At 74.0% G+C, this 43,981-nt stretch carries 38 protein-coding genes; 26 read left to right on the forward strand and 12 right to left on the reverse strand.

Translation table 11 applies throughout. The features are described from left to right. Positions 1–51: 51 nt before the first annotated feature. Entirely contained in the window at positions 52–1,266 is a 1,215-nt protein-coding gene (locus ACI795_RS17650) for an MFS transporter (protein WP_457076877.1), read from the reverse strand. Between the two features lie 77 nt (positions 1,267–1,343). Here ACI795_RS17650 and ACI795_RS17655 point away from each other — a divergent pair, with 77 nt between their 5' ends. The 5 genes from ACI795_RS17655 (at position 1,344) to ACI795_RS17675 (ending at position 5,452) form a co-directional block, all read left to right on the forward strand. Beyond that, entirely contained in the window at positions 1,344–1,688 is a 345-nt protein-coding gene (locus ACI795_RS17655) for a YbaB/EbfC family nucleoid-associated protein (protein WP_457076878.1), read from the forward strand. A 232-nt stretch (positions 1,689–1,920) separates the two neighbouring features. Beyond that, the gene (gene recR / locus ACI795_RS17660) at positions 1,921–2,520 is read left to right on the forward strand and encodes a recombination mediator RecR (protein WP_457076879.1); all 600 of its coding nucleotides are present in this window, start codon (positions 1,921–1,923) and stop codon (positions 2,518–2,520) included. Positions 2,521–2,854: 334 nt separating this feature from the next. Then, a complete protein-coding gene (locus ACI795_RS17665) occupies positions 2,855–3,946 on the forward strand; it encodes a methionine ABC transporter ATP-binding protein (RefSeq protein ID WP_457076880.1) in 1,092 nt (363 codons plus the stop codon). Further along, positions 3,943–4,599, forward strand: coding sequence for a methionine ABC transporter permease (locus tag ACI795_RS17670; RefSeq protein ID WP_457076881.1), 657 nt, complete (start codon positions 3,943–3,945; stop codon positions 4,597–4,599). Before ACI795_RS17665 ends, ACI795_RS17670 begins: the two co-directional genes overlap by 4 nt. A gap of 34 nt (positions 4,600–4,633) precedes the next feature. Next, on the forward strand, positions 4,634–5,452 hold the full coding sequence (locus ACI795_RS17675) for a MetQ/NlpA family ABC transporter substrate-binding protein (protein ID WP_457076883.1): 819 nt from the start codon (positions 4,634–4,636) through the stop codon (positions 5,450–5,452). 40 nt (positions 5,453–5,492) lie between these two features. Here ACI795_RS17675 and ACI795_RS17680 read toward each other — a convergent pair whose 3' ends face one another. Then, on the reverse strand, positions 5,493–5,846 hold the full coding sequence (locus tag ACI795_RS17680; protein ID WP_457076885.1) for a Rieske (2Fe-2S) protein: 354 nt from the start codon (positions 5,844–5,846) through the stop codon (positions 5,493–5,495). Positions 5,847–6,001: 155 nt separating this feature from the next. On the opposite strand from ACI795_RS17680, the gene ACI795_RS17685 reads away from it, so the two are divergent. The 8 genes from ACI795_RS17685 to ACI795_RS17720 all read left to right on the forward strand — a co-directional run bounded on the left by ACI795_RS17685 (position 6,002) and on the right by ACI795_RS17720 (position 16,894). Beyond that, a complete protein-coding gene (locus tag ACI795_RS17685; RefSeq protein WP_457076886.1) occupies positions 6,002–6,760 on the forward strand; it encodes a VOC family protein in 759 nt (252 codons plus the stop codon). A 135-nt stretch (positions 6,761–6,895) separates the two neighbouring features. Beyond that, entirely contained in the window at positions 6,896–7,345 is a 450-nt protein-coding gene (locus tag ACI795_RS17690; RefSeq protein WP_457076887.1) for a hypothetical protein, read from the forward strand. Between the two features lie 17 nt (positions 7,346–7,362). Continuing rightward, complete coding sequence (locus ACI795_RS17695; protein ID WP_457076888.1) at positions 7,363–9,438, forward strand: TPM domain-containing protein; 2,076 nt, start codon at positions 7,363–7,365, stop codon at positions 9,436–9,438. Positions 9,439–9,648: 210 nt separating this feature from the next. Next, a complete protein-coding gene (locus tag ACI795_RS17700; RefSeq protein ID WP_457076889.1) occupies positions 9,649–11,289 on the forward strand; it encodes an ABC transporter substrate-binding protein in 1,641 nt (546 codons plus the stop codon). A 103-nt stretch (positions 11,290–11,392) separates the two neighbouring features. Next, positions 11,393–12,493, forward strand: a complete 1,101-nt coding sequence (locus tag ACI795_RS17705; protein WP_457076890.1) for an ABC transporter permease — start codon at positions 11,393–11,395, stop codon at positions 12,491–12,493. Position 12,494: 1 nt separating this feature from the next. Then, a complete protein-coding gene (locus ACI795_RS17710; protein ID WP_457076891.1) occupies positions 12,495–13,583 on the forward strand; it encodes an ABC transporter permease in 1,089 nt (362 codons plus the stop codon). After that, positions 13,580–15,304, forward strand: coding sequence for a dipeptide ABC transporter ATP-binding protein (locus tag ACI795_RS17715; RefSeq protein WP_457076892.1), 1,725 nt, complete (start codon positions 13,580–13,582; stop codon positions 15,302–15,304). Before ACI795_RS17710 ends, ACI795_RS17715 begins: the two co-directional genes overlap by 4 nt. Positions 15,305–15,535: 231 nt before the next feature. Next, the gene (locus ACI795_RS17720) at positions 15,536–16,894 is read left to right on the forward strand and encodes a glycoside hydrolase family 6 protein (protein ID WP_457076893.1); all 1,359 of its coding nucleotides are present in this window, start codon (positions 15,536–15,538) and stop codon (positions 16,892–16,894) included. A gap of 60 nt (positions 16,895–16,954) precedes the next feature. On the opposite strand, the gene ACI795_RS17725 is transcribed toward ACI795_RS17720, so the two are convergent. The 7 genes from ACI795_RS17725 to ACI795_RS17755 form a co-directional block, all read right to left on the reverse strand. After that, positions 16,955–17,923, reverse strand: a complete 969-nt coding sequence (locus ACI795_RS17725; RefSeq protein WP_457076894.1) for a glycoside hydrolase family 88 protein — start codon at positions 17,921–17,923, stop codon at positions 16,955–16,957. Positions 17,924–18,022: 99 nt separating this feature from the next. Further along, complete coding sequence (locus ACI795_RS17730; protein WP_457076895.1) at positions 18,023–18,763, reverse strand: SDR family NAD(P)-dependent oxidoreductase; 741 nt, start codon at positions 18,761–18,763, stop codon at positions 18,023–18,025. Beyond that, a complete protein-coding gene (locus ACI795_RS17735) occupies positions 18,760–20,172 on the reverse strand; it encodes a GH1 family beta-glucosidase (protein ID WP_457076896.1) in 1,413 nt (470 codons plus the stop codon). Before ACI795_RS17735 ends, ACI795_RS17730 begins: the two co-directional genes overlap by 4 nt. Before the next feature lie 83 nt (positions 20,173–20,255). After that, entirely contained in the window at positions 20,256–21,344 is a 1,089-nt protein-coding gene (locus tag ACI795_RS17740) for an ABC transporter ATP-binding protein (RefSeq protein ID WP_457076897.1), read from the reverse strand. Positions 21,345–21,392: 48 nt separating this feature from the next. Next, the gene (locus ACI795_RS17745) at positions 21,393–22,307 is read right to left on the reverse strand and encodes a carbohydrate ABC transporter permease (protein ID WP_457076898.1); all 915 of its coding nucleotides are present in this window, start codon (positions 22,305–22,307) and stop codon (positions 21,393–21,395) included. 9 nt (positions 22,308–22,316) lie between these two features. Beyond that, positions 22,317–23,300: a carbohydrate ABC transporter permease gene (locus ACI795_RS17750; protein WP_457076899.1), complete on the reverse strand. Its 984-nt coding sequence runs from the start codon at positions 23,298–23,300 to the stop codon at positions 22,317–22,319. Positions 23,301–23,482: 182 nt separating this feature from the next. After that, the gene (locus tag ACI795_RS17755) at positions 23,483–24,802 is read right to left on the reverse strand and encodes an ABC transporter substrate-binding protein (protein WP_457076900.1); all 1,320 of its coding nucleotides are present in this window, start codon (positions 24,800–24,802) and stop codon (positions 23,483–23,485) included. Positions 24,803–25,015: 213 nt separating this feature from the next. On the opposite strand from ACI795_RS17755, the gene ACI795_RS17760 reads away from it, so the two are divergent. From ACI795_RS17760 to ACI795_RS17780, 5 genes are all read left to right on the forward strand, one after another. Beyond that, positions 25,016–26,044 carry a LacI family DNA-binding transcriptional regulator gene (locus ACI795_RS17760; RefSeq protein ID WP_457076901.1) on the forward strand — a complete coding sequence of 343 codons (1,029 nt, stop codon included), beginning with the start codon at positions 25,016–25,018 and terminating at the stop codon, positions 26,042–26,044. Between the two features lie 121 nt (positions 26,045–26,165). After that, positions 26,166–27,785 (forward strand): circularly permuted type 2 ATP-grasp protein, encoded by a 1,620-nt coding sequence (locus tag ACI795_RS17765; RefSeq protein WP_457076902.1) that lies wholly within the window; start codon positions 26,166–26,168, stop codon positions 27,783–27,785. Then, positions 27,779–28,729, forward strand: coding sequence for an alpha-E domain-containing protein (locus ACI795_RS17770; RefSeq protein ID WP_457076903.1), 951 nt, complete (start codon positions 27,779–27,781; stop codon positions 28,727–28,729). Before ACI795_RS17765 ends, ACI795_RS17770 begins: the two co-directional genes overlap by 7 nt. 3 nt (positions 28,730–28,732) lie before the next feature. Further along, complete coding sequence (locus tag ACI795_RS17775; RefSeq protein WP_457076904.1) at positions 28,733–29,620, forward strand: transglutaminase family protein; 888 nt, start codon at positions 28,733–28,735, stop codon at positions 29,618–29,620. A 60-nt stretch (positions 29,621–29,680) separates the two neighbouring features. Then, positions 29,681–31,531, forward strand: a complete 1,851-nt coding sequence (locus tag ACI795_RS17780) for an ABC-F family ATP-binding cassette domain-containing protein (RefSeq protein ID WP_457076905.1) — start codon at positions 29,681–29,683, stop codon at positions 31,529–31,531. A gap of 92 nt (positions 31,532–31,623) precedes the next feature. Here the strand turns inward: ACI795_RS17780 and ACI795_RS17785 are convergent, their stop codons facing one another. Continuing rightward, positions 31,624–32,328, reverse strand: a complete 705-nt coding sequence (locus ACI795_RS17785; protein ID WP_457076906.1) for a hypothetical protein — start codon at positions 32,326–32,328, stop codon at positions 31,624–31,626. A 187-nt stretch (positions 32,329–32,515) separates the two neighbouring features. Here ACI795_RS17785 and ACI795_RS17790 point away from each other — a divergent pair, with 187 nt between their 5' ends. From ACI795_RS17790 to mnhG, 8 genes are all read left to right on the forward strand, one after another. Beyond that, the gene (locus ACI795_RS17790; protein WP_457076907.1) at positions 32,516–33,685 is read left to right on the forward strand and encodes a sensor histidine kinase; all 1,170 of its coding nucleotides are present in this window, start codon (positions 32,516–32,518) and stop codon (positions 33,683–33,685) included. Next, on the forward strand, positions 33,682–34,341 hold the full coding sequence (locus ACI795_RS17795) for a response regulator (protein ID WP_457076908.1): 660 nt from the start codon (positions 33,682–33,684) through the stop codon (positions 34,339–34,341). The genes ACI795_RS17790 and ACI795_RS17795 overlap by 4 nt, the downstream gene beginning before the upstream one ends. Before the next feature lie 141 nt (positions 34,342–34,482). Then, on the forward strand, positions 34,483–37,371 hold the full coding sequence (locus ACI795_RS17800) for a Na+/H+ antiporter subunit A (RefSeq protein ID WP_457076909.1): 2,889 nt from the start codon (positions 34,483–34,485) through the stop codon (positions 37,369–37,371). Beyond that, complete coding sequence (locus ACI795_RS17805; protein ID WP_457076910.1) at positions 37,368–37,895, forward strand: Na(+)/H(+) antiporter subunit C; 528 nt, start codon at positions 37,368–37,370, stop codon at positions 37,893–37,895. Before ACI795_RS17800 ends, ACI795_RS17805 begins: the two co-directional genes overlap by 4 nt. After that, on the forward strand, positions 37,892–39,649 hold the full coding sequence (locus tag ACI795_RS17810; protein WP_457076911.1) for a Na+/H+ antiporter subunit D: 1,758 nt from the start codon (positions 37,892–37,894) through the stop codon (positions 39,647–39,649). The genes ACI795_RS17805 and ACI795_RS17810 overlap by 4 nt, the downstream gene beginning before the upstream one ends. Beyond that, positions 39,646–40,230 (forward strand): Na+/H+ antiporter subunit E, encoded by a 585-nt coding sequence (locus ACI795_RS17815; protein WP_457076912.1) that lies wholly within the window; start codon positions 39,646–39,648, stop codon positions 40,228–40,230. Before ACI795_RS17810 ends, ACI795_RS17815 begins: the two co-directional genes overlap by 4 nt. Beyond that, positions 40,227–40,574: a monovalent cation/H+ antiporter complex subunit F gene (locus tag ACI795_RS17820; RefSeq protein WP_457076913.1), complete on the forward strand. Its 348-nt coding sequence runs from the start codon at positions 40,227–40,229 to the stop codon at positions 40,572–40,574. Before ACI795_RS17815 ends, ACI795_RS17820 begins: the two co-directional genes overlap by 4 nt. Continuing rightward, entirely contained in the window at positions 40,571–41,074 is a 504-nt protein-coding gene (mnhG, locus tag ACI795_RS17825) for a monovalent cation/H(+) antiporter subunit G (protein ID WP_457076914.1), read from the forward strand. The genes ACI795_RS17820 and mnhG overlap by 4 nt, the downstream gene beginning before the upstream one ends. 90 nt (positions 41,075–41,164) lie before the next feature. Here the strand turns inward: mnhG and leuA are convergent, their stop codons facing one another. Together leuA and ACI795_RS17835 are read right to left on the reverse strand one after the other, a co-directional pair. After that, on the reverse strand, positions 41,165–42,898 hold the full coding sequence (gene leuA / locus ACI795_RS17830) for a 2-isopropylmalate synthase (protein WP_457076915.1): 1,734 nt from the start codon (positions 42,896–42,898) through the stop codon (positions 41,165–41,167). A 212-nt stretch (positions 42,899–43,110) separates the two neighbouring features. Further along, positions 43,111–43,743: a helix-turn-helix domain-containing protein gene (locus ACI795_RS17835; protein WP_457076916.1), complete on the reverse strand. Its 633-nt coding sequence runs from the start codon at positions 43,741–43,743 to the stop codon at positions 43,111–43,113. Positions 43,744–43,981 lie beyond the last annotated feature (238 nt).

Below are 43,981 nucleotides of genomic sequence, written 5' to 3' on the forward strand. Positions count from 1 at the left end.
CGTGCTCTGCCCACCCCGGGTGGGCAGAGCACGACTCCGCACGGGAGCGGGTCAGGCGGGCGTCAGCCGCCGGAAGCGGGCCAGGGCCAGTACCGACACCACCGGCCCGGCCGCCAGCAGCACCAGGGTCCAGCGCCAGGTGACCAGCTCGGCGAGGTAGGGCAGCGCGCTGATGGTGACCACGGTGAGCAGGAACCCGGTGGCGGTCTGCACGGTCAGTGCGGTGCCGACCCAGCGGCGGTCGGCGACCTCGCTGAGCAGCGTGGAGTACATCGCCGAGTCGGCGATCACCGCCGCGCCCCACACGCAGACGAACACCGCCAGCGCCGCCGTCGGCCACGACCACGCCCACGGGGACAGCAGGCAGCAGACCCCGCTGGTGGCCACCGCGACCGCAGCCACCGGTGCCCGCCCCCGCCGTCCGGCCAGCCAGCCGGCGAGCACGCAGCCGGCCGCACCGCACAGGCCGAAGGCCACCAGCACCAGCAGCGCCACCGTCGACGCCGACGTCCCGGGGGCCACCTCGGCCCGGGAAGCGGTCAGCCAGGCCGCCGCCCACGCCCACAGCGCGTAGAGCTCCCACATGTGGCCCAGGTAGGCGAGGTTCACCAGCCGCGGGCGGGCCGCGCGGAAGCCGTCCAGCGCCTGGGCCGCCCGCGGGGGAGTGCCGACCGCCAGGTGCGGGCCGGTGCGCAGCAGCGCCACCGCGAGCAGCCCGGCCAGCGCACCGCAGCCGGCCGCCACGAGCAGGACCGCGCGCCACTGCTCACCGATCAGCCCGACGAACAGCTGGGGGAGCAGCGACCCCAGCGTGAGCGCCCCGACCAGGACGCCGAGGGCCAGCCCGCGGCCGCGGGCGCCGAACCAGGAGGCCATCAGCTTCATGCCGATCGGGTAGACCAGCGCGAGGCCCGCCCCGGTGAGGAAGCGCAGGGCGCCACCCAGCAGCGGCCCCTCGGCGACCGTGGCCACCAGCAGCGTGCAGCCGGCCGAGCCCAGCGCCCCGGCGGCGAACAGCCGCTCCGGGCGCACCCGGTCGGCCAGCCCGGTGACCGCCGAGGTCAGCGCCCCGGCGACGAACCCCAGCTGCACGGCCACGGTCAGCGCCACCCCGCCGCCGGTGCCCAGGCCCCAGTCGGTGCGCAGCAGCGGCAGCACCGCCGAGGCGGAGAACCACACCGCCAGCGCCAGCACCTGGGTGAGCGCGATCAGCGCCAGCTGCCGGTACGGGCCGGTGCGCGGGACGTCGGTGGGTTGTGCCGGCACGCCGGTCAGGGTGCCCTGCGCCGATCCGGCCGTCGCGCCCGGCGCCCTGTGTCGCACCGAGCACCTACTCTCGGGGCATGCCCGGACCCGGACGCCAGCCCGACATGCAGCAGATCCTCAAGCAGGCGCAGCAGATGCAGCAGCAGCTCGCCGCCGCGCAGGAGGAGCTCGCCCAGACCGAGGTCACCGGGTCCGCCGGTGGCGGTCTGGTGACCGCCACGATGACCGGCAGCGGCGAGATCACCGCGCTGACCATCGCGCCGGCCGCGGTCGACCCCGGCGACGTCGAGACCCTGCAGGACCTCGTCGTCGCCGCCCTCCGCGATGCCCAGCGCGCCGTGAGCGACCTGACCGCCTCCACCATGGGGCCGCTGACCGGCGGCCTCGGCGGTGGCGGCGGCCTGGGCCTGCCCGGCTTCTGACCCACCCCGTGGGGGGGGGGGGGGGGGGGGGGGGGGGGGGGGGGGGGGGGGGGGGGGGGGGGGGGGGGGGGGGGGGGGGGGGGGGGGGGGGGGGGGGGGGGGGGGTCCTGGGGCGCGGGGGGGGCCCGCGGCGCCCCCCCCCCCCCCCCCCCCCCCCCCCCCCCCCCCCCCCCCCCCCCCCCCCCCCCCCCCCCCCCCCCCGCCCCTGTCTCTGCCCTTCCCGAGGAGAACCGTGTACGAGGGCGCTGTCCAGGACCTGATCGACGAGCTCGGACGGCTGCCCGGCGTCGGGCCCAAGAGCGCGCAGCGCATCGCCTTCCACCTGCTGGCCGCCGAGTCGGCCGACGTGGGCCGGCTGGTCGCCGCGCTGCAGCGGGTACAGGCCGAGGTTCGCTTCTGCGTGACCTGTTACAACGTCGCCGAGGGCGAGCAGTGCCGGATCTGCCGTGACCCGCGCCGCACGCTCGACGTCATCTGCGTCGTCGAGGAGCCCAAGGACGTCGTCGCGATCGAGCGCACCCGGGAGTTCCGTGGGCGCTACCACGTGCTCGGCGGCGCGATCAGCCCGATCGAGGGCATCGGCCCCGACGACCTGCGGGTCAAGGAGCTGATGACCCGGCTGATGGACGGCACGGTCACCGAGCTGATCATCGCCACCGATCCCAACCTCGAGGGTGAGGCGACCGCGGCCTACCTGGCCCGGCTGGTCGGGCCGCTGGGCCTGGCGGTCTCCCGGCTGGCCAGCGGCCTGCCGGTCGGTGGTGACCTGGAGTACGCCGACGAGGTCACCCTGGGCCGGGCCTTCGAGGGCCGCCGCCGCATCGACGCCTGACGAAGGACCCCCTTGCCCCCCACGCCTCGCAAGCTCGGCGCGGGCCCCTGCAAGGGGGCCGTTCCAGCACGTCACGCCCCCAGTGGTTGAGGGTTCCATCACAGCGGCGGGCCGGAAGTGGCGGCGGCGGAGGGCGCGGGGCACTCTGGACGGGTGGTCGAGCCGGGTTCGTTGACGCGTCGCCGCGCCATCGACCTGATGCGCGTCGCCAGCACGCTCTGACGCGTCGTCGTCCACCTCTCCTCTCGAGAGGTGCCCGGACGGCGGCCGCGCGCACGACGCCGGCCCCCGGGAAACAGTGCCCGACCGCCCGCACCTGCCCGAGGACCCGCCCATGATCGAGCTGTCCGACGTCCGCAAGGTCTTCCCCGCCCGCCGCGGTGCCGGCGAGGTGGTCGCCGTCGACGGCGTGAGCCTGTCGGTCGCCCGCGGTGAGTTCGCCGGTGTCGTCGGCCCCAGCGGCTCGGGCAAGAGCACCCTGGCCCGGCTGGTGAACCTGCTGGAGCGGCCGACGTCGGGCACGGTCACCGTCGACGGGCAGGTGCTCACCGACCTCGACGACGACGGCGTCCGCCGGGCCCGGCGCAGCGTCGGGATGATCTTCCAGCACTTCCACCTGCTCGACTCCCGCACCGCCGCCGGCAACGTCGAGCACCCGTTGGAGCTGGCCGGCGTCGGCCGCGCCGAGCGCCGCCGCCGGGTCGCCGAGCTGCTCGACCTGGTCGGGCTGGCCGACCGGCACGGCTCCCGTCCCGCGCAGCTGTCCGGCGGCCAGAAGCAGCGGGTCGCCATCGCCCGGGCACTGGCCGCCAGCCCCACCGTGCTGCTGTGCGACGAGGCGACCTCCGCGCTCGACCCGGCCAGCACCGCCGGCGTGCTCGACCTGCTGCGCACCGTCCGCGCCGAGCTCGGCCTCACCGTCCTGCTGATCACCCACGAGATGGCCGTGGTCAAGGCCGTCTGCGACAGCGCGGTGCTGATGTCGGCCGGGCGGGTGGTCGACGGCGGCCCGCTGGCCGAGGTGCTCACCCGCCCGGACTCCCCGCTGGCCGCCCAGCTGGTGCCCGCGCCCCCGGTCGACCCCGCCGCCGACGGCGACCTGGTCACGGTCACCGTCACCGACGCGGCCCCCGAGGCGCGGGTGCTGCGGGTGCTCGCCGGCGAGCTGGGGCTCTCGGTCGAGGTGGCCGGCGGTTCGGTCGAGTCCGTCGCCGGCCACCGGTTCGGCCGGCTGCTGCTCCGGGTGCAGGGCGACGACGGCGGCCGGCTGGACACCGCGCTGGCCCGGCTTCGCGCCGACGGCGCGCTGGTCGAGCGGGCCGCGCCCACCGGGCAGCGCCTCCTTCCCGGTGCGGAGGAGCCCTCCGAGGACCCCGGGCCGCCCGACGTCCAGCAGCTCGCCGACGCCCCGGAGGTGCAGCGGTGAACTGGGACCGGATCGCCCCACAGCTGGTCGACGCCACCGGCGAGACCCTCTACATGGTCGGCGTCTCCACCGTGCTCACCGTGCTGCTCGGCGTCCCGCTCGGGGTGCTGCTCACGGTGACCGCGCCGGGCGCGCTGGCGCCGCACCCGCTGCTGAACCGGGTGCTCGGCCTGGTGGTCAACCTCGGCCGTTCGCTGCCGTTCATCATCCTGCTGGTGCTGGTCGCCCCGGTCACCCGCGGCATCGTGGGGACGACGATCGGGTCGACCGCGACGATCGTGCCGCTGACCATCGGCGCCGTCCCGTTCCTGGCCCGGCTGGTCGAGACGAGCCTGCGCGAGGTGGCGCACGGCAAGGTCGAGGCCACCCTCGCCATGGGCGCCCGCCGGCGCGACGTCGTCCGCACCGTGCTGCTGCCCGAGGCGCTGCCGTCCGTGGTCGCCGGCGTCACCGTCACCGTCGTCGCGCTGATCAGCTACTCGGCGATGGCCGGGGCGATCGGCGGCGGTGGGCTCGGCGACTTCGCCATCCGCTACGGCTACCAGCAGTTCCGCACCGACATCACCGTGGTCACCGTCGTGGTGCTGCTCGCCGTCGTCCAGGCCCTGCAGTGGGCCGGCGACCGCTGGGCCCGCCGCCTCGCCCACGCCTGAACCCCACCCGACCGAGCAACGAAAGAGGACCCCCATGCGCGCCAAGCTCGCCCTGACCGCCGCCGCGGTCACCACCGCCGTCACCCTCACCGCCTGCGGCGGCGGTGAGGCGGAGCTGTCCGGTGCCGACGAGCCGTTGCAGGTCGGCGCCTCGCCGGTGCCGCACGCGGAGATCCTGCGCTACATCGACGAGGAGCTGGCCGACGACGCCGGCCTGGACCTGGAGATCGTCGAGTTCACCGACTACGTGCAGCCGAACACCGCGCTGGAGGACGGGTCGATCGACGCGAACTACTTCCAGACGATCCCCTACCTGGAGGAGCAGGAGGCCAGCGCCGGGTACGACTTCACCCCGCTGGCGCCGGTGCACATCGAGCCGCTGGGCATCTACTCCGAGTCGCTGACCGACCTGGCCGCGCTGCCCGACGGCGCGACGGTGGCGATCCCCAACGACCCGACGAACGCCGGGCGGGCGCTGCGGCTGCTGGCCGACAACGACCTGATCACGCTGGCCGACACCGGGGACTCCGCGCCTACCGCGCTGGACGTCGAGGAGAACCCGAAGAACCTGGAGATCACCGAGATCGAGGCCGCGCAGCTGCCCCGCTCGCTGACCGACGTCGACGCCGCGGTGATCAACGGCAACTACGCCATCGACGCCGACCTGGTGCCGGCCGAGGACGCGCTGGCGCTGGAGGAGGCCGAGGGCAACCCCAACGCCAACCTGCTCGTGGTGCGCACCGGCACCGAGGACGACGAGCGGATCCAGCAGCTGGAGGAGCTGCTGCACTCCGACGAGGTCCGCACCTTCATCGAGGAGACCTACGAGGGCGCGGTCATCCCCGCGTTCTGATCCGGTGCGCGGCCGGCCCGGGGACGCCGGGTCGGCCGCCTCACCCCTGGACGACGACGTCGTCGCCGGAGCGCACCGCCCGGCGGACCCGCAGCCGGGCCACCTGGCCGAACCAGCGCACCAGCGTGGTGTAGCCCGGGGTCGGGCCGTGCCAGCCGAGGAAGCCGCGCGGGCCGGTGACCATCTCCCCGGTGGAGGTGTCGTAGCGGGACTGGTGCCACGGGCACACCAGGCAGCCCTCGGCGTCGACGGTGCCCTCGGCCAGGTCGGCGAGCTGGTGGCGGCAGCGCCGGGAGACGGCGGACAGCCGGTCGCCGGTGTTGACCACCGCCCACGGTCCGGCGGGGCGGACGGCGCCCGGTGGCAGGTCGGCGGCAGGAACGCGGTCGGGCACGGGGCCTCCTGGTCTCGGTGGGTGCCCGGGCACCTACCCACGGCAGCGACACGGGAGACCTCCGCGGGACGATCGGCTGATCGGGTCCGCCGGCCCCCGGAACCGTCGGACCCCGGCGAGACGGTCGCCTCCTCCCACACCCCCTTGGAGGAGCGATGCCCACCCGGAACACCCCCTGGCCCGCCGGCACCCCGTGCTGGGTCGACCTGGCCACCCCCGACGTCGACGCCGCCCGCGCGTTCTACGCGGGGTTCCTCGACTGGACCTACGCCGATCCGGGCCCCGACGCCGGCGGCTACCTGTTCTGCCTGCGGGACGGGCACGAGGCCGCCGGGCTCGGCCCCCAGCAGGACCCGGCCGACCCGCCCCGCTGGACGACGTACTTCGCCACCGACGACGCCGACGCCACGGCGGCCCAGGTGTCCGCGGCGGGGGGCAGCGTGCTCGCCCCGCCGATGGACGTCGGCCCGGCCGGCCGGATGGCGATCGCCGCCGATCCGCAGGGCAACCCGTTCGGGCTGTGGCAGGCCGGCACCACCACCGGCCTGGAGATCTACAACGAGCCCGGCGCGGTGGTCTGGAACGAGGTCGCCGTCGACGACCCGGCTGCGGCGCGGGAGTTCTACGCCGCGGTATTCGGCTTCCGGTGGGAGGAGATCCCCGACGCCGGCGGCTACTGCACCTTCGCCACCGAGGAGCACCCGCTGGGCGGGCTCGGCGGCGTCACCCCCGGAGTGCCGCGCGGCTGGCTGACGGCCTTCGCCGTGGCCGCCACCGACGCTGCGGTCACCGCGGTCGAGGCCGGGGGCGGGAAGGTGCTGATGCCGGCCGAGGACACCCCCTACGGCCGGGTCGCCGTGCTCGCCGACCCGCAGGGCGCGGCGTTCTCGGTGATGCAGGACCTCGGCGGCTGACGGACGCACCGGTCAGGACCTGACATCCGGCACCTGTCCGGCGCCGGCCGCGACCGGCAGGGTCGGGACAGGCGTCGCCGGGCGGGTCCGGTCCCGGACCGTGGGACGGCGCCGGGCCTGAGGGGAACCGGTGCGATGCGTGACCTCCTGCTGTCGACGCACGTCCTGCTGGGAGTGGGTGGGCTGCTCCTCGGCCCGGTCTGGCTGGCCGCCCGGCGGTCCGGTCGCCGGGCGCGAGGAGCAGCCCGCGCCTACCAGGCCGCCGTCGCGGGGGTGGCCGTCTCGGCGGTGGCCCTGGCGGTGACGGCGTCCGGCCTGGGCTGGCTGGTGCCGGTGGCGGTCGGCACCGAGGTGCTCGCGGTCACCGGGGCGCTGGCCCGCCGCCGGAACTGGTCCGGCTGGCGCAGCTGGCAGCCGCACCTGCTCGGCGGCTCCTACATCGCACTGGTCACCGGAGTGCTGATTGCCGAGACCGGCAACCCGGTCTTCTGGGTGCTGCCGGCGCTGGTCGGGCAGGTCCCCATCGCGGTGGCCAAGCGGCGGCTGCACGCGCCGGTGGAGCCCGGCACGCCGGTCACAGCCTGATCAGCCACGATGGGGACATGCGCCCGTCCGTACGATCCCTGACCGTCGGCGTCCTCGGTGCGGCCGGCGTGCTGCTCGGTGCCGGGCCGGCCCTCGCCATCGAGCCGTTCGCCCCGACCGAGCAGCTCGTCGACCAGGCGGACGTGCTCAGCCCCGCGGAGGAGGCGGAGGTCGAGTCGGCGTTGCAGGACCTGCAGACCGAGGACGGCACCCAGCTCTACGTCGTCTATGTCGAGGACTTCAGCGGGATGGACGGCGACCAGTGGGCCGAGCAGGCCTTCCGGGAGGCCGGCCTGGGCAACAACGACATCTTGTTCGCGGCTACGACGGACACCCAGCCAGGACGCGACGGCTACTCCGTCGGCGGTCAGTCGCCCGTCACCGAGGCAGGGCTCAACGACCTGGTCAGCCGCCAGGTCGAACCGCAGCTCGGCTCGGACGACTGGGCCGAGGGGGCCATCACCCTCGCCGAGGGCATCCGCTCGGGCGAGGCCGCTGATGGGAGCGGTGTCGCCGGCGGAGACGGTGGTGGTGGGGGCGCGCTCGCCGTGCTGGTCGGGATCGCCGTGATCGGCGGTGGCGGTTACGCCCTGGTGCGCAGCCGGCAGCGCAAGAAGCAGCGGGCGGCCCAGGAGCGGGCGGCCGCGGAGCGTGCCGCCGCCGAGGCGGCCGCGCGCGATCCGCACCACGGCACCCCGACCGAGCAGCTCATGTTCCGGGCCAGCGAGGAGCTGCTGGCCCTCGACGAAGCGGTCAAGACCTCCGAGCTCGACCTCGCCTACGCCCGCTCCCAGTACGGCGAGCAGCCGGTCACCGGGTTCCAGGAGGCGCTGGACGCCTCCAAGGCCGAGCTGTCCCGGGCCTTCGGCATCCGCCAGGAGCTCGACGACGACATCCCCGAGGACGAGCCCACCCAGCGCCGCATGCTCACCGAGCTGCTGCAGCTGACCGCCGCAGCGTCCGCCCGGCTGGACTCCCAGTCGGAGGCCTACGCCCGGCTGCGGCACCTCGAGGAGTCCGCGCCCGAGGCGTTGGCCGCGCTCCGCCCGATGGTCGACGGGGTGCGGGCCCGGCTGCCCGAGGCCGAGCGCACGCTCGCCGACCTGCAGCAGCGGTACGCCCGCAGCGCCTGGTCGCCGGTCGCCGACAACGTGTCCGAGGCGCAGGCGCGCGCCGAGCTCGCCGAGCAGGCGCTCGCGCACGGCCGCTCCGAGCTCGACGAGGGGCGCTCCGCGGCGGCCGTCCCGGCGGTCCGCGCCGCCGAGGACGCGCTGGCCCAGGCCCGAACGCTGCTGGACTCGGTCGGCCGGGTGTCCCGCGAGCTGGCCGAGGCGGGCGACCGGTTCACCGCCGTGCGCGTGGAGACCGAGAAGGACATCGCCGAGGCCCAGGCGCTGCTCGGCCGGGGCGTGGACACCCCGGGCCTGCGCGAGCAGCTGGCCCGGGCGGAGAGTGCGCTCGCCGCCGCCACCACCCAGTGGCAGCCGCGCGACGGTGCGCTGCCCGACCCGCTGGCGGTCGTGCGCCAGCTCGACGAGGCCGACCTGGCGCTGGAGGCCGCCCTCGAGCCGGCGCGGGACCTGCGCCAGCAACAGCAGCGCGCGGCCGCCCACCTGCAGCAGGCGGTGCGGGCGGCGGACACCTCGATCGCGGTCGCCGAGGACTTCATCGCCACCCGCCGCGGGGCCGTCGGCAGCGTCGCCCGCACCCGGCTCGCCGAGGCTGATCGGACCCTGGACGCCGCCTCGCGCGCGGCCGCGAGCGACCCGGTGGCGGCGCTGCGGTCGGCCCAGCGGGCCGACGCCCTCGCCCGGCAGGCGCTCACCCAGGCCCAGCAGGACGTCGAGGACTACATGTCCGGCGGCTACGGGGGCGGCGGGTACGGCGGCGGCTACCGCCGCGGCTACGGCGGCGGGGGCTTCGGCGGCGGGTTCGCCGGGGGCATGGCCGGCGGGATGCTCGGCGGCATCCTGCTCGGGGGCCTCGGTGGCGGCTACGGCGGCGGCTTCGGCGGCGGGGGCGGTGGTGGCGGCTTCAGCGGGGGCGGCAGCTTCGGCGGCGACGGGGGCTTCAGCGGCGGCGGCAGCTTCTGAGGACGCCGAGGGGTCCCGACTCCACCAGACGGTGGACGTGACCTTGCCCTCAGGTGAACGGCAGCGGGGTCACAACACAATCACAGGTGGAGTGACTCCATCCCGGCTGGTGGGAAGCGTGTGTCAGTCTGCATCTCCCATGACCACAGGCGGCCGGGGTCTGGCGCCTGTGCGCCGGCCGGGCCGCCTGGACGAAGAACGAGGTGGCGGATGAACTCCGTGTCCAGGAGCGGCCGGCGTGCGCTGGTCGCGACGGCGGGCATCACGGCGACGGCGCTCGCGCTGGCGGCGTGCGGTGGCGGCAGTGACGACGGCGGCTCCGGTGGGGGCGGCGGCGAATCGCTGATCATCGGGACCAGCGACAAGATCACCACGATCGACCCGGCCGGTTCGTACGACAACGGCTCTTTCGCCGTGATGAACCAGGTCTACCCGTTCCTGATGAACACCCCGCTGGGCAGCCCGGACGTCGAGCCCGACATCGCCGAGTCCGCGGAGTTCACCTCGCCGACGCAGTACACGGTCACCCTCAAGCCGAGCCTCACCTTCGCCAACGGCAACGAGCTGACCTCCTCCGACGTCAAGTTCACCTTCGACCGCATGGTCGCGATCAACGACGAGAGCGGCCCGGCGTCCCTGCTGTACAACCTGGACAGCGTCGAGACCCCGGACGAGCAGACCGTGGTGTTCAACCTGAAGTCCGAGAACGACCAGGTCTTCCCGCAGATCCTGTCCAGCCCGGCCGGCCCGATCGTCGACGAGGACGTCTTCTCCGCCGACGCGCTCACCCCGGACCAGGAGATCGTCGACGGCCAGGCCTTCGCCGGCCCGTACACGATCACCGACTACGACCAGAACAACCTGGTCTCCTACGAGGCATTCGACGGCTACGAGGGTCTCCTCGGCGCCCCGAAGACCGACGAGGTCAGCGTCCGCTACTACGCCGACGCCTCGAACCTGAAGCTGGACGTGCAGGAGGGCAACATCGACGTCGCCTTCCGCAGCCTGAGCGCGACCGACGTCGAGGACCTGCGCGGCAACGACGACGTCCAGGTCGTCGACGGCCCCGGCGGCGAGATCCGCTACATCGTCTTCAACTTCAACACCCAGCCCTACGGCGCGACGACGCCGGAGGCCGACCCGGCCAAGGCGCTGGCCGTGCGCCAGGCGGTGGCCAGCCTGATCGACCGCGAGGAGCTGGCCGAGCAGGTCTACAAGGGCACCTACACCCCGCTGTACTCCTTCGTGCCCGAGGGCCTGACCGGCGCCGTCCAGCCGCTGCAGGAGAAGTACGGCGACGGCGAGGGCGGCCCGGACGCCGAGGCCGCGGCGCAGCTGCTGCAGGCCGCCGGCGTGCAGACCCCCGTGCAGCTGAACCTGCAGTACTCCAACGACCACTACGGCCCGTCCTCAGGTGACGAGTACGCGCTGATCAAGGACCAGCTGGAGTCCTCCGGGCTGTTCAGCGTCGACCTGCAGACCACGGAGTGGACGCAGTACTCCGAACAGCGCACCGCCGACGTCTACCCGGCCTACCAGCTGGGCTGGTTCCCGGACTACTCCGACGCCGACAACTACCTGACGCCGTTCTTTCAGACGGAGAACTTCCTGGGCAACCACTACTCGAACCCGCAGGTGGACGAGCTGATCCTGCAGCAGGCGACGACGGCCGACCCGGCCGAGCGTCAGGCCCTGATCGAGCAGATCCAGGAGCTGGTGGCCGACGACCTGTCGACCGTCCCCTACCTGCAGGGCGCCCAGGTGGCCGTCACCGGCACCGACGTCGACGGCGCCCAGGACACCCTGGACCCGTCGTTCAAGTTCCGGTACGGCGCCCTCTCCAAGGGCTGACCACCCCGCACCACCCCGGCCCCGGGCGGCCCGCACCTCGCGGGGCGCCCGGGGCCGGGCACGTCCGGCCGTCCCCCGACGGCCGTCTGATGGACTGGGAGCGATGACCACGACCTCCGAGCTGGCCGGGAACGCCACCGAGCCGGCCGCACCACCCGCGAGCCGCCGGCGTCGCACCAGCGGCGGCGGACTGGGGAGCTACCTCCTCGTCCGCTTCCTGCTGATCTTCCCGACGATCTTCATCCTGGTGACGACCGTCTTCTTCCTGATGCGCGCCACCGGTGACCCGATCACCGCCGCGCTCGGCGGCCGGCTGCCGGCCGACCAGCTGCAGGAGCGGATCCGGGAGGCCGGCTACGACCGGCCGCTGTTCACCCAGTACCTCGAGTACCTGGGCAACGTCGTCAGCGGCGACTTCGGCACCACGCTCAGCGACCGGCGCCCGGTCACCGAGGTGCTCACCACGTTCGGTGCCGCCACCTTGGAGCTGACCTTCTACGCGCTGCTGGTCGCCTTCGTGGTCGGCATCCCGTTGGGGCAGCTGGCCGCCTACATGCGCGACCGCGCCCCCGACGCGATGCTCCGGGTCTTCGCGATCCTCTGCTACGCCACCCCGGTGTTCTTCGCCGGCCTGCTGCTCAAGCTCGTGTTCGCCGTCCAGCTGGACTGGCTCCCGGTCGCCGGGCGTGCCTCCACCCGGACCGAGATCGAGCTGCAGCGGCTGGACGGGCAGACCGGCATCTACCTGATCGACGCGATCCGCACCGGCGACCCCGACGTGATCATCGACGTGCTGCAGCACGCCGTCCTGCCCGCGGTCGCCCTGGGCCTGCTCACCGCCGGGGTCTTCCTCCGCCTGGTGCGCACCAACGTGATCGGCACGCTGGGCAGCGGCTACGTCGAGGCCGCCCGCTCGCGCGGCGTCGGGGAGTACCGGCTGCTGCGCAAGCACGCCTACCGTCCCGCGCTGATCCCGATCATCACCGTCATCGGCATGCAGATCGCCATGCTGATGGCCGGCGCGGTGCTCACCGAGACCACCTTCGAGTGGAAGGGCCTGGGCTTCCAGCTCGCCCAGTACCTGCAGTCCCGCGACTTCGTCGCCGTGCAGGGCATCGTCGCGCTGCTGGCGGTCATCGTCGCGGTCACCAACTTCGTCGTCGACGTGATCGCCGCGCTCATCGACCCCCGGGTGAGGTACTGAGATGGCCACCGCCACCGCACCCACCGGCCGCCACCGGACGTGGCGGCAGCTACCCGTCGTCCACCAGCTGCGGCAGAGCGTCGGCCTGCAGCGCGGCATGCTCGTGGCCGGGCTGGTCCTCGCCGGCGTCTTCCTGCTCACCGCGGTCTTCGCGCCGCTGCTGGCGCCCTACGGGTTCAGCCAGCTGCGGAACGCGCAGGGCGCCTTCGGCGCGCAGCAGTCGCCGTCGGCCGAGCACTGGCTCGGCACCACCGTCGGCGGCTACGACGTGCTGTCCCGGGTGATCTGGGGCTCCCGTACGGCGCTGTACGTCATCGTCGTCGCGGTCGCCCTGTCGCTGGTCCTGGGCGTGCTGCTGGGCCTGGTCTCCGGCTACTTCGGCGGCTGGCTGGACCGGGTGCTGGTGGTCATCGCCGACGCGGTCTACGCCTTCCCCCCGCTGCTGCTGGCGATCATCGTGGCCATCGTCATCAGCGGTGGACGGTCCGACCTCTGGGGCGGGATCCTCGCCGCCGCCATCTCGATCACCGTGGTCTTCATCCCGCAGTACTTCCGGGTGGTGCGCGCGGAGACGGTGCGGATCAAGTCCGAGGCGTTCGTCGAGTCCGCGCGGGTGATCGGCGCCAGCAACCAGCGGATCATGCTGCGGCACGTGCTGCGCAACGCCACCCGCACGCTGCCGCTGATCCTCACGCTCAACGCCTCCGAGGCGATCCTCACCCTCGCCGGGCTGGGCTTCCTCGGCTTCGGCATCGAGCCGACCGAGGCGGCCGAGTGGGGCTTCGACCTCAACCGGGCGCTGTCGGACGTGACCAGCGGTATCTGGTGGACCGCGCTGTTCCCGGGCCTGGCGATCGTGCTGGTGGTACTCGGGCTGACGCTGGTCGGGGAGAGCCTCAACGACCTCGCCGACCCGCGGCTGCGCACCCGCCGCCGGGCGGCCCAGCAGCAGCAGCCCGAGGGGCTGGCCGAGGTCTCCGCGGTGCCCGGCGGCGCGCTCAGCGCCGGGCCGGGGGGCGTCGACGGGCTCGAGGACCAGGGGCACGGGGATCAGGGGCCCGAGGAGCAGGGACGGGGAGACCGGGCATGAGCACAACCACCACGAACGCGACCGGACCGGGCAGCGGCGACGTCGTGGAGATCCGCGACCTCGCGGTCTCCTTCGCCACCGACGCCGGCACCGTGGCCGCCGTCCGGGACGTCTCGCTGTCGGTGGCCGCCGGTGAGGTGCTGGCCATCGTCGGGGAGAGCGGCAGCGGGAAGACCGTCACCGCGCGCACCATCCTGGGCCTGTTGCCGGAGACGGCCACCGCGCGCGGCGCGGTCGTGCTGCGCAGCCGGGACGGCGGGAGCTCGCACGACGTCGTCACGCTGCGGGGCAGCCAGCTGCGCGAGGTCCGCGGCCAGGACGCCGCGATGGTGTTCCAGGAGCCCTCGACGGCGCTCAACCCGGTCTACCCGGTGGGCTGGCAGATCACCGAGGGGCTGCGCGCGCACGGCAAGCTCAGCAAGGCCGAGGCCCGGGCCAAGGCGGTCGACGTGCTGCGCCGGGTGGGCATCCCCGACCCGGAGACCCGGATCGACCACTACCCGCACCAGTTCTCCGGCGGGCAGAAGCAGCGCATCGTCATCGCCCAGGCGCTGGTGCTCGACCCCGGCGTGATCGTCGCCGACGAGCCGACCACCGCCCTGGACGTCACCGTGCAGGCGGAGATCCTCGACCTGCTGCGCCGCTGCCGCGACGACTTCGGCGCCGCGATCGTGCTGATCACCCACAACATGGGGGTGGTCGCCGACCTCGCCGACCGGGTCGCGGTCATGTACCGGGGCGAGCTGGTCGAGCAGGCCGACGTCCGCACGCTGTTCGCGTCGCCGAAGGAGCCCTACACCCAGCAGCTGCTGGCCGCCGTCCCGCGGCTGGGCGGTGGCTCGGTGAACGCCCGGGCGCGCGCCGAGCGGCGGGCGCCGGGCTGGGCCGAGACCACCCCGGTGGTCGCGGCGCGGGACCTGCGGATCGTCTACCCCGGCCGGCTGCGCAAACCGGACTTCACCGCCGTCGACGGCGTCAGCTTCGACATCCGGCCCGGCGAGGTGCTGGGGCTGGTGGGGGAGAGCGGTAGCGGCAAGACCACCATCGGGCGCGCGATCGCCGGGCTCACCCGGGTCAGCGGCGGGTCGCTGCAGGTGCTGGGCACCGAGATGAACGGGATGAAGGAGCGCACCTTCCGTCCCGTGCGCGAGCGGATCGGGTTCGTCTTCCAGGACCCGGCGACCAGCTTCAACCCGCTGCTCACCATCGCCGACGCGGTCGCCGAGCCGCTGGTGGTGCACAAGCGGGCGAAGGACCCCCGCGCCGCCCGCCGGCGGGTCGACGAGCTGCTGGAGGCGGTGCAGCTGCCCAAGGCATTCGGCGACCGGTACCCGCACGAGCTCTCCGGCGGTCAGCGGCAGCGGGCCAGCCTGGCCCGCGCGCTGGCGCTGGACCCGGAGCTGCTCATCGCCGACGAGCCGACCTCGGCCCTGGACGTCTCGGTGCAGGCGCGGGTGCTGGAGCTCTTCGCCGACCTGCAGCGGGAGCTGGGGTTCGCGGCGCTGTTCATCAGCCACGACCTGGCCGTCGTCGACCTGCTGGCCGACCGGATCGCGGTGCTGCTGCGCGGCCGACTGGTCGAGGAGGGCACGGGAGCGGAGGTGCTCGGGGCGCCGCAACACCCCTACACCCGGCGGCTGCTGGCGTCGCTGCCGGTGCCTGACCCCGACCAGCAGGCCGCCCGTCGCGCCGAGTGGGAACGGCTGCGCGCCGACACGTGAGCCCCACCCCTCGCTCTCGGCGTGGCAACCGAGGCGCCGCCCTTCGCTCTCCGAGCGGGAAGCGAAGGGCGGTCCGGCGCATCGGGCTGTTCCGGTACGACTGCGTCTTGCGCCCGGGCGCTCCGGCGGTGCAGAGTGTGACCGCTCCCACACATTTCGCTGCGTGCGCGTTCGTGCGGTGTGGGAGCGCTCTCACGGGTTCACCGTGGGTCCACCGACGACAGGACGACGATGTTCTCGACCTCCCGACCCCGCAGGCGGGCCACCCTGCTGGCGGTCTCCGCAGCGCTCACGGCCGGAGCACTGACCACGGTCTCCCCGGCGACGGCCGCCCCCGCTGCGCCGCCCGTCGCCGCCCCCGACCAGCCGCCGGCGCTGCTGGCCCCCGAAGCGGCGGCCCTCCCCGCCGACACGGCGTTCTACACCCCCGAGCCCGACCGCGGTGCCCAGCGGCAGATCAGCGAGGCCCGCCGGGCCGGGCACTTCGCCGAGGCCGGCCTCATCGAGGCCGAGGTGAACACCCCCCAGGCGGTGTGGCTCACCGGGGGCACCCCGGCCGAGGTCCGCTCGGAGGCCCAGCGCGCCGTGCTGATGGCCAAGGCGAAGAAGACCGTGCCGACGCTGGTCGTCTACAACGTCCCCGGCCGGGACTGCTCGCAGTACTCCGCCGGTGGCGCCGCGAACGACGCGGCCTACCGCGCCTGGGCCGACGGCGTCGCCGCCGGGATCGGCAAGGGTGGCGCGGTGACGGTGGTCATCGAGCCGGACGGCCTGGCGCTGATGCCCAGTGACTGCCCCGCCGGCACCTACCCCGCCGGCTCGGAGCCGACCGACGAGGGGCGCCTCGCCGACATCACCTACGTCGGGCAGGCGATCGAGCGGGCCAACCCCCAGGCCCTGGTCTACCTCGACGCCGGCCACAGCAGCTGGCACGACGTCGCCAGCATCTCCGAGCGGCTGGTCCGCGCCCAGGTGCAGCAGTTCCAGGGCTTCGCGCTGAACACGTCGAACTACCAGTACACGCCGAACCTGGAGCACTACGGCACCTGGATCTCCTCCTGCGTCACCTACGTGACCGTCGTGCAGGTCGGCGACTACGCCAACTGCGGCGACCAGTACTGGAGCGGGGGGCCGGCCAACGCCTTCACCGGCGTTGCCCTGGACCCGACGAAGGAGTGGAGCGACACGGCCGCCGACCCGACGGCGAACACCGCCGGGGTCACCTCCCGGTACGCCAGCGTGCTGGGCGGCGCCCAGCCGACCGAGCACTTCGTGCTGGACACCAGCCGCAACGGTCAGGGGCCGTGGGCTCCGCCCGCCGGCACCTACCCGGACCCGCAGACCTGGTGCAACCCGCCCGGCCGCGGCCTGGGGGAGACCCCGCGCGCCGTGCCGGACGAGGAGTTCCCGCTGCTGGACGCCTACCTCTGGGTGAAGACGCCCGGGCAGTCCGACGGCCAGTGCAACCGCGGCATCGCCGGCTCCACCACCGACCCGGAGTGGGGCGGCATCGTCGACCCGGCCGCGGGGGCGTGGTTCCCGGAGCAGGCGCTGGAACTGGCGCGGCTGGCCGTCCCGGTGCTGCGCTGAGCTGAGCAGGTCCCGGCCGCCCCGCCCCCGTGGCGGGGCGGCCGGGCCCGTCCCGTCCGGTCAGCCGAGGACGGCGGCCCGGTGGTCGCGGCGCCAGCGCCGCTCGGCCGCGTCGGCCAGCAGCACGAAGGCCTGCGCCTCCGGGGAGTGCCCCGGCCGGTCGAAGTGCGGAGCGGCGCTGGCCCCGCTCACCCGGCCCAGCGGGTCCAGCCGGGCCACCGCCGCGGCCAGCAGCTCGCAGCCCAGCTCGGCGCAGCCGGCCGGGAGCCAGCCCTCGGCGGCACCGGTGAGCGCGGCCCAGGCGAACATCGCCGCCACGGTCGGGTCCGACCGGCTGGCCGGGTCGTCGAGGACGTCACCGAGCAGGCCGTCGGGACGGCGCAGCGCGGCGGCGGCCGTCAGCAGCCCGCGGACCTCGGCGGCCACCTCGACGCCGCGCCGCCCGGGCAGCCAGCGCACCGTGCGGGCCAGGCCGGCCACCACCCAGCCGTTGCCGGTGCCCCACGCCCGCGGGTCGGCGAGGGCGCCGCCGTCCTCGTCCCAGCGGGCGGCCCACAGCCCGGTGTCCGGGTCCCGCAGCCGGACCCGGTGCCCGTCGAGCTGGTCCAGCGCCGCGATCGCGGCACCGGTGGCGGCGAGGAAGGGCACCACCATGTAGACGGTGTCGGCCCACACCTGGCGCCCCTCGACGAGGTGGAACAGCGTGCCGTCGGCGGCCCGGGGCGCCCCGCTGAGCAGCCACGTCCGCTGCCGTGCGGCGGCCGCGGCGAGGCCCTCGTCGCCGGTGCGGCCGGCGACCAGGTCGACGAACTCGGCCACCGCCCCGCTGTTCACCGAGCACAGCGGGTCCAGCTCGGCCAGCCGCCCGTCGGGCAGCTGGCGGGCCACCGCGTCGTCGACCAGCACGCGGAGCGGGACGTGAGTGCCCGACGCGTCGAGCACGGCGGCCGTGAGCCCCTGGTCCCAGCTGTGCCGCTGGGTGACCAGGAGCGCGGACAGGACCTGCGCGTGGACCTCGTCGTCCAGCACGGCGCCTCCTCGGTTCCTCTCGGTCCGCTCCTCGGTTGCTGGCGCTCCCTGCGATGCTCCCGGCGACAGCCGTCGATCCCGAAGTCCTGTCCCGTGACCTCAGAACAGGATCTCGGTGCCGTCCTTGAAGATCCGGCCGGTCACCGTGATCGGCTCCCGCAGCAGTGCCAGCGCACCCTCCGCGCTCTCCTCCGGGGTGCCCGGGGCCTCCTCACCGCCCAGGTCGGTGCGCACCCACCCGGGGTCGAGGGCGTTGACCGCGACCTCGCCGGCGAGCTGGGCCGCCTGCATGAGCACCAGCCCGTTCAGCGCCCACTTGCTCACCCGGTAGCTGCCGATCCCGGCGTCCCGGATGAGCTCGGTGGTGCCCGCCCCGGAGCTGACGTGCACCACCCGCGGCTCCTCGGCCTTGCGCAGGGCGGGCAGCAGCGCGAGCACGAGGCGGTGCGGGACGACGCAGTTGACCAGCAGGCTCTCCTCGAGCGTGCCGGCCGGCTCGTCCTCGAACCGCGGCTCGCGGGCGAGCATGACGCCGGCGTTGTTCAGCAGCACGTCCAGCGCACCCCAGCGCTGCCCGACCGCCTCGGCCAGCCGTTGCGGGGTGGCCTCGTCGGTCAGCTCGGCGACGACGGCGGTGAACGAGCCGGGGCCGCCGGTCAGCTCCCCGGTCAGCGCGTCGAGGGCGGCCGCGTCCCGGGCGGTGCCCAGCACGTCGGCGCCCTCGGCGACCAGCCGGCGGGCGATCGCCCGGCCCACGCCCCGCGAGGCGCCGGTCAGCAGCACCCGGCGGCCGGCGAGGGAGGTGCCCCCGCCGGCCGCCGTGGTGTCGGGTGCCGTCACTGCGCCCCGTCGTGCTGGGACTCGTGGTGACGGCGCAGCACGTCGGCGTAGACCCGGGCGCTCTGCTTCGGGGTCCGCACCTGGGTGTCGTAGTCGACGTGCACGATGCCGAACCGCTGCTCGTACCCGCGCGCCCACTCGTAGTTGTCCATCAGCGACCAGGCGAAGTAGCCGCGCACGTCGGCGCCGCCGTCGATCGCCTCGGTCATCGCCGCCAGGTGCCGCAGCAGGTAGTCGACCCGCTCCGGGTCCTCGACCTGCCCGTCGGCGCCGACGGCGTCCGGCCAGGCGGAGCCGTTCTCGGTGATGAACATGGGCAGGCCCGGGGCGGTGTCGCGCAGCCACAGCAGCAGCTCGGTGAACGCCTCGGGGTTGATGCCCCACCCCATGGTGGTGGTCGGGCCCTCGGGCTCGAGGTCCTCCACCAGCTCGGCGCCGATGAACGACGACTGCTTGCCGGTGGGCTCGCTGACCGCCCGCACGGTCGACTGGAAGTAGTAGTTCACGCCCAGCCAGTCGACGGGGGTGGAGATGACCTCCAGGTCGCCGTCCTCGATCGGCAGCGGGGCGCCGGCGGCGGCCAGGTCCTCGGCGACGTCGGCCGGGTACTCGCCGGTGACGATCGGCACCACGAACATCCGGTTCTGCTGGCCGTCGAGCCGGCGGGCGGCGTCGAGGTCCGCGGCGGAGTCGGTGGCCGCCTTCATCGGCGTGAAGTTCAGCGTGATGCCGAGGTGGTCGGCGCCCTTGTCGCGCATCACCTGGGTCGCCAGGCCGTGGCCGAGCAGCAGGTGGTGCACGGCGCGGGAGGCCTCGACCGGGTTCGTGTGGCCCGGGGCGTGCTGACCGGCCATGTAGCCCAGCAGCGAGCTGCACATCGGCTCGTTCAGGGTCGACCAGTGCGGCACCCGGTCACCGAGGGCGTCGTAGACGACCCCGGCGTACTCGGCGAAGCGGTACGCGGTGTCGCGGTTGGCCCAGCCACCCTCGTCCTGCAGGGCCTGCGGCAGGTCCCAGTGGTAGAGGGTCAGCCACGGTGCGATGCCGGCCTCGAGCAGCTCGTCGACCAGGCGGCCGTAGAAGTCCAGCCCGCGCTGCTCGATGCGGCCGGTGCCCTCGGGCAGGACCCGGGGCCAGGAGACGGAGAAGCGGTAGGCGGCGAGCCCCAGCTCCTTCATCATCGCGACGTCCTGCGGGTAGCGGTGGTAGTGGTCGCAGGCGACGTCGCCGGTGTGGCCCTGGAAGGTCTTGCCCGGGGTGTGGCTGAAGGTGTCCCAGATCGACTTGCCGCGGCCGTCTTCGTCGACGGCGCCCTCGATCTGGTAGGCGGCGGTGGCGGCGCCGAACGTGAACCCCGGGGGGAACACGAGTCCGGCGGTCCGGTCCTCGCGGACGTCGGTGGAGGTCATGACGGGGTGTGCTCCTTGCTGGGGACGGGTGTGGTCGGCGCGCCCCGACGCTGGGGCGCGCGAGTCTGGGGGAAGTGTGCGCGTCAGTCGACGCGCAGGCCGCTCGTGGGGTCGAACACGTGCAGCTGCCCGGGCTGGACCGAGACGTGCACCTGGTCGCCGGCGGCGGCCCGGGTGCGCGGTTCGGTCCGGATGACGACCTCGGCACCGTCGTCGTCGCCACCGGTGAGGCGGGCGTAGAGGAAGGCGTCGCTGCCCAGGTGCTCGACGACGTCGACGGTGACCGGGACGCCGTCGCCGGCGGGGGCCAGGACCACGGCCTCCGGCCGGAAGCCCACGGTGACCTGGCCGTTGCCGGCCGAGGCCCGGGTGAGCTGGTCGCGGGGGACCGGCAGCACCGCGCCGCCCAGCAGCACGCCGCCGTCGACCGCGGGTCCGGTGGCGATGTTCATCGCCGGGGAGCCGATGAAGCCGGCGACGAAGACGTTGGCCGGCCGGTCGTAGAGGGAGCCGGGGGTGTCGCACTGCTGCAGGACGCCGTCCTTGAGCACCGCCACGCGGTCGCCCATGGTCATCGCCTCGACCTGGTCGTGGGTGACGTAGACGGTCGTGGTGCCCAGCCGGCGCTGCAGGGCGGCGATCTGGGTGCGGGTCTGCACCCGCAGCTTGGCGTCGAGGTTGGACAGCGGCTCGTCCATCAGGAACACCTGCGGGTCGCGCACGATCGCCCGGCCCATGGCCACCCGCTGGCGCTGGCCGCCGGACAGCGCCTTGGGCCGGCGGGTGAGGTAGGGCTCCAGGTCCAGGATCTTCGCCGCCTCCCGGACCCGGGTGGCGCGCTCGTCCTTGGAGATGCCGGCGAGCTTGAGCGCGAAGCCCATGTTCTCCTCCACCGTCATGTGCGGGTAGAGGGCGTAGCTCTGGAACACCATGGCGATGTCCCGCTCCTTGGGCGGGGAGTCGGTCACGTCCCGCTGCCCGATGACGATCGACCCGGAGTCGACCTCCTCCAGCCCGGCGAGCATCCGCAGGGACGTGGACTTGCCGCAGCCCGAGGGGCCGACCAGGACGAGGAACTCGCCGTCGGCGATCTCCAGGTCGAGGGCGTCGACCGCGGGCCGCTCGGCCTTCGGGTAGATCCGGGTGGCGTGGTCGAAGGTGACGGTGGCCATGTCAGGCGCCTTTCCGGCTGGGGGAGGAGGTCGGGAGGTGGGCGCCGGTCATCCCTTCACCGCGCCCTGCATGATGCCGCCGACGATCTGCTTGCCGAGGATCGCGAAGACGATGAGCACCGGCAGGGTGCCCAGCAGGGTGCCGGCCATGATCACCGCGCGCTGCGGGACGTAGCCGGAGCCCAGCCCCGCCAGCGCGACCTGGACGGTCGGGTTGGCGGTGGTCAGCGCGATGATCGGCCAGAAGAACTCGTTCCAGGCGGTGAGGAACGTGAGCATCGCCAGCACGGCCATCGCCGGGCGGGCCACCGGCAGCACGATCGACCGGAAGATCCGGAAGGTCGACGCACCGTCGACCCGGCCGGCCTCCAGCAGCTCGTTGGGCAGCGCGGAGATCAGGAACTGGCGCATGAAGAAGACGCCGAAGGCGCTGACCAGCGTGGGCAGGATGACCGCCTGCAGCTGGTTCACCCACTGCAGCTCGGCGATCATCATGAACAGCGGGATCACCGCGAGCTGGGTGGGCACCATCATCGTGCCGATCACCAGGGCCAGCAGCAGCCCACGGCCGCGGAACTGCAGCTTGGCGAAGGCGAACCCGGCCAGCGTGCAGAACAGCACCGTGCCGATGGTGATCGCGCTGGAGACGATCACCGAGTTGACGATGGCCAGCCCGATCGGCGCCTGGTCCAGCGCCAGCCGCATGTTCTCGAAGAAGCTGGCGTTGGGCAGGAACGGCGGCGGGGTCGCCGCGATCTCCGCGTTGGTGTGCGAGCCGGCCACCAGGGTCCAGTACAGCGGGAAGATCGACACCAGCGCCGAGAGGGTCAGCAGGGTGTAGGTGACCGGGCCGGCCTTGGTGTTCTTGCCGCCGGAGCGCCTGCGCCGGCGGGCCGTCGGCGCCTCGGTGGCGGTCCTGGACGGGGGGGTGTTCTCCGTACCCGGGAGGGCGATGGTCGCCATGCCGGCCTCCTACCGCTCGGCCCGGGAGCGGAGGCGGCCGATCACGGCGTTGACCCCCACGATCACCAGGATGATCAGGAACATCGCCCAGGCGGTGGTGGCCGCCTGCCCGATGTGGAAGTTGGTCCAGCCCTGCTGGTACATCAGCAGGCCCAGGGTCTGGTACTGGCCCGCGGAGCCACCGCTGGTCGTGCCGTTGCCGGCGAACAGCAGGGGCTCGCCGAACAGCTGCACCGCGCCGATCGTGGAGATGACGATGGTGAACAGGATGGTCGGGCGCAGGGACGGGATCGTCACGTGGAGGAACTGCTTCCACTTGCTCGCCCCGTCGATCTCCGCGGCCTCGTACAGCTCGCCGGGGATCGACTGCATCGCGGCCAGGTAGATCAGCGCGTTGTAGCCGGTCCAGCGCCAGGTGACGATCACGGCGATCGCGATCTGGCTGCTCCAGGTACCGCCCTCCCAGTCGATCCGGGACAGGCCCACGGCCTCCAGCGCGGTGTTGATCAGGCCGTAGTCGCGGCCGAAGAGCTGGGCGAAGACCAGGGTCGCGGCGGCGATGCTGGTCGCGTAGGGCATCAGCATCACGGTGCGGAAGAAGGTGCGCCCGCGGAGCTTGTAGTTCAGCAGGTGGGCCAGGCCGAGGGCCATGCACAGCTGCGGGACCGTGGAGAGGATCCCGATGGTGAGGGTGTTGCGGGCGGCGTTCCAGAAGAACTCGCTCTGCAGCAGCTCGCGGTAGTTCTCCAGGCCGACGAACTCACCGCCGTTGATGTTCGACAGGCTCGTCCGGTGCAGCGACACCCAGGCGGTGTACAGGAACGGGTACAGGCTGAAGGCGGCGAAGACGAGGAAGAACGGGGCGACGTAGGCGTAGCCCCAGCGGTTGCGGGTCAGCTGCCGCCGCCTGCGCGGACGGGCCGGGGGAGCCGCCCGGTCGGGTGGGGGTGCGGCGATGGCCGCCTCACGGACGGTGCCACTCGCGATGGTCATCCAGGGGTCCTGACGGTCGGGTGCGCGGTTCGGGCGGTGAGGCCGGCGAGGGGGCCCGGTCGGGGACCGGGCCGGCCGGTGCATCCGGGCCCGCCGGCCGGTGCGGCCGGGGGCCGGAGCAGGTGCCCGGGAGCGGGGGACGCTCCCGGGCACCGCGTCCGGGTGGGCGTGCCGAGCGGGGCTCAGCCGCCGATCGCCTGCTGGGCTGCCTTCAGCGCGTCCTCGAACGCCGCGTCGGGGCTGGTGCCGCGGGTGGCGATGTCCGTCAGCGCCGTGGTGAACGCCTCCTGGATCTGGGTGTCGTACGGGCCGATCGGCGTGCGGCGGATGCTGGCCGCCGACTCACCGAAGATCTCCCCGGTGGGGGCGCCGCTGAAGTACTCGTTCACCGCACCCTGCACGGCGGGGTCCGACGCGGCCTGCTCGCTGGAGGGGAAGTGCGCCGCCTCGGTGAACATCGTCACCTGCTGCTCCGGCGCGGTCAGCCACTCGACCAGGTCCTTGGCGGCCTCGACGTTCGGGCCATCGGCCGGGACGGCCAGGAACGAGCCGCCCCAGTTGCTGCCCGACTCGGCGGCACCCGGCAGCGGGGCGATGTCCCACAGGCCGGCGCCGGCGTCACCCATCTGGGAGTTGATGTAGCCGAGCATCCAGGCCGGGCAGGCGATGGTGGCGAAGGCACCGTTGGAGAACGCGGCGTTCCACTCGTCACCGAACTGGCTGAGGTTGGCGGTCAGCCCCTCCGCGGCGGCCTGGCTGGCGTAGCCCCAGGCGGTCTCGACGCCGTCGCTCTCCTCCGGGATGGGGTTGCCGTCCTCGTCGTTGTAGGCGACGTCGCCCTGGTAGACGGAGGAGGAGAAGATGCTCGCCGGGCTGTCGACGAAGGCGGCGCCGGCCGTGGACTTGTACTGGCGCGCGGTCTCGAGGTAGTCGTCCCAGCTGGTCCACAGCTGCCCGACCTCCTCGCGCTCAGTGGGCAGGCCGGCCTGCTCGAAGAGGTCCTTGCGGTAGCACATGGCCTGCGGGCCGGTGTCGGTGCCGAGGGCGATGGTGGCGCCGTCCGAGGTGGAGGCCTGGCCCCACTTCCAGTCGTAGAAGTTGCCCTCCAGCTCGTCGGCGTTCTCCTCCTGGCTCCAGTCGACGAACGCGTCGGAGTGGTTGCGCACGACGTCGGCGATGAACCCGATCTCCAGGGCCTGGATGTCGTCGAGGCCGGAGTTGGCGGCCAGCCGGGTCTGCAGCGACTTGTAGTAGGCCGCGGACTGGGCCACGTTGTTCTGCTTGATCGTGACGTTCGGGTGGAGCTCCATGTACTCCTCGTAGAGCCCCGCGTTGTCGAAGTCCATGGTGCCGAACGTGCCGACCGTCAAGGTGACGGGGGCGTCCGGGTCGTAGTCCTCGGCGCTGGCGCTCGAGCCGCCGGAACCGCCGCAACCGGCGGTCAGCAGGGCTGCGGCGAGCGCCGCCCCGAACACCGCCTTGCCTCGCGTGGAACGGGACATGTGACCTCCTGGGGAGACCCCGGGGCAGGTGCTCCGATGCACCGCCGCTGCAGGGTGTGAGAACGCTCTCACGGCCGTGCGACACAGAGTGGTGTGGGTCACTCAGGACTGTCAAGTAACGGTTGGGACACGGCCCCGGGGTGTGGGAAAGCGCTCTCACCAGGCACCATGGAGCGGGCGCCGGGTGGGGCGTCACCCGAGCACTGGAGCGCCATGACCGACACGAGCGCGCGCCCGGCGTCCCCGACGCTGGACGAGGTGGCAGTGCTCGCCGGGGTGTCCCGCGCGACGGTGTCCCGGGTCATCAACGACTCGCCCCGGGTCAGCCCGGCGGCGCGCGAGGCGGTGCGTTCGGCGGTCGCCCAGCTGCGCTACGTCCCCAACCGGATGGCCCGCAGCCTGGTCACCCGGCGCACCGACACCATCGCACTGGTGCTCAACGAGCCCAACACCCAGGTGTTCAGCGACCCCTTCTTCGCCAGCATCGTGCGCGGTGTCTCGGCGACGCTCGCCGACACCGACCTGAACCTGGTGCTGCTGACCGCCCAGGACGAGCGTGAGCAGCAGAAGATCGGCCGCTACGCCCGGCAGGGCCACGTCGACGGCGTGATCCTGATGTCCGTGCACAGCGACGACCCGCTGCCGGACATCCTCGACGAGGCCGGCGTCCCGCTGGTGCTGTGCGGCCGGCCCTTCGACGGCCGGGACGTGCCCTACGTCGACGCCGACAACCGGGGCGGCGCGGAGTTGGCCACCCGGCACCTGGTCGACATCGGCCGGCGCCGGATCGGCACGGTCACCGGCCCGCTGGACATGATCGCCGGCGTGGACCGGCTGCACGGCTGGCGGGCGGCGCTGCAGGCGGCCGGTGTCGAGGCCGCTCCCCGGATGGTGGCGGAGGGCGACTTCACCGAGGCCGGCGGTGCCCGGGCGATGGCCGAGCTGCTCGAGGACGCCCCCGACCTGGACGCGGTCTTCGTCGCCTCCGACCCGATGGCCGTCGGTGCGCTGCGGACCCTGCGGGCGGCAGGTCGCCGGGTGCCCGAGGACGTCGCCGTCGTGGGCTTCGACGACGCCGCCGTGGCCGCGACCTGCGACCCCCCGCTGACCACGGTCGCCCAGCCGCTGGGCGACATGAGCCCGCTGCTGACCGAGCTGCTGCTGCGCCAGATCGAGGGCGGGGGGGAGCCCGTGGGGTCCCGGGTCCTGCCGACCCGGCTGGTCCGCCGGGCCTCCGCCTGAAGAAGGACCCCGCTGCCCCCCACGCCTCGCGAGCTCGGCGCGGGCCCCTGCAGAGGGGCCGTTCCCTCCGGTCGCCGGGCGTCGAAACGCGTGGGACACACGTCGTGTCTAGGTTCGTCGCATGGCGGACCTCTTCGACGGCTACCCCCTCGGGCAGCAGTGGGACGAGATGTTCGCCGCACCGTCGCAACCGCGCCCGCCGTACACCGGGTTGTTCGCCTCCCTGCAGCCGATGTCGGGGGAGGAGCTCGCCGCCCGCGCCGACGTCCTCTCCCAGACCTACCGCGACGCCGGGGTCACCTTCGCGCACGCCGGTGAGGAGCAGCCGTTCCCGCTGGACATCGTCCCGCGGGTGATCGGCGCGGGGGAGTGGTCGGTGATCGAGCGCGGGGTGGCCCAGCGGGTGCACGCGCTGGAGGCGTTCCTCTCCGACGTCTACGGCGCCGGTCAGGTGTTCGCCGACGGGGTCGTGCCGCGCAGCGTGGTCACCACTAGCGCCCACTTCCACCGGGCCGCGCACGGGCTGGTGCCGCCCAACGGCGTCCGGGTGCACGTCAGCGGCATCGACCTGGTGCGCGACGAGGCCGGCGACTTCCGGGTGCTGGAGGACAACCTCCGCTCCCCGTCGGGGGTCAGCTACGTGATCACCAACCGGGCGGCGATGAGCCAGGTGCTGCCCGAGCTGTTCGCCGACCACCGGATCCTGCCGGTCTCGGACTACCCGGGCCGGCTGCTGGCCGCGCTGAAGGCCTCCGCCCCGCCGTCGGTCGCCGACCCGACGGTCGTGCTGCTCACCCCGGGCGTCTACAACTCCGCCTACTTCGAGCACGCCCTGCTCGCCCGCCAGATGGGGGTCGAGCTGGTCGAGGGCCGGGACCTGGTCTGCTCCGGTGGGCAGGTGAGCATGCGGACGACGGACGGGCAGCAGCGCGTCGACGTCATCTACCGCCGGATCGACGACGAGTTCCTCGACCCGGTGCACTTCCGGTCGGACTCGGTGATCGGCTGCGCCGGGGTGCTGAACGCGGCCCGCGCCGGGCGGGTCACCATCGCCAACGCGGTGGGCAACGGCGTCGCCGACGACAAGCTGCTCTACACCTGGGTGCCCGACCTGATCCGGTACTACCTGGCCGAGGAGCCGGTGCTGGCCAACGCCGAGACCCACCGGCTCGACGAGCCCGACGTGGTCGAGTGGGTGCTGGGGAACCTCGATCAGCTGGTGCTCAAGCCGGTCGACGGTTCCGGCGGCACGGGCATCGTCATCGGTCCGCGCGCCGACGAGCGGACGCTGACCGAACTGGCCGCCGAGGTCCGCGCCGCGCCGCGGGACTGGATCGCGCAGAAACCGATCGGGCTGTCGACGTCGCCCACGCTGATCAACGGCCGGATCGCCCCGCGCCACGTCGACCTGCGGCCCTTCGCGGTCAACGACGGCTCCGACGTCTGGGTGCTGCCCGGTGGGCTGACCCGGGTGGCGCTGCCGGAGGGCGAGCTGGTGGTGAACTCCAGCCAGGGCGGCGGCTCGAAGGACACCTGGGTGATCACCCCGCCCCGGCCGGCCGCCGAACCGACGCCCGAGCACGACGTCACCAGGATCGAGTTCACCACCGCCGACCTGCCGGCCGACCCGCCCGCGCAGGACCCCGGCCCGCGCAACGACAACGCGCTCGCCCAGTCCCAACAGCAGCAGCAAGGGGCAGAAATGGCCATCTCTGCCCGGGACGAGGGGGCGCCGTGCTGAGCCGGATCGCGGAGTCGCTGTTCTGGATCGGCCGCTACGTGGAGCGGGCCGACGACACCGCCCGCATCCTCGACGTGCACACCCAGCGCCTGGTCGAGGACCCGTGGATCGACGAGCGCCGGGCCTGCGCCAACCTGCTCGCGCTGATGGGCGCCCCCTGCCAGGAGTCCGAGGCCGACACCGAGCGGGTGCTGGCCACTCTCGCCTTCGACCGGGCCAGCCCCAGCTCGATCGTCGGCGCGCTGTCGGCGGCCCGGGAGAACGCCCGCGGCGCCCGCGAGGTGCTGTCGGCGGAGATCTGGGAGTCGCTGAACGTCACGCACAACGCACTTCCCCAGCAGCGCACGATGGCCCGCCGCTACGGGCCGCACTCGCTGTTCCGGTTCGTCCGCGAGCGCTCGGCGATGGTGTTCGGGCTGGCCGACGCGACGATGAGCCGCGACGAGAGCTGGCTGTTCCTGATCCTCGGCCGGTCGCTGGAGCGGGTGGACATGACCTCCCGGATGCTCTCCACCCGCGTGCTGGCCGGTGACTCGGCGCCGTCCTGGACGCTGGTGCTGCGCTCCACCGGCGCCTACGAGCCCTACCTGCGCACCTACCGCGGCGCGGTGAACTCCAGCCGGGCCGCGGAGTTCCTGCTGCTGGACCGGCTCTTCCCCCGCTCGGTCTTCGCCGCGCTGGAGCAGGCCGAGGGGTGCCTGGCCGAGCTGGAGCGGGCCAACGTGCGCGAGGGGCACCGGGTCGGCGTGGCCGGCGAGGCGCACCGCATCGTGGGCCGGGCCCGGACGATGCTGGAGTTCATGCAGACCGACGAGATCCTGGCGACCCTGCCGGCCCGCCTCGACGAGCTGCAGCGGATGAGCTCCACCGCCAGCGAGGCCGTCACCAGCCGGTTCTTCACCGAGCAGGCGCCCCAGGTGTGGGTGCCCGAGGGGGCGGTCTGAGTCATGACCCAGTCTCAGGCGCAGCTCGTCCCGACCCGGGTCGGTGCCGACCGGTGGCGGCTGCAGATCGTGCACCGCAGCGCCTTCCGCTACGGCGGGCCGGTGCGCTCGTCGTACAACGAGGCGCGGATGACGCCGGAGAACAGCACCCGGCAGACGACGCTGCGTTCACGGGTGGAGATCGAGCCGGCCGCCTCGGTGCTCGTCTACCGCGACTACTGGGGCTCCACGGTCACCGCCTTCGACCTGCACGGCCCGCACACCGAGCTGGTGGTCACCGCGACGTCGGTGGTCGAGGCCGGGCCGGAGCCGCACCTGCCCGATCCGGTGGGCTGGGCGGAGCTGGCGACGCCGGAGGTGCTCGACCGGTTCGGCGAGATGCTGCGGCCCACGACGCTGACCGCGATGGACCCGCCGGTGGTCCGGGAGGTGCGCGCCGCGGTCGGTGACGCCGGGCCGCGCGAGGCCGGGCACGTGGTGTGCCGGTTCGTCCGTGAGCACATCGAGTACCTGTCCGGCGCGACCAACGTGAAGACCAACGCCATGCAGGCGTGGACGCGCGGGTTGGGCGTCTGCCAGGACATCTCGCACGTGTCGATCGGCCTGCTGCGGGCGCTGGGGCTGCCGGCCCGCTACGTCTCCGGGTACCTGCACCCCGTGCCCGACGCCGGTGTCGGCCAGGCGGTGACCGGGGAGAGCCACGCCTGGGTGGAGTGGTGGGACGGCGGGTGGTCCGGCTACGACCCGACCAACTCGGTGGAGATCGGGCCGCGGCACGTCACCTTGGGCCGGGGGCGCGACTACGCCGACGTCCCGCCGCTGAAGGGCATCTTCTCCGGCCCGGCCAGCGAGGGCTCGACGGTGACGGTGGAGGTCACCCGCCTGGCCTAGCTGCCGGGTCACCGGCCTCCGCGTCAGGTCCCGGCCGGCGACCTGGGATGCTGGACCGCGATGAGCGCACCCCTGAACCTGGTCAACCTGGAACGGGTGTCGAAGGCCCACGGCACGACGGTGATCCTCGACGACGTCTCCCTGGGCGTCGCCGCCGGTGAGCGGATCGGCATCGTCGGTCGGAACGGGGGCGGCAAGTCCACCCTGCTCCGGGTGCTGACCGGCGTCGACGAGCCCGACTCCGGCCGGGTCACCCGCCGCGGGGACCTGGCGATGGGCGTGCTCGACCAGTCCGGCACCCTCCCGCCCGGGACGACGGTGCGCGACGTCGTGCTGCCCGCCTCCCGGTTCGCCGCCGAGCACGAGTGGGCCGGCGACCCCGCCGTCCGCTCGGTGCTGACCGGCCTGGAGCTCGACCGGATGGGGCTGGACTCCCCGGTCGCCCCGATGTCCGGCGGCGAGCGGCGCCGGGTGGCGCTGGCCGCCCAGCTGATCCGCCCGCTGGACCTGCTGGTGCTCGACGAGCCGACCAACCACCTCGACGTCGAGGGCGTCGCCTGGCTGGCCGAGTACGTCAAGGCCCGCAGCGGTGGCCTGCTGGTCGTCACCCACGACCGGTGGTTCCTCGACGAGGTCTCCACCACCACGTGGGAGGTCGCCGACGGCGGCGTGCACGCCTACGAGGGCGGCTACTCGGCCTACACGCTGGCCCGGGCCGAGCGGGCCCGGATCGCCAACGTCACCGAGGAGCGCAGGCTCAACCTGGTGCGCAAGGAACTGGCCTGGCTGCGCCGTGGCCCGCCGGCGCGCACCAGCAAGCCGAAGTTCCGGATCGAGGCGGCCCAGGCGTTGATCGCCGACGAGCCGCCCGCCCGCGACACGATGGCGCTGGCCGGCTTCGCCGCCCGGCGACTCGGCAAGACCGTCTACGACGTCGAGGACGTGACCTACACGGTGCGCGGCCGCGGCGACGACGCCGAGGACCCGGCCGGTCCGGCCGACCCCCAGGGGCCACGGGAGCGGACGCTGTTCCGCGACCTGACCTGGCACGTCGGCCCCGGGGACCGGATCGGCATCGTCGGGGTGAACGGCGCGGGCAAGACGTCGCTGCTCAAGCTGCTGGTCGGCGAGGCGCAGCCGGACGCCGGGCGGGTCGTCGTCGGCCAGACGGTGTCGGCGGCCTACCTGTCCCAGCACGTCACCGAGCTGGACCCGCGCCAGCGGGTGCTCGAGGCGGTGCAGGACGTCGCCCGGATCGCGCGCATCGGGAACCAGGAGATCTCGGCCTCCACGCTGGCCGAGCGCTTCGGTTTCGCCGCCAACCGGCAGTGGACGCCGGTCGGTGACCTGTCCGGTGGTGAGCGCCGGCGGCTGCAGCTGCTCCGGCTGCTGATGGGCGAGCCGAACGTGCTGATCCTGGACGAGCCGACCAACGACCTGGACATCGACACCCTCACCGCGCTGGAGGACCTGCTCGACGGGTTCGCCGGCACCGTGCTGGTGGTCAGCCACGACCGGTACTTCGTCGACCGGGTCTGCGACTCGGTGGTCGCGCTGATGGGCGACGGCTCGCTGGCCGCGCTGCCCGGCGGGGTGGAGGAGTACCTGCGGCGCCGCGCCGCCGGGGAGGCGGCGCTGCCCGGGTCCGGGTCGGCGGCGCCGGTCGGCAGCACCTCGGCGCCTGCCCACAGCGCGGCGGACTCCCGGGCTGCCCGCAAGGAGGCCTCCCGCCTGGAGCGCCGGATGCTCAAGCTCGACGCCGACGAGAAGAAGCTGCACGAGCAGCTGGCGGCGGCCGCGGCCGACTACGCGAAGGCCGCCGAGCTGGACGCCCAGCTGCGGGCGGTGCAGGCGGAGAAGGAGCAGGTCGAGACCGACTGGCTGGCCGCGGCGGAGATCGCCGAGGGCTGACCGCGCCCGGGATCAGTGACCTGATCGTGCGTGCTCCTGGCTCACCGCAGGAGGTGAGCCAGGAGCACGGGGGGTGGGCCAGGACGGCGGCTTCAGGCGGATCGCTCGGCCCGCGAGCGCTGCAGCAGCCGGAGCCCGACGACGACGGTGGGCACCGCACCCACCAGGGCGAACGCCGCGAACAGCAGCGGCTGGAACGGGAACGCCATCGACAGCGCCAGGGAGGCGACCGCCGGGACCAGCAGCCACCAGCCGGTCACCCCGGCCCGCGCCAGCCCGGCCAGCACCACGACCGGGCCGATCAGGCCGAGCAGCGTCAGCGTGCCGACGATCCCCATCCCGGCCGAGCCCTCGACCGCGGTGAACAGCGACTCCGCCGTCGCCGGGTCGAGCTCGCGGCCGACGGCGCCGGTCCAGAAGTCCGAGAGCACCAGTCCCGTCACGCTCACCAGCCCGAGGGCCGAGAGCAGGCTGCCGACCAGGGTGAGCCCGCCGCCCCGGCGACCCCGGACGAGAGCCGGCGCCGCCAGCCAGGCCAGTGCCAGCACCAGGTTCCCGTAGTGCAGCAGCAGCGCCGAGAGCGCCGTCTGCCCCTCGTCCCGGGCGAGGGAGGCGATGTAGTCGGCCGGGGCCATCGAGTCGGCCGTCGGCGAGGTCGCCATGCCCGCGACGTAGAGCAGTGGGCCGGCGATCAGCGCGCCGCCGGCGATCGGCAGCAGCCGGGCGGCGGCGCTGCGGGCGGGCCGGTCGGCCGCGGGGGCGGGCCGGCCGGTGGGGATGGGGAGCTGGGTGGTCATCGTCCGTCCTCGGATCGGGTCTGCACCGTCTCGTCGCGGTGCCGGCGAGAAAGCTAGGGACGGCGGGGCGTCGCCCACGTCCGTCCGCAGGCACCGACCGGGCTCCGCCGCACGGCGGACCGGCGGCCCCGGCGGCTCCGTCGCGCGGGGGATGTCCGGCCCGTCCGCAGAGCCCTACCGTGCTCGCATGCCGCGCTGGGACCTCCGCTCCGCCGGCCGCTGGGCCTGGCCGGCGGTGGGGCTGCTGATCGGCGGCATGGCGGTGCTGGAGTCGGCGATCGACACCTTCTTCCGCCAGGAGCTGGCGCTGGCGCTGCCGGGCCTGGCGGTGGGGCTGCTGCTGGCCTGCTGCCCGCGCTGGCCCGCGGCGACGGCGCTGCTCGGCTCGTGCACCGTGCTGGGGAACTTCGCCCTCGGTGCTCCCGGGCCGGGCGGCGCGCAGCTGATCGGCATGGCCGTCCTGGTCGGGCACGCGGCGGCGGTGCTGGCGGTGCGACGGGGCGTGCTGGTGGCGGTGGCGTCGACGCTGGTGGTGCTGGTCGCGGGGCTGCTGTTCTCCCCGTCGCCGTGGGAGGGCTTCTTCTACCTGCTGGTCACCGGGGTGGCGTGGGGCGCGGGCCAGCTCGTGCGGCAGTCCCGGCAGCGTTCCCGCGAGCTGGAGGTGCTGGCCGCCCGGCTGGCCGCCCAGCAGGAGACGGTGGCGACGGCGGCGGCGGTGGCCGAGCGGGCCCGGATCGCCCGCGAGGTGCACGACTCGGTGGCCCACTCGGTGAGCGTGATGGTGCTGCAGATGGGCGGCCTGCGCCGCCTGCTCCCCGACCAGCCGGAGGCGCAGCAGGTGCTGCTCGGCCTGGAGCGGCTCGGGCGCGAGGCGGTCGAGGAGATGCGCCGGGTGGTCGGCGTGCTCCGCGAGCAGACCGGCGCGGACCCGGCGCCGCAGCCGTCGCTGACCCGCCTGGCGGCGGTGGTGGACGAGCTGCGGGCCGGCGGCGTGCCGGTCGAGCTGCAGGTCACCGGCGACCCGGTGCCGCTCCCGCAGTTGGTCGACGTCTCCGCCGTCCGGGTGGTGCAGGAGGCGCTGTCCAACGTCGTCCGGCACGCCGGGGCGGCCGCGACCCGGGTCGAGCTCGCCTGGCGGCCCGACCGGGTGACGGTGACGGTGACCGACGACGGCCGGCCCCGGATGCGCGCCGCCGGCGAGGAGGCCGCCCCGGGCGGCTTCGGGCAGCTGCACATGCGGGAGCGGGTCGCGGTCGCCGGCGGCAGCCTGGAGGTCGGCCCGGTCCGGGGTGGGGGCTACCGGGTGCGGGCCAGCTTCCCGGTGAGCGCCGCCCGCACCCCGGCGGTGACCGGGTGACCATCCGCGTGGTGCTGGTCGACGACCAGGCCATGGTGCGTACCGGCCTGCGCATGGTGCTCGCCGCCGAGCCGGACGTCGAGGTGGTGGGGGAGGCGGCCGACGGCGCGGAGGGCGTGCGGGTGGTCACCGCACTGCGCCCCGACGTCGTCCTGCTCGACGTCCGGATGCCCGGCGTCGACGGGCTGGAGGCGGCCCGCCGGATCATCGCCGCCGGGCTGCCCACGCGCGTGGTGGTGCTGACGACCTTCGACGAGGACGAGTACGTGGGCGCCGCGCTGCGGGCCGGGGTGAGCGGGTTCCTGCTCAAGGTCGCCCCGCCGGAGGACCTGGTGGCCGCGGTGCGCACGGTCGCCGACGGCGGCGGCCTGCTGGACCCGGCGGTCACCCTCCGGGTCATCGAGTCCTTCGCGACCGCTCCGGCCCCCGACCCGGTGCGCGCGGCCGCCCTGGCGCAGCTCACCGAACGGGAGACCGACGTGCTGGCCCTGGTGGCCGCCGGGCTCTCCAACGCCGAGATCGCCGGCCGCCTGTACCTGGGGGAGGCGACGGTGAAGACGCACGTCAGCCGGGTGCTGCTCAAGCTCGGGCTGCGGGACCGGGTGCAGGCCGTCGCGTTCGCCTACGAGAGCGGACTGGTCACCCCCGGACGGTGACCCGCCGTCCCCGGTCACGGGAAGATCGCGCCGAGTCGCCGGGACGGGAACCTCCCGGGAAGATGGGACGCAACGAATCGATCGCGCCGAACCGAGGTGCGTGCTCCGCACGCCCGGCCGACGACGACCGGAAGGGACCCGTTGGGCCTGCTGCTGCTCCTCCACCTCGTCGCCGCGGTCGCCGCGCCGCTGCTGGTCCGCTGGTGGGGGCGCCAGGCGTTCCTGGCGTTGGCGCTGGTCCCGGGCGCGGCCTTCGGCTGGGTGCTGACCCGGCTGGGCACGGTCGTCGGCGGGGGGGAGGTCCGCGAGACCGTCTCCTGGATCCCGGCGCTGGACCTGCAGATCGCCCTGCGGCTGGACGCCCTGTCGCTGACCTTCGCGGCCCTGGTCACCGGGGTCGGTGCGCTGGTGCTGGTCTACTGCGCCCGCTACTTCGAGCCCGACGACGAGGGCGTGGGCCGGTTCGCCGGGGTGATGACCGCCTTCGCCGGCTCGATGCTCGGCCTGGTGCTCGCCGACGACGTGCTGGTGCTCTACGTCTTCTGGGAGCTCACCACCGTCTTCTCGTTCCTGCTGATCGGTGGGTCGGGCGGCAAGCTGGCCGGACGGCGAGCGGCCAGCCAGGCGCTGCTGCTCACCACCGCCGGCGGCCTGGCCATGCTGGTCGGGCTGCTGCTGATCTCCTCGGCCAGCGGCAGCCGGCTGCTGTCGGTGATCGTGGCCGACCCGGGCAGCGGCCCGGTGCTGGTGGCCGGCATGGTGCTGGTCCTGGCCGGTGCGGTGACCAAGTCGGCGATGGTGCCCTTCCACTTCTGGCTGCCGGCCGCCATGGAGGCGCCCACCCCGGTCAGCGCCTACCTGCACGCCGCAGCGATGGTGAAGGCCGGCATCTACCTGGTCGCCCGGCTGGCCCCCGGCTTCGCCGACGTGCCCGGCTGGCGGCCGATCGTGCTGGGCCTGGGCGTGACCACCATGCTGATCGGTGGCTGGCGCTCGCTGCGGCAGAACGACCTCAAGCTGCTGCTGGCCTTCAGCACGGTCAGCCAGCTGGGCTTCCTGATCACCATGGTCGGGGCCGGCAGCGAGGAGCTGGCCGCCGCCGGGGTGGCGATGACCGTCGCGCACGCGCTGAGCAAGTCGACGCTGTTCCTCACCGTCGGGGTGGTCGACCACGCCACCGGGGTCCGCGACCTGCGGCTGCTCTCCGGGCTGGGACGCCGGATGCCGGTGCTCGCCGGGATCGGCACGCTGGCCGCGGCCAGCCTGGTCGGGCTGCCCCCGTTCCTGGGCTTCGTGGGCAAGGAGGCGGCGTTCACCGCGCTGTGGGACGGCGGCCTGCCCGACCGGCTCAGCGCCGTCGTCGTCCTGGTCGGGCTGGTGCTCGGGTCGGTGTTCACCGCCGCGTACTGCGCCCGCTTCCTGTGGGGCGCCTTCGCCCGCAAGCCGGGCCTGCCGGAGACCGCGCCGGAGGAGCTGGAGCACCACCCCGGACCGCTGTTCCTCGCCGCGCCGGCCGTGCTCGCGCTCGCCGGGCTCGCCGCCGGCCCGGCCAGCCCGCTGCTGGACCACCTGGTGGTGCGCTACGCGGAGACGCTGCCGCTGATCGCGCCGGAGGCCGAGCACCTCGCCCTCTGGCACGGCCTGCAGCCCGCGCTCGCGCTCTCCGCGGTCACCCTCCTCGGGGGCGCAGCGATCTTCGCCCTGCGCTCCCGGTTCACCCGGCTCCAGCACCGGCTGGCCGTCGGGGCCTCCGCCGACGAGGGCTACTGGAACACCCTGCAGGGCCTCGACCGGCTCGCCGTCGGAGTCACCGGGACGACGCAGCGCGGGTCGCTGCCCACCTACCTGGGCACCATCCTGGTGGTCGTCCTGCTGCTGCCCGGCGGGGTGCTGCTGACCCGCACCCCGTGGCCGGACGAGTGGCGCGCCTGGGACACCCCGCTGCAGGCGCTGGTCGGCGCGATCATCCTGATCGCAGCGGCGCTGACGCTGCGGATCCGGCAGCGGTTGTCGGCGGTGCTCGCCGTCGGGGTCACCGGGTACGGCCTGGCGCTGATGTTCGTGCTGCACGGTGCACCGGACCTGGCCCTCACCCAGTTCCTGGTGGAGACGCTGAGCCTCGTCGTCTTCGTGCTGGTGCTGCGCAAGCTGCCCAAGGACATCGGCGACCGGCACCGGCCCGCCGAGCGCACGGCGCGTGCGGTGATCGCCGTCTGCGTCGGGGTGGTCATGGCCGGGGTGGGCGCCGCGGCGCTCAGCGCCCGCACGGCCAGCCCCGTCTCCGCCGACATCCCCGAGCTGGCGCTCGAGGAGGGGCACGGGCAGAACGTGGTCAACGTGATCCTCGTCGACATCCGCGCCTGGGACACCCTGGGCGAGCTGTCGGTGCTGGTCGTGGCCGCCACCGGGGTGGCCAGCCTGGTCTTCCTGCGCCGCCGCACCGGGGCCGTCGACCGGGCGGGCGAGGCGCACACCTCGGGAGGCGACGGGAGCGACGCGCGGCGGGCGCCCCGCCGCCGGTGGCTGTCGGCGTCCTCGACGCTGGCGCCGCAGCGCAGGTCGGTGGTGCTGGAGGTGGCCACCCGCTTCCTCTTCCACACCATCGTGGTGTTCTCCGTGTTCCTGCTGTTCTCCGGCCACAACGACCCCGGTGGCGGCTTCGCCGGTGGGCTCGTGGCCGGGCTCGCCCTGGTGCTCCGCTACCTGGCGGGGGGCCGCTACGAGCTCGGTGAGGCGGCGCCGGTCGACCCGGGCCTGCTGCTGGGCGCCGGCCTGCTGCTGGCCGGCGGCACCGGGGCCACCGCGCTGCTGCTCGGTGGGAACGTGCTGGAGTCGGCCTACCTGGAGGCCGACCTGCCGGTGCTCGGCCACGCCAGCCTGCCGACCGCGCTGTTCTTCGACATCGGCGTCTACCTGATCGTGGTCGGCCTGGTGCTGGACATCCTGCGCAGCCTCGGCGCGGAGCAGGACCGCCAGGAGGAGGAGCAGGACCCCGTCGACGCCGCTCAGGGCGAGGTGATCATCCGATGACCCCCACCATCGTGCTGCCGGTCGTGATCGGCGGGCTGTACGCCGCCGGCGTCTACCTGCTGCTGGACCGCAGCCTGACCCGGGTGATCCTCGGGTTCATCCTGCTGGGCAACGCCACGAACCTGCTGGTGCTCTCCGCCGGCGGTGCGGCCGCCATGGCGCCGATCTTCGGGTACGCCGAGGCGGAGGAGATGAGCGACCCGCTCCCGCAGGCGCTGGTGCTCACCGCGATCGTGATCACCTTCGGGGTCACCGCCTTCCTGCTGGCAGTGGTGCACCGGTCCTGGCAGCTGGTCCGCCAGGAGGTCATCGAGGTCGACGAGGAGGACCGCCGGGTCGCCACCCGGGAGGGCATGGACGCCGACGACATGGACCCCGACGAACTCCCGACGGAGGACCGGCCGGCCGGGAAGGGGAACGCCCTGCACTCCGACGTCGACGTCGAGGAGCGCCTGGCCCAGCGGTACGCCGGCGTCGCCTCCGACGACATCACCCTCCCGCCGACCCGCGGCGGCCAGACGTGATCGGCCAGCTCGCGCCCCTGCCGGTGCTGCTCCCGCTGCTGGGTGCGGCCGCCACGCTCCTCGTCGGCCGCCACTCGTCGCTGCAGCGAGCGGTGAGCATCGTCGTGCTCACCGCGGTGGTGGCCGTGTCGGTCGCCCTGCTGCTGATCGCCGACGCCGACGGGGCCGCCGCGGTCGCCGTCGGCGACTGGCCGGTGCCGGTGGCGATCATGCTCGTGGTCGACCGGCTCTCGGCGCTGATGCTGGTCGTGGCCAGCACGGTGGGGCTGGGCGTGCTGGTGTTCGCCGTCGGGCAGGGCACCGCCGACGGCGACCGGAACACCCCGCTGTCGATCTTCCACCCGACGTTCCTGGTGCTCATCGCCGGCGTGAGCTACGCGTTCCTGGCCGGCGACCTGTTCAACCTCTACGTCGGCTTCGAGGTGCTGCTGACCTCCAGCTACGTGCTGCTCACCATGGGCGGCTCGGCGCCGCGGATCCGCGCGGGCATCACCTACGTCGTGGTCAGCCTGCTCAGCTCGCTGCTGTTCCTGGCCTCGATCGCGCTGGTCTACGCCGCCACCGGCACGGTCAACCTGGCCCAGCTGGCCGGCCGGCTCGGTGACCTGCCCGACGGCACCCAGCTGCTGCTGCACAGCCTGCTGCTGATCGCCTTCAGCATCAAGGCGGCGGTCTTCCCGCTCTCGGCCTGGCTGCCCGACAGCTACCCGACCGCGCCGGCGCCGGTCACCGCCGTCTTCGCCGGGCTGCTCACCAAGGTCGGCGTCTACGCCATCATCCGGACGCAGACGCTGCTGTTCCCCGACGGCGCGCTGGACGACGTGCTCATGTGGGCCGCGCTGGCGACGATGGTGATCGGCATCCTCGGCGCCGTCGCGCAGTCCGACATCCGGCGCCTGCTGTCCTTCACCCTGGTCAGCCACATCGGGTACATGGTCTTCGGCATCGCGCTGGCGTCGACGGCGGGGCTGGCCGGCGCGATCTTCTACGTCGTCCACCACATCGCCATCCAGACGACGCTGTTCCTGGTCGCCGGGCTGATCGAGCGACGCGGCGGGACGATGGCGGTCGACCGGCTGGGCGGGCTCGCCACGGCGTCCCCGCTGCTGGCGGTGCTGTTCTTCGTCCCGGCGATGAACCTGGCCGGGATCCCGCCGTTCTCCGGGTTCATCGGCAAGGTGGGCCTGCTCGGCGCCGGGGTCTCCGACGGCGGCTGGCTGGCCTACCTGCTGGTGGGCGGCGCGGTGGTGACCAGCCTGCTCACCCTGGTGGCGATGTCCCGGGTCTGGACCCGGGCGTTCTGGCGTCCGCCGGCCCAGGCCGCGGCGGCGGACTCCGCCGCCGCGGCGGCCCGGGACGCCGGCCCGGACGACGGTCCCGAGGAGGAGCCGCCGGGCGCCGACGAGCCGACCGACGAGGCCGAGGACGTCGACCGGCCGGCAGGCGGGGCGACCTCCACCACCACGGCCCGGCGGACGGGCCGGCGGGGCGCCTGGGCACGGCACGTCGCCGTGGCGACCGCGGGACCCGTGGGCGGCGACGGCCAGCCCAGTGGCGGCGACGAGGACCGGGCGCCGTCCCTGCGGCCGCTGCCCGGGGTGATGACCGGAGCCACCGCGGTCATGGTGGCCCTCACCGTCGGGCTCACCCTGATCGCCGGCCCGCTGTACGGGATGACCACCCGGGCGGCCGCCGACCTGCGGGACCGCACGCCCTACATCGAGGCCGTCTACGGCGAGCAGGGCCGGCCGTGAGCGGCGCACTGCGGCTGCGGCACCAGCTGCCCGCGCTGATCTGGCTGGTGCTGATCTGGATCCTGCTGTGGGGCAACTGGTCCTGGGCGAACCTGCTCTCCGGCATCCTGGTCGCGGGCCTGGTGGCCACCGTGCTGCCGCTGCCCGCAGTGGTCGCCGGGGCGCGGCTGCACCCGCTGGCCCTGCTGGTCTTCGCCGGGTACTTCCTCAAGGACCTCACGGTCTCCAGCGCCCAGGTGGCGTGGCAGGCGATCCGGCCCAGCGGGATGCAGCAGGGAGCGATCATCGCCGTCCAGCTGCGCACCGACTCCGACCTGCTGCTCACCCTCATCGCCGAGTCGCTGACGCTGGTCCCGGGGTCGATCGTGCTGGACCTGGACCGGCCGCGGCGGACCCTGGGCATCCACCTGCTGCACGTCGACGACGCGGACGACGTCGAGCGGCAGCGCGCCGGGGTCCTGACGATGGAGGACCGGATCGTCCGCGCGTTCGGCACCAGCGAGGACATCGCCCGCCTCGACGAGGAGGAACCGGCGTGCGAGGGCACCCCGGACCCCGGACCCCGGGAGGTGCAGCGGTGACGGTCTTCTCGTTCCTGGTGTACGCGATGCTCGGGGTCGGTGCGCTGCTGGCGATCGGCCGGCTCGCGCTGGGGCCCTCGCTCCTGGACCGGGTGGTGGCCACCGACACGCTGCTGGTGATCATCACAGCCGGGCTGGCCCTCTACGCAGCCCTCCAGCGCGACCCGACGATCGTGCCGGTGCTGGTGGTCGTCTCGCTGCTGGCGTTCGTCGGGTCGGTGGCGGTGGCCCGGTACGTCGGCGGCATGCTCATGCGCTCGTCGGTGGACGACGGCGAGGAGAGCGGGCTCGCCCCGCCCGGGGTCGAGCAGGGCGACCCGCGCAACGGGGAGGCGGCGACGTGAACGACTTCGACTCGGTGCCCGACTGGATCGCCGCGGCCCTGCTGTTCGTCGGCGCCTTCCTCTGCCTGACCGCAGGGCTGGGCGTGCTGCGCTTCCCCGACGTCCTCTCCCGGATGCACGCCGGCACCAAGCCGCAGGTGATGGGCGTCCTGCTGATCATGGTGGGCGGGGCGATCCGGCTCACCGGCTGGTCGGCGACCTGGATGCTGCTGCTGGTCGCGGCGTTCCAGCTGATCACCGCTCCGGTCAACGCGCACATGGTCAGCCGGATCGCCTACCGGCGCCGGCACGTCCGGCGGGACCTGCTGATCGTCGACGAGCTCGTGGACGCCCAGCGCGGCGCGGAGCTGCGCGCCGGCGAGGAGGGCATGACCGGCGACCAACCGGCGGACGCGCCCGAGGGCACCCGCACGGCGGGCATCGGTGCCGAGCCCGGCGATGACGCCCGCCCCGACGACGACGCCCGCCCCGACGACGCCCGCCCGACCGGCACCGGCTGACGCGACCGGCCACCGGCGCCGCGGCCCTCCGCGGGGCACCGCGCTGCCGGGCTGGTGGCCGGCACGGCCAGACGACCGTGCCGGCCCCGCTCAGCGCTGGGCGCGGTTGACCGCGGAGACGATCGCCCGCAGTGAGGCGGTGACGATGTTGGCGTCGATCCCGACGCCCCACAGCACCCGCTCGCCGACGGCGCACTCCACGTAGGAGGCGGCGCGGGCGTCGCCGCCGGACGACAGCGCGTGCTCGGCGTAGTCGAGCACCCGGACGTCGACGTCCACGCTGCTCAGCGCGTCGACGAACGCGGCGATCGGGCCGTTGCCCCGGCCCTGCAGGGTCACCGGCACCCCGCCGTCGAGCAGCTCGACCCGGATCTCGTCCGGGCCGCTGCCCGAGGCGGTGTGCTCGTGACCGGCGAGCGTGAACCGGCCCCAGGGGGCGTCGGGGTCGGGCAGGTACTCGTTCGTGAACGCCGACCACATCTGCTGGGCGGTGACCTCGCCGCCCTCGTCGTCGGTGTGCCGCTGGACGACCGCGCTGAACTCGATCTGCAGCCGCCGGGGCAGGTCCAGCTGGTTCTCGGTCTTCATGATGTAGGCGACGCCGCCCTTGCCGGACTGGCTGTTCACCCGGATGACGGCCTCGTAGCTGCGACCGACGTCCTTGGGGTCGATCGGCAGGTAGGGGACCGCCCAGGGGATCTCGTCGACGGTCTTCCCGGCCGCCTCGGCGTCGGCGGCCAGCGCCTTGAAGCCCTTGTTGATCGCGTCCTGGTGGGAGCCGGAGAACGCGGTGTAGACCAGGTCGCCGCCGTAGGGGTGCCGCTCGTGCACGCCGAGCTGGTTGCAGTGCTCGACGGTGCGGCGGATCTCGTCGATGTCGGAGAAGTCGATCTGCGGGTCGATGCCCTGGCTGAACAGGTTGAGCCCCAGGGTGACCAGGTCGACGTTGCCGGTGCGCTCGCCGTTGCCGAACAGGCAGCCCTCGATGCGGTCTGCGCCGGCCCGGTAGCCCAGCTCGGCCGCAGCCACGGCGGTCCCGCGGTCGTTGTGCGGGTGCAGGGAGAGCACGACGGCGTCCCGGCGGGCCAGGTTGCGGTGCATCCACTCGATCTGGTCGGCGTAGACGGTCGGCTCGGCCATCTCCACCGTCGCCGGCAGGTTGAGGATCGTCGGCCGGTCGACGGTCGGCTCCCACACGTCGGTGACCGCGTTGCAGACCTCGACGGCGAACTCCAGCTCGGTCCCGGTGAAGGACTCGGGGGAGTACTCGAAGCGGATCTCGGTGTCCCCGGCCTGCTCGGCCAGCTTGCGCACCAGTCGCGCGCCGTGGACGGCGATGTCGGTGATCCCGGCCCGGTCGGAGCCGAACACGACCCGTCGCTGCAGGGTGGAGGTCGAGTTGTACAGGTGCACGATCGCCTGCTTGGCGCCGCGCAGGGACTCGAAGGTCCGCTCGATCAGCTCGTCGCGGGCCTGGGTGAGCACCTGCACGGTGACGTCGTCGGGGATCAGGTCGTCCTCGACCAGCTGGCGGATGAAGTCGTAGTCGGTCTGGCTGGCCGCCGGGAAGCCGACCTCGATCTCCTTGTAGCCCATCCTGACCAGCAGCTCGAACATCCGCCGCTTGCGCTCGGGGCTCATCGGGTCGATCAGGGCCTGGTTGCCGTCCCGCAGGTCGACCGCGCACCAGCGCGGCGCCTGGGTGGTGACCTTCTCCGGCCAGGTGCGGTCGGGCAGCGGGACCGGGGTGAACGGCGCGTACTTGCCGATCGGCATCCCGGAGGGGCGCTGGGGGTTGCGGGCGTGCGGGTGGGACTCGCTCATGGGAGGTCTCCTCGTGCGCGGGCTGTCGTGCGCGGACGGCGCAACAGCTCCGGTGAGGTCAGCATGCGCCGGGTACGCGCGAACACCGCGGCGAGGGGGCCGACCTAGGAGAGGGCCTCGCCGCGGCGGGTAAGCAGGAGGTTGCCGCGCACGTCGATGACGGTAGCAGCGGAGCCCCGGCCCGGCACCCCCTCGGGGCGGCCGGGCGTCGGTCAGCCGATGTCGCACCGGCACGGGCAGCCTGCGACGTGCGGCCACCGGTCGCCGGCGACCAGGAGGGCGTCGCAGCTGGGCGGGCAGGTGCAGACCGGGTCGGCTGCCGGCGGTGGTCGCTCGCCGGCCAGGAACCGTCGCTGCCGCTCCTCGGCCGCGCGCCGGACCGCTGCCTGGGTGCGGGCCCGAGCCCGCTCGGGCAGCGAGTCGCCCGGTGTCGGCAGGTGGTGGTCCGGCGCCTCCCCGCTGCGCCGGCGCTGGTCGCGGTACCGGCGCTCGCGGCTGAAGGTGTAGCGCGGCGGGGTCGCCCGGGGCAGGTGCGGACCGCCCCACCAGTCCTCGTCACCGTGGCGGGTGTCCAGGTGGGCCGGGAACAGGCGGCCGGCGCCGTCCCGGACAGCGGCGTCGGTCATGCCGGGTGCCTCCCGGCCCCGCTCGTCGAGCACCGCCAGCCGCAACCCGGCGAGCTGCGCGGCCCGCTCCAGCACCCGGACGTCCAGCCCCCGCACCCCGGACTCGACGGCGGCGACCGTGGACTTCGAGACCCTCAGGCGCTCGGCCAGCTCTCGCTGCGAGAGGTCGCCCATCCGCCGGATCCGGCGCAGCAGGCCCGGCAGGGCGGAGTCGGTCACGCCGTCAGCGTCGCGGCCCCGCCGTCGGAGGGGGAGCCGGATCGGTGATCTGTGGAAGGTCGTGCTCTGCCCACAGGGGGTGGGCAGACCTCGAAGACCGCGCCCCGGGTGTTCCTCCGCGGACAGTCGTGGGGGGGGGGGGGGGGGGGGGGGGGGGGGGGGGGGGGGGGGGGGGGGGGGGGGGGGGGGGGGGGGGGGGGGGGGGGGGGGGGGGGGGGGGGGGGGGGGGGGGGGGGGG

The organism is Modestobacter sp. SYSU DS0290, from assembly GCF_054050955.1.

What these genes read in the sequence shown, in the direction of transcription:
- ACI795_RS17655 (WP_457076878.1), top strand. Translation starts at nt 1,344, where the DNA reads ATGCCCGGACCCGGACGCCAGCCCGACATGCAGCAGATCCTCAAGCAG.
- ACI795_RS17665 (WP_457076880.1), top strand. Translation starts at nt 2,855, where the DNA reads ATGATCGAGCTGTCCGACGTCCGCAAGGTCTTCCCCGCCCGCCGCGGT.
- ACI795_RS17675 (WP_457076883.1), top strand. Translation starts at nt 4,634, where the DNA reads ATGCGCGCCAAGCTCGCCCTGACCGCCGCCGCGGTCACCACCGCCGTC.
- ACI795_RS17685 (WP_457076886.1), top strand. Translation starts at nt 6,002, where the DNA reads ATGCCCACCCGGAACACCCCCTGGCCCGCCGGCACCCCGTGCTGGGTC.
- ACI795_RS17690 (WP_457076887.1), top strand. Translation starts at nt 6,896, where the DNA reads ATGCGTGACCTCCTGCTGTCGACGCACGTCCTGCTGGGAGTGGGTGGG.
- ACI795_RS17695 (WP_457076888.1), top strand. Translation starts at nt 7,363, where the DNA reads ATGCGCCCGTCCGTACGATCCCTGACCGTCGGCGTCCTCGGTGCGGCC.
- ACI795_RS17700 (WP_457076889.1), top strand. Translation starts at nt 9,649, where the DNA reads ATGAACTCCGTGTCCAGGAGCGGCCGGCGTGCGCTGGTCGCGACGGCG.
- ACI795_RS17705 (WP_457076890.1), top strand. Translation starts at nt 11,393, where the DNA reads ATGACCACGACCTCCGAGCTGGCCGGGAACGCCACCGAGCCGGCCGCA.
- ACI795_RS17710 (WP_457076891.1), top strand. Translation starts at nt 12,495, where the DNA reads ATGGCCACCGCCACCGCACCCACCGGCCGCCACCGGACGTGGCGGCAG.
- ACI795_RS17715 (WP_457076892.1), top strand. Translation starts at nt 13,580, where the DNA reads ATGAGCACAACCACCACGAACGCGACCGGACCGGGCAGCGGCGACGTC.
- ACI795_RS17720 (WP_457076893.1), top strand. Translation starts at nt 15,536, where the DNA reads ATGTTCTCGACCTCCCGACCCCGCAGGCGGGCCACCCTGCTGGCGGTC.
- ACI795_RS17735 (WP_457076896.1), bottom strand. Translation starts at nt 20,172, where the DNA reads ATGACCTCCACCGACGTCCGCGAGGACCGGACCGCCGGACTCGTGTTC.
- ACI795_RS17740 (WP_457076897.1), bottom strand. Translation starts at nt 21,344, where the DNA reads ATGGCCACCGTCACCTTCGACCACGCCACCCGGATCTACCCGAAGGCC.
- ACI795_RS17745 (WP_457076898.1), bottom strand. Translation starts at nt 22,307, where the DNA reads ATGGCGACCATCGCCCTCCCGGGTACGGAGAACACCCCCCCGTCCAGG.
- ACI795_RS17750 (WP_457076899.1), bottom strand. Translation starts at nt 23,300, where the DNA reads ATGACCATCGCGAGTGGCACCGTCCGTGAGGCGGCCATCGCCGCACCC.
- ACI795_RS17755 (WP_457076900.1), bottom strand. Translation starts at nt 24,802, where the DNA reads ATGTCCCGTTCCACGCGAGGCAAGGCGGTGTTCGGGGCGGCGCTCGCC.
- ACI795_RS17760 (WP_457076901.1), top strand. Translation starts at nt 25,016, where the DNA reads ATGACCGACACGAGCGCGCGCCCGGCGTCCCCGACGCTGGACGAGGTG.
- ACI795_RS17765 (WP_457076902.1), top strand. Translation starts at nt 26,166, where the DNA reads ATGGCGGACCTCTTCGACGGCTACCCCCTCGGGCAGCAGTGGGACGAG.
- ACI795_RS17775 (WP_457076904.1), top strand. Translation starts at nt 28,733, where the DNA reads ATGACCCAGTCTCAGGCGCAGCTCGTCCCGACCCGGGTCGGTGCCGAC.
- ACI795_RS17780 (WP_457076905.1), top strand. Translation starts at nt 29,681, where the DNA reads ATGAGCGCACCCCTGAACCTGGTCAACCTGGAACGGGTGTCGAAGGCC.
- ACI795_RS17785 (WP_457076906.1), bottom strand. Translation starts at nt 32,328, where the DNA reads ATGACCACCCAGCTCCCCATCCCCACCGGCCGGCCCGCCCCCGCGGCC.
- ACI795_RS17790 (WP_457076907.1), top strand. Translation starts at nt 32,516, where the DNA reads ATGCCGCGCTGGGACCTCCGCTCCGCCGGCCGCTGGGCCTGGCCGGCG.
- ACI795_RS17805 (WP_457076910.1), top strand. Translation starts at nt 37,368, where the DNA reads ATGACCCCCACCATCGTGCTGCCGGTCGTGATCGGCGGGCTGTACGCC.
- leuA (WP_457076915.1), bottom strand. Translation starts at nt 42,898, where the DNA reads ATGAGCGAGTCCCACCCGCACGCCCGCAACCCCCAGCGCCCCTCCGGG.